At 32.3% G+C, this 57,671-nt stretch carries 59 protein-coding genes (2 of these 59 cut by a window edge); 22 read left to right on the top strand and 37 right to left on the bottom strand.

What is annotated here, in order from left to right; genetic code table 11:
- Both RVY88_RS04235 and RVY88_RS04230 read right to left on the bottom strand, forming a co-directional pair.
- Positions 1-429, bottom strand: the 5' portion of a protein-coding gene (locus tag RVY88_RS04235) for a M23 family metallopeptidase (protein WP_038453357.1). 381 nt of this gene lie to the left of the window's left edge; 429 of the gene's 810 nt are visible here — the first part of the coding sequence; it begins with the start codon at positions 427-429; its stop codon lies beyond the left edge, outside the window.
- Between the two features lie 67 nt (positions 430-496).
- Positions 497-706: a hypothetical protein gene (locus RVY88_RS04230; RefSeq protein ID WP_002849310.1), complete on the bottom strand. Its 210-nt coding sequence runs from the start codon at positions 704-706 to the stop codon at positions 497-499.
- Between the two features lie 181 nt (positions 707-887).
- On the opposite strand from RVY88_RS04230, the gene RVY88_RS04225 reads away from it, so the two are divergent.
- The 9 genes from RVY88_RS04225 (at position 888) to RVY88_RS04185 (ending at position 6,953) form a co-directional block, all read left to right on the top strand.
- Positions 888-1,211, top strand: coding sequence for an HMA2 domain-containing protein (locus RVY88_RS04225; RefSeq protein ID WP_065844447.1), 324 nt, complete (start codon positions 888-890; stop codon positions 1,209-1,211).
- On the top strand, positions 1,201-1,836 hold the full coding sequence (locus RVY88_RS04220; RefSeq protein ID WP_011731973.1) for a hypothetical protein: 636 nt from the start codon (positions 1,201-1,203) through the stop codon (positions 1,834-1,836). Before RVY88_RS04225 ends, RVY88_RS04220 begins: the two co-directional genes overlap by 11 nt.
- Positions 1,829-2,122, top strand: a complete 294-nt coding sequence (locus RVY88_RS04215; protein WP_002849307.1) for a hypothetical protein — start codon at positions 1,829-1,831, stop codon at positions 2,120-2,122. Before RVY88_RS04220 ends, RVY88_RS04215 begins: the two co-directional genes overlap by 8 nt.
- A 32-nt stretch (positions 2,123-2,154) precedes the next feature.
- Positions 2,155-2,457, top strand: a complete 303-nt coding sequence (locus RVY88_RS04210) for a hypothetical protein (protein ID WP_002849306.1) — start codon at positions 2,155-2,157, stop codon at positions 2,455-2,457.
- Positions 2,454-2,750: a YtxH domain-containing protein gene (locus tag RVY88_RS04205; RefSeq protein WP_162167155.1), complete on the top strand. Its 297-nt coding sequence runs from the start codon at positions 2,454-2,456 to the stop codon at positions 2,748-2,750. Before RVY88_RS04210 ends, RVY88_RS04205 begins: the two co-directional genes overlap by 4 nt.
- Entirely contained in the window at positions 2,719-4,812 is a 2,094-nt protein-coding gene (locus tag RVY88_RS04200; protein WP_410470424.1) for a heavy metal translocating P-type ATPase, read from the top strand. The genes RVY88_RS04205 and RVY88_RS04200 overlap by 32 nt, the downstream gene beginning before the upstream one ends.
- 68 nt (positions 4,813-4,880) lie before the next feature.
- Positions 4,881-6,308 (top strand): alanine/glycine:cation symporter family protein, encoded by a 1,428-nt coding sequence (locus RVY88_RS04195; protein WP_065844449.1) that lies wholly within the window; start codon positions 4,881-4,883, stop codon positions 6,306-6,308.
- Positions 6,289-6,555 (top strand): hypothetical protein, encoded by a 267-nt coding sequence (locus tag RVY88_RS04190; protein ID WP_034959644.1) that lies wholly within the window; start codon positions 6,289-6,291, stop codon positions 6,553-6,555. Before RVY88_RS04195 ends, RVY88_RS04190 begins: the two co-directional genes overlap by 20 nt.
- Positions 6,552-6,953, top strand: coding sequence for a hypothetical protein (locus tag RVY88_RS04185; RefSeq protein ID WP_002849301.1), 402 nt, complete (start codon positions 6,552-6,554; stop codon positions 6,951-6,953). Before RVY88_RS04190 ends, RVY88_RS04185 begins: the two co-directional genes overlap by 4 nt.
- A gap of 37 nt (positions 6,954-6,990) precedes the next feature.
- Here the strand turns inward: RVY88_RS04185 and RVY88_RS04180 are convergent, their stop codons facing one another.
- The 7 genes from RVY88_RS04180 to nadC form a co-directional block, all read right to left on the bottom strand.
- The gene (locus tag RVY88_RS04180; RefSeq protein WP_065844451.1) at positions 6,991-8,079 is read right to left on the bottom strand and encodes a DNA adenine methylase; all 1,089 of its coding nucleotides are present in this window, start codon (positions 8,077-8,079) and stop codon (positions 6,991-6,993) included.
- The gene (gene glyS, locus RVY88_RS04175) at positions 8,076-10,091 is read right to left on the bottom strand and encodes a glycine--tRNA ligase subunit beta (RefSeq protein WP_162167154.1); all 2,016 of its coding nucleotides are present in this window, start codon (positions 10,089-10,091) and stop codon (positions 8,076-8,078) included. The genes RVY88_RS04180 and glyS overlap by 4 nt, the downstream gene beginning before the upstream one ends.
- Before the next feature lie 129 nt (positions 10,092-10,220).
- Positions 10,221-10,379, bottom strand: coding sequence for a hypothetical protein (locus tag RVY88_RS04170; protein ID WP_162167133.1), 159 nt, complete (start codon positions 10,377-10,379; stop codon positions 10,221-10,223).
- On the bottom strand, positions 10,372-11,667 hold the full coding sequence (locus RVY88_RS04165; RefSeq protein ID WP_065844017.1) for an endonuclease/exonuclease/phosphatase family protein: 1,296 nt from the start codon (positions 11,665-11,667) through the stop codon (positions 10,372-10,374). Before RVY88_RS04165 ends, RVY88_RS04170 begins: the two co-directional genes overlap by 8 nt.
- Positions 11,655-12,143 carry a tRNA (cytidine(34)-2'-O)-methyltransferase gene (locus RVY88_RS04160; RefSeq protein ID WP_162167153.1) on the bottom strand — a complete coding sequence of 163 codons (489 nt, stop codon included), beginning with the start codon at positions 12,141-12,143 and terminating at the stop codon, positions 11,655-11,657. Before RVY88_RS04160 ends, RVY88_RS04165 begins: the two co-directional genes overlap by 13 nt.
- Positions 12,144-12,974, bottom strand: a complete 831-nt coding sequence (gene purU / locus RVY88_RS04155; protein WP_002849286.1) for a formyltetrahydrofolate deformylase — start codon at positions 12,972-12,974, stop codon at positions 12,144-12,146.
- 200 nt (positions 12,975-13,174) lie between these two features.
- Positions 13,175-14,005, bottom strand: a complete 831-nt coding sequence (gene nadC / locus RVY88_RS04150) for a carboxylating nicotinate-nucleotide diphosphorylase (RefSeq protein ID WP_065844453.1) — start codon at positions 14,003-14,005, stop codon at positions 13,175-13,177.
- Positions 14,006-14,114: 109 nt separating this feature from the next.
- Here nadC and RVY88_RS04145 point away from each other — a divergent pair, with 109 nt between their 5' ends.
- The gene (locus tag RVY88_RS04145) at positions 14,115-14,723 is read left to right on the top strand and encodes a DedA family protein (protein WP_162167152.1); all 609 of its coding nucleotides are present in this window, start codon (positions 14,115-14,117) and stop codon (positions 14,721-14,723) included.
- Here RVY88_RS04145 and RVY88_RS04140 read toward each other — a convergent pair.
- From RVY88_RS04140 to flgH, 6 genes are all read right to left on the bottom strand, one after another.
- Positions 14,720-14,932 (bottom strand): hypothetical protein, encoded by a 213-nt coding sequence (locus RVY88_RS04140; protein WP_065844455.1) that lies wholly within the window; start codon positions 14,930-14,932, stop codon positions 14,720-14,722. The genes RVY88_RS04145 and RVY88_RS04140 overlap by 4 nt on opposite strands.
- Positions 14,929-15,876: a UDP-3-O-(3-hydroxymyristoyl)glucosamine N-acyltransferase gene (gene lpxD / locus RVY88_RS04135; RefSeq protein ID WP_065844456.1), complete on the bottom strand. Its 948-nt coding sequence runs from the start codon at positions 15,874-15,876 to the stop codon at positions 14,929-14,931. Before lpxD ends, RVY88_RS04140 begins: the two co-directional genes overlap by 4 nt.
- On the bottom strand, positions 15,876-16,337 hold the full coding sequence (ilvN, locus tag RVY88_RS04130; protein ID WP_002849273.1) for an acetolactate synthase small subunit: 462 nt from the start codon (positions 16,335-16,337) through the stop codon (positions 15,876-15,878). Before ilvN ends, lpxD begins: the two co-directional genes overlap by 1 nt.
- Before the next feature lie 3 nt (positions 16,338-16,340).
- Positions 16,341-18,017 (bottom strand): acetolactate synthase large subunit, encoded by a 1,677-nt coding sequence (locus tag RVY88_RS04125; protein ID WP_002849272.1) that lies wholly within the window; start codon positions 18,015-18,017, stop codon positions 16,341-16,343.
- Between the two features lie 184 nt (positions 18,018-18,201).
- The gene (locus tag RVY88_RS04120) at positions 18,202-18,825 is read right to left on the bottom strand and encodes a DUF305 domain-containing protein (protein ID WP_162167151.1); all 624 of its coding nucleotides are present in this window, start codon (positions 18,823-18,825) and stop codon (positions 18,202-18,204) included.
- Positions 18,826-19,008: 183 nt separating this feature from the next.
- Positions 19,009-19,713: a flagellar basal body L-ring protein FlgH gene (gene flgH, locus RVY88_RS04115; RefSeq protein ID WP_002849268.1), complete on the bottom strand. Its 705-nt coding sequence runs from the start codon at positions 19,711-19,713 to the stop codon at positions 19,009-19,011.
- A gap of 75 nt (positions 19,714-19,788) precedes the next feature.
- On the opposite strand from flgH, the gene pta reads away from it, so the two are divergent.
- On the top strand, positions 19,789-21,183 hold the full coding sequence (gene pta, locus RVY88_RS04110) for a phosphate acetyltransferase (protein ID WP_144686346.1): 1,395 nt from the start codon (positions 19,789-19,791) through the stop codon (positions 21,181-21,183).
- Entirely contained in the window at positions 21,184-22,383 is a 1,200-nt protein-coding gene (locus RVY88_RS04105) for an acetate kinase (protein ID WP_002849266.1), read from the top strand. It abuts the gene before it with no gap.
- Positions 22,384-22,447: 64 nt separating this feature from the next.
- On the opposite strand, the gene RVY88_RS04100 is transcribed toward RVY88_RS04105, so the two are convergent.
- The 6 genes from RVY88_RS04100 to RVY88_RS04075 all read right to left on the bottom strand — a co-directional run bounded on the left by RVY88_RS04100 (position 22,448) and on the right by RVY88_RS04075 (position 28,449).
- Positions 22,448-23,884 (bottom strand): Mur ligase family protein, encoded by a 1,437-nt coding sequence (locus tag RVY88_RS04100; protein WP_162167150.1) that lies wholly within the window; start codon positions 23,882-23,884, stop codon positions 22,448-22,450.
- Positions 23,877-24,671 (bottom strand): alpha/beta fold hydrolase, encoded by a 795-nt coding sequence (locus tag RVY88_RS04095; protein WP_011731964.1) that lies wholly within the window; start codon positions 24,669-24,671, stop codon positions 23,877-23,879. Before RVY88_RS04095 ends, RVY88_RS04100 begins: the two co-directional genes overlap by 8 nt.
- Positions 24,661-24,897 carry a prevent-host-death protein gene (locus RVY88_RS04090; RefSeq protein WP_002849263.1) on the bottom strand — a complete coding sequence of 79 codons (237 nt, stop codon included), beginning with the start codon at positions 24,895-24,897 and terminating at the stop codon, positions 24,661-24,663. Before RVY88_RS04090 ends, RVY88_RS04095 begins: the two co-directional genes overlap by 11 nt.
- 68 nt (positions 24,898-24,965) lie before the next feature.
- Positions 24,966-26,003: a D-alanine--D-alanine ligase gene (locus tag RVY88_RS04085; RefSeq protein ID WP_038453327.1), complete on the bottom strand. Its 1,038-nt coding sequence runs from the start codon at positions 26,001-26,003 to the stop codon at positions 24,966-24,968.
- A gap of 8 nt (positions 26,004-26,011) precedes the next feature.
- Positions 26,012-26,566, bottom strand: coding sequence for a Holliday junction branch migration protein RuvA (gene ruvA / locus RVY88_RS04080; protein WP_002849261.1), 555 nt, complete (start codon positions 26,564-26,566; stop codon positions 26,012-26,014).
- A gap of 2 nt (positions 26,567-26,568) precedes the next feature.
- Positions 26,569-28,449 carry a flagellar assembly protein A gene (locus RVY88_RS04075; RefSeq protein WP_162167149.1) on the bottom strand — a complete coding sequence of 627 codons (1,881 nt, stop codon included), beginning with the start codon at positions 28,447-28,449 and terminating at the stop codon, positions 26,569-26,571.
- A gap of 210 nt (positions 28,450-28,659) precedes the next feature.
- Here RVY88_RS04075 and RVY88_RS04070 point away from each other — a divergent pair, with 210 nt between their 5' ends.
- Complete coding sequence (locus tag RVY88_RS04070; protein ID WP_002849259.1) at positions 28,660-29,226, top strand: CheB methylesterase domain-containing protein; 567 nt, start codon at positions 28,660-28,662, stop codon at positions 29,224-29,226.
- On the top strand, positions 29,219-30,013 hold the full coding sequence (locus tag RVY88_RS04065; protein WP_002849258.1) for a CheR family methyltransferase: 795 nt from the start codon (positions 29,219-29,221) through the stop codon (positions 30,011-30,013). The genes RVY88_RS04070 and RVY88_RS04065 overlap by 8 nt, the downstream gene beginning before the upstream one ends.
- Here RVY88_RS04065 and RVY88_RS04060 read toward each other — a convergent pair.
- Both RVY88_RS04060 and RVY88_RS04055 read right to left on the bottom strand, forming a co-directional pair.
- Positions 30,008-31,198, bottom strand: a complete 1,191-nt coding sequence (locus RVY88_RS04060) for an MFS transporter (RefSeq protein WP_238389006.1) — start codon at positions 31,196-31,198, stop codon at positions 30,008-30,010. The genes RVY88_RS04065 and RVY88_RS04060 overlap by 6 nt on opposite strands.
- The gene (locus tag RVY88_RS04055) at positions 31,198-31,572 is read right to left on the bottom strand and encodes a copper resistance protein NlpE (RefSeq protein ID WP_038453321.1); all 375 of its coding nucleotides are present in this window, start codon (positions 31,570-31,572) and stop codon (positions 31,198-31,200) included. Before RVY88_RS04055 ends, RVY88_RS04060 begins: the two co-directional genes overlap by 1 nt.
- Before the next feature lie 171 nt (positions 31,573-31,743).
- Here RVY88_RS04055 and RVY88_RS04050 point away from each other — a divergent pair, with 171 nt between their 5' ends.
- On the top strand, positions 31,744-32,790 hold the full coding sequence (locus tag RVY88_RS04050; protein WP_011731961.1) for a dehypoxanthine futalosine cyclase: 1,047 nt from the start codon (positions 31,744-31,746) through the stop codon (positions 32,788-32,790).
- Positions 32,791-33,641: 851 nt separating this feature from the next.
- Here the strand turns inward: RVY88_RS04050 and RVY88_RS04045 are convergent.
- The 14 genes from RVY88_RS04045 to RVY88_RS03980 form a co-directional block, all read right to left on the bottom strand.
- Positions 33,642-35,027: a multiheme c-type cytochrome gene (locus RVY88_RS04045; RefSeq protein WP_002849252.1), complete on the bottom strand. Its 1,386-nt coding sequence runs from the start codon at positions 35,025-35,027 to the stop codon at positions 33,642-33,644.
- Between the two features lie 11 nt (positions 35,028-35,038).
- The gene (locus tag RVY88_RS04040; protein WP_223261866.1) at positions 35,039-35,596 is read right to left on the bottom strand and encodes a cytochrome c3 family protein; all 558 of its coding nucleotides are present in this window, start codon (positions 35,594-35,596) and stop codon (positions 35,039-35,041) included.
- 122 nt (positions 35,597-35,718) lie between these two features.
- Positions 35,719-36,360, bottom strand: a complete 642-nt coding sequence (locus tag RVY88_RS04035) for a Crp/Fnr family transcriptional regulator (protein WP_002849248.1) — start codon at positions 36,358-36,360, stop codon at positions 35,719-35,721.
- 15 nt (positions 36,361-36,375) lie between these two features.
- Complete coding sequence (locus RVY88_RS04030) at positions 36,376-37,356, bottom strand: hypothetical protein (RefSeq protein ID WP_002849246.1); 981 nt, start codon at positions 37,354-37,356, stop codon at positions 36,376-36,378.
- Positions 37,356-39,254, bottom strand: a complete 1,899-nt coding sequence (gene metG, locus RVY88_RS04025; RefSeq protein ID WP_162167147.1) for a methionine--tRNA ligase — start codon at positions 39,252-39,254, stop codon at positions 37,356-37,358. The genes RVY88_RS04030 and metG overlap by 1 nt, the downstream gene beginning before the upstream one ends.
- 20 nt (positions 39,255-39,274) lie before the next feature.
- Entirely contained in the window at positions 39,275-39,604 is a 330-nt protein-coding gene (locus RVY88_RS04020; protein WP_034959638.1) for a hypothetical protein, read from the bottom strand.
- Positions 39,597-40,439, bottom strand: coding sequence for a class 1 fructose-bisphosphatase (locus RVY88_RS04015; RefSeq protein ID WP_002849235.1), 843 nt, complete (start codon positions 40,437-40,439; stop codon positions 39,597-39,599). Before RVY88_RS04015 ends, RVY88_RS04020 begins: the two co-directional genes overlap by 8 nt.
- 1 nt (position 40,440) lies before the next feature.
- Positions 40,441-40,992, bottom strand: a complete 552-nt coding sequence (locus RVY88_RS04010) for a molybdopterin-guanine dinucleotide biosynthesis protein B (protein WP_002849232.1) — start codon at positions 40,990-40,992, stop codon at positions 40,441-40,443.
- A gap of 99 nt (positions 40,993-41,091) precedes the next feature.
- Complete coding sequence (locus tag RVY88_RS04005; RefSeq protein ID WP_235600352.1) at positions 41,092-41,526, bottom strand: redoxin domain-containing protein; 435 nt, start codon at positions 41,524-41,526, stop codon at positions 41,092-41,094.
- Between the two features lie 26 nt (positions 41,527-41,552).
- Entirely contained in the window at positions 41,553-41,978 is a 426-nt protein-coding gene (locus RVY88_RS04000) for a hypothetical protein (protein ID WP_162167146.1), read from the bottom strand.
- A gap of 61 nt (positions 41,979-42,039) precedes the next feature.
- On the bottom strand, positions 42,040-42,399 hold the full coding sequence (locus RVY88_RS03995; RefSeq protein ID WP_162167145.1) for a hypothetical protein: 360 nt from the start codon (positions 42,397-42,399) through the stop codon (positions 42,040-42,042).
- A 13-nt stretch (positions 42,400-42,412) separates the two neighbouring features.
- Entirely contained in the window at positions 42,413-44,335 is a 1,923-nt protein-coding gene (locus RVY88_RS03990; RefSeq protein WP_162167144.1) for a site-specific DNA-methyltransferase, read from the bottom strand.
- Complete coding sequence (locus RVY88_RS03985; protein WP_065844470.1) at positions 44,325-47,213, bottom strand: DEAD/DEAH box helicase family protein; 2,889 nt, start codon at positions 47,211-47,213, stop codon at positions 44,325-44,327. Before RVY88_RS03985 ends, RVY88_RS03990 begins: the two co-directional genes overlap by 11 nt.
- Positions 47,214-47,345: 132 nt before the next feature.
- Positions 47,346-49,238, bottom strand: a complete 1,893-nt coding sequence (locus tag RVY88_RS03980; RefSeq protein ID WP_162167143.1) for a DEAD/DEAH box helicase — start codon at positions 49,236-49,238, stop codon at positions 47,346-47,348.
- A 357-nt stretch (positions 49,239-49,595) separates the two neighbouring features.
- Between RVY88_RS03980 and murJ the strand changes: the two genes are divergently transcribed.
- The 7 genes in view from murJ to RVY88_RS03945 are tightly spaced (at most 51 nt apart) and all read left to right on the top strand, a layout consistent with a single transcriptional unit that may run on beyond the window.
- The gene (murJ, locus tag RVY88_RS03975; RefSeq protein WP_011731957.1) at positions 49,596-50,996 is read left to right on the top strand and encodes a murein biosynthesis integral membrane protein MurJ; all 1,401 of its coding nucleotides are present in this window, start codon (positions 49,596-49,598) and stop codon (positions 50,994-50,996) included.
- Positions 50,980-52,359, top strand: coding sequence for a cysteine--tRNA ligase (cysS, locus tag RVY88_RS03970; protein ID WP_038453305.1), 1,380 nt, complete (start codon positions 50,980-50,982; stop codon positions 52,357-52,359). The genes murJ and cysS overlap by 17 nt, the downstream gene beginning before the upstream one ends.
- Positions 52,356-54,074 carry an ABC transporter ATP-binding protein gene (locus RVY88_RS03965; protein WP_162167142.1) on the top strand — a complete coding sequence of 573 codons (1,719 nt, stop codon included), beginning with the start codon at positions 52,356-52,358 and terminating at the stop codon, positions 54,072-54,074. Before cysS ends, RVY88_RS03965 begins: the two co-directional genes overlap by 4 nt.
- A 51-nt stretch (positions 54,075-54,125) precedes the next feature.
- Positions 54,126-55,184 (top strand): quinone-dependent dihydroorotate dehydrogenase, encoded by a 1,059-nt coding sequence (locus tag RVY88_RS03960; protein ID WP_162167141.1) that lies wholly within the window; start codon positions 54,126-54,128, stop codon positions 55,182-55,184.
- Positions 55,185-56,432, top strand: a complete 1,248-nt coding sequence (locus tag RVY88_RS03955) for a M16 family metallopeptidase (protein WP_162167140.1) — start codon at positions 55,185-55,187, stop codon at positions 56,430-56,432.
- Positions 56,429-57,322 (top strand): 4-hydroxy-tetrahydrodipicolinate synthase, encoded by an 894-nt coding sequence (gene dapA / locus RVY88_RS03950; RefSeq protein ID WP_162167139.1) that lies wholly within the window; start codon positions 56,429-56,431, stop codon positions 57,320-57,322. The genes RVY88_RS03955 and dapA overlap by 4 nt, the downstream gene beginning before the upstream one ends.
- Positions 57,322-57,671 carry the 5' portion of an enoyl-ACP reductase gene (locus RVY88_RS03945; RefSeq protein ID WP_002849226.1) on the top strand. 439 nt of this gene lie beyond the right edge of the window, so 350 of the gene's 789 nt are visible here — the first part of the coding sequence; it begins with the start codon at positions 57,322-57,324; the stop codon falls past the right edge of the window. Before dapA ends, RVY88_RS03945 begins: the two co-directional genes overlap by 1 nt.

Genomic DNA, 57,671 nt, shown 5'->3' with positions numbered 1-57,671 from the left:
CATAGGAGATATAAATTTATCATTAAAAAATAGACCTTTACTAACTGTTTTATAAATTTGTTGAGCTTCACGCCTCTCTTTGTCTATACGTTTCATAACAGATTGAGGCGGTTTTACTTTTGATTCTGAAACGGTAATTTTTTCTTGTTTATAATCTTTCTTAACAAGTTCAAACTCAGTAATTCCCATCTCTCCGTCTAAACTATTTTTAACATTGATATTTTTTGTTTCGTAATAACTAGCCGGCACAAAAGCTATTTTAAATCCCGGTTTTAATGGATGATCTATCCAGGATATTTTTTTGTCGTTTGCGGTTAATTTTCCAGCATATTGTGATTCGATACTGATGATTTGCGTCTCGCCGTTTCCTATAGTAGCGCTAAAGGCTGCTGTTATAAATAGCAGTAAAATAAGTAGAAATCTTTGCATAAGAGTATGATATCCTTCTATAATTTGTTGTCAAAATAATATCATAATTTACATTAAATTTAAAATATTAAACCGAATACAACGACATAAACCTTTTTCTGCTTATCGGAGAATATCCGTTTAGATGCTCATAAGCCTCTTCCGTGTCGCCATCTGTAAGCTCTTTTATCTTTTCTATTAATTCAAAAAGCTCTTCGTCATCTAAATTCTCAAAGTCGCCACAATCTTCTAAAACCTCTTGGATCATAGCTTCTAATTCTAATTCATCATAGCTCATAGCAGCTCCTTAAAAAATTTTCGCCATAATACCTAAAAAATCTTAATAATACCTTTATTATCTTGATAAAAGAAATCATCATAAATTTAAAAATTAAAAAATTAGTTTTAAAAGCGATAAATTAAGTTTTATTTAAGTAGATTAATATAATAATTACAAAACTTTCAAATAAAGAGATTATATGAGTTCAAATTTAAAAATATTAAATGAAATTTTACCGTATTTTTCGCTTATTCATAGCGTTCCTGGTCGCCTTAGAGTTAGAGTTTCTCCTCGTATAAAGGAGCTTCAATCGAACATAGGCTTAGACGAAATAGATAAAATCATAGCAAAAATAGACGGTATAAATAGCGTTAAATTCAATAAATTAGTAGGCTCGGTTACCGTTTTATACGATCAAAATAAATTTCCAGAACATCTCTGGAATGATATGCTAAATGGTCAAAATTTAGAACACATATCTAAAAAAATTGAAGAAATCAAAAGGAGTTGCAATGCAAATTAAATTTGATAACTACTCTAAAGAAGAGATTTACAATCTTGCTTTTAACTATGAAAATAGAGGAATTCTTATCTATTCTAATTTTGTCGATACAGAAATTTTTAACCAAATTTTATCTATTAAAAAAAGCGGTTTAGAGCTGCTAAAAAACCTAGCAGACGAGAAAAATTACAGTATAAATTTAAACGAATGCGAAGTTTTAAATCCAAAAGATAATTTTGAAAAATTAATAGTCGCTATAAATTACGAACTAGAGATAAATGAATTTTATAAAAACGCATCGGAATTTATGGATGATGACGTAAAAGATCTATTTTTTAGACTTTGGGCTACTTCAAATAACGAATATATCCCGGCTCTAAAAGCATCTTTGTTAAGTATATCTTGTCAAAACTTAGCTCCAAATATACAAAACTCAAATCAAAATAATACTGATCCAAAGTCAAATAACAGTATAAAAGATTTTCTTGAAGAGGCAAACAAAATAGCTTCAGGAGAAGCAAATATGGAAAACATAAATACTCTTTTAAATCATCCGAGTTTTCCGTTTTTTAGCGGAGTTGCAGCCGGAGGATTAATAGGATTATTGATAAATGAAATCATAAAAAAGGAAAAAATCGATGAATAATATCTCAAATAAAGGATTTAAAATGGCACTTCCATTCTTAGCCGGAGCTTTAGTAGGCGGGCTTGCTATATATGCTTTTAATAATAGAAAAGCGATACAAAATAGCCTTTTAACAGGACTTGATAAAGGTAAAGAGATAGCTAAAAAAGCAAAAGATAGCTCTTTAAAAGTAGTCAAACTTGAAAATTTAAGCAGCGAAAAACCGGTAAAAACTAGAAAACCGAGAAAACCGCAAGCAAAAAAAGCACCGCAAACAGATCAAAACAAACAAGATTTTGAAATTTAAATAATAGTATAGATTTAGAAGGAATTTAAAATATGAATAACAGTTTATTTTCTACTTCGAGACTACCTGCGGATAATTTTCTTAGCGGTTCCTTGATAGGTTTTATAGCATCTAGCGCCATCTCTTTAAATCAAGTAAAAGATGGTCAAATAGATACAAAAACCGCCATGAAAAAAGTTTTAAAAATTAGTATTGAAAGCGGTATCGCCGCCGGATTTGGGATATGGGCGTCAAATGACGTAGTACAAGGAAAATATATAAATGCGGCTATAAAAGTAGCTGCTGGATTATCTATGATAAAAGCAACAAATAGTATTTTAAAGGAAAACAAATGACAAATCCATACATTAACAACCAAAACACAGACAAATCAGCTATATCAGCTATAAATGAAACTATAAATAACTTAACAAAAGATATTCCATTTATACCAGATAACTTTAATACGGCAGGATTTTTAAAAGGAGTATTGCTAGGTGCTGGAATCACATATCTTTTAACAAACCAAAATGCGCAGCAAACACTATTTAAAGCGATAGTAAAAGCCACAAATTTATTACAAAGCGGTACCGAAGAGTTAAAAGAGAGATTTGAAGATGCCAAAGCTGAAGTCAATGCCCAAAAATAGTCTAAAAATAGCCAGTCACGTAAATAACAGAGTTAGATTTATCTGCAACGAACTAAACGAATTTATCGATGAGAGAAATCTTGAAGCTGAAATTTTAAAGTTAGAAGATGTTCTAAACGCAAGAGTAAATAAAGCCGCAAAAAGCATTATAATAACTTATAGTCGAAATTTAAAAAATATAATACAAGATATCAGTAACATACAAATTTCAACTTTAAAAAGTATAAAAAATGCTCCAAGCAAAGCTGAAATTTATAAATCAGCAGCGATATTAGCCTTAACTAGTATAAATAAAAATAAATTTATAAACATAGCAGCTACTCTTGCAGGCTCTAAAGAACTTTTTAAAGAAGGCGCTTATGAGTTACTTCACGAAGGGCTTACAAGTAAGACTCTTGAAGCGTTGGCTGTTGGAGTCAGCCTCGCAAGAGGAGATTACTCAGCTGCAAACGGTACGAATCTCCTTTTAAATTTAGGTGAATACATAGAAGAAAGTACGGTACATAAAAGTGATGATCTAATAAAAGAATTAGCACGTCCAAATGTAAAAGAGGCGTGGATAGAAGTGATAGGTAATGGCAAAAAAGAGCTCAAGCTCATAAATGCAAAAGATATAAAAATAGGAGATATAGTAGTAGTATCTACTGGTGAGAGCATAGCTATAGACGGATATATCGTAGAAGGAAGTGCTAGCATAAATCAAGTGAGCATGACAGGAGAAGCAGAACCGGTCAAAAAAGAGCGTGGCGATAGAGTTATGAGCGGAACTATAGTTGAAGAAGGACGTATAAAAATATGGGCAGAACTTATAGGCGATGAAACTGCCACTAGTCGCATAAAAAAATACATTCAAGCAAGCTTAAACGAGAAATCATCAATAGGGTTAAAAGCTACGAAACTTGCAGATAAATTAGTACCAGTAACTCTTGGACTAGCCGGTCTTAGTTATATAATAAATAAAAATACGATGGCTATGGCTTCGGTGCTGCAAGCAGACTATTCATGCGCTCTGAAATTAGCAACGCCAGTAGCCTTTAAAACAAGTATAAGCAAAGCTGGACGTGATGGTATCTTGATAAAAGGAGCAAAAGCAATAGAAGCTCTAGCAAATGCAGATACATTTGTTTTTGATAAAACAGGAACTCTCACATACGGAAATTTAAGCGTAGCCGAAATTTATAGTTTTGATGAAGGAATTAATTCGGATGAACTGTTAAATTTAACAGCAAGTGCAGAAGAGCACTACTTTCACCCAGTAGCCGAAGCTATAGTCAAAGCAGCAAGGCAAAGAGGTTTTCATCACATACACCATGAAGAAGTAGAGTTCATAGTAGCTCACGGTGTAAAAACGGTGGTAAAAGGAAAAGAAGTAGTTATAGGAAGCAGGCACTTTCTTGAAGATGATGAAATGATAGATTTTTCTGCTCATAAATCAAAGCTTGAAGAGAGTATCAAAAGCGGATTTGCTATGCTATATATAGGATACGATAAAAAATTAATAGGTACAATAGCTCTAAAAGACGAGATAAGAGACAATGCAAAAGAGTGCATAGAGAAATTAAAAGAGTACGGAGTAAAAGAGATAATAATGCTAACAGGAGATGTACAAAACAAAGCCGATGAAGTAGCAAAAAGTATCGGTGTAGACAAGGTATTTGCAAATTGCTTACCTACGGATAAAGCACAAATTATTGAAAATTTAAGAAAAAGCGGAAAGAATATAGCATTCATAGGAGACGGTATAAACGACGCTCCAAGTCTAGTGAAGTCAAATGTCGGAATAAGCATGAGCAAAGGTGCTGATATAGCAAAAGCAAGCGCTGATATAAGTCTTTTAAAAGACGATATATGCTCAGTAGCAAAGGCAAAACTAATAGCAAATAAAACTATGGAAAAGATAAATTTAAATTTCAAAGCAACAGTAGGTATAAACTCAGGAATACTGCTTGGTGCAACTCTTGGCAAACTAAGTCCTATACAAACCGCTGTTTTACATAACGGAACTACCATAGCATTGCTTTTAAACTCACTAAATAGTGCAGATATAAATCAAAATTATTAGTTTTATAATTTTATAGCATATTAATATTTTGTAAGATATAATAAAATATTAATATATAGGAGACTTTAATGAATTTTATAATCTCTTTACTAGATAACCTTAATGACTGGTTATATACATATTATCTTGTTGTCCTGCTTGTTTTTGTAGGTATTTTCCTAAGTTTTAAATTTGGATTTGTACAGATTGGGATGTTCATAGAAAGCCTTAAAGCAGTAACAGAAAAAGCAGATAGCGATGTCTTGCATCCTGAACATATAAGCCCTTTTCAAGCACTTATGATATCAACCGCCAGTAGAGTCGGCATAGGAAATATAGCTGGAATCGCTTTTGCCATCACAGTCGGTGGAGCCGGAGCTATATTTTGGATGTGGGCAATGGCATTTTTTGGTGGAGCAAGCGCATTTGCAGAAAGTACGTTAGCTCAAATTTATAAAAGCAAAGATGGAAATGGATTCAAAGGCGGACCCGCATACTATATAACAAAAGCTTTAGGTATGAAACGCATAGGCACTTTATTTGCAATTATACTAATACTTACTTACGCCTACGGTTTTAACGGATTACAAAGTTATACCATGACTTCAGCTTTTCAAATTTACACTCCGGCAACCACCTGGGAAGAGTTTAAAAATAGCGGAATAACTATCTATATAGGAATTATTTTAACAATTATAACTACTATTTTATTTTTTAGCAAAAGTTACACCATAGGTAAAGTTAGCTCTATTATTGTGCCTTATATGGCTATCGCATATACTCTTTTAGCAGTAATCGCCATAATTTTAAACTATGAAAAAATACCTGAAGTTTTGACGCTTATATTTAAAGAAGCGTTTGATTTTAAAGCTATTTTTGGAGGTTTTGCCGGATCTGCAATTGCAATAGGCATAAAAAGAGGACTTTTTTCAAATGAAGCAGGTATGGGCTCGGCGCCAAATGCAGCTGCTGCTGCCCATACTAGCCACCCTGCAAAACAAGGACTAGTACAAAGTTTTGCGGTATTTATAGATGTATTTATATGTACTAGTACAGCGTTTTTAGTGCTATTTTCTACTAAATTTATAGAAAAAGGACAAGAACTAACAGCGCTTCCTCTCGTACAACAAGCTATGCAAGAGTATTTCGGAGATATAGGATTACACTTCGTATCGGCAGCTATTGCATTATTTGCCATAACATCTCTTATAGGAAATTACTATTACGCTCAAGCAAATATAAAATATTTAACAAATAATAGGATAATTATGTTTTTATTTAAAGTTTCTGCTGTAGCGATGGTATTTATAGGAGCTCAAATGAACTTAACCATAGCTTGGAGTTTAGCAGATATACTTATGGCAGGTATGGCGACTTTAAATATATTGGCAATACTATTTTTATCTAATATAGTTAAAGTAACGCTTCGAGACTATATAATACAGAAAAAAGCAGGAAAAGAACCTGTTTTTAAAGCTAAGGAATTAGGTATAAAAAATGCAGAATGTTGGGAATAAAATATCAAACAAACTCTTAGACTTAGAGTTTCAAAGAAAATCAGCCAAAATAGCTTTAAGCGCTAGTCTTGGCATACTTACTATAACGGCTTTTAATATGAAAAATAAAAAAGCGGCAAAACTCCATACTATAGCAGGTGCCGCAATGGTGGGATTTAGTCTATGGCACGCCGGTCTTTATGGGACAAAATATGCTAAATTTTTAAACAAGCATAGTAAAAAACGTCTAAAGGCAAGCGAAGTATGAAAATCTACATATATATCTTGCTTCTTATATTTACTGGCTGTTCTGCTAAAAACAATGCTCAGCACAATATAGCAGTCGCCGCACAAAATGATAATATAAAAGAAGTTGTACAAGAGCCTCAATCGCAAAATATCGAAGTTGATTATATGAACTTCGATGAGCAAAATAGACAAGATATAATGTTAGCTTATGGAACGCTTCTAGATGATGCAAATGTAAATGCATGGGCTAAAGGCACAGAAGCAAATTTAGTCGGTAAAATCCTTATAAGTCAAGCTACGTTTAATAAAATAGCAAATGAAATTTCACAGTACATAAGGGATTTTCGCAAAATTGATGGTAAAATCAGCATATATTATCAAGTTAAAGAAAAAGTTGTATATCAAGGAAAGTATTGAGCTGTTTTTTTTTGAGATAAAAAGATAAGATAAGCTATTATTTTTTTACCCAATAAAGCTGCTCAAATACATGTAAATCTCTGCCGTTTAAATTTCTACTACCGCGAAAAGCGTTGTATTTCTGCTCTTTTAACTCAACTCTGCCTATCTTTGATAAATTCGTTATAAACTCATCTTTATCTATGAAACCTTCATTGTTAAACGATATCAACAGATACTTTGATTTTAAATTATTTATAAGCTCAAAAAATGCCGAACAAGCATCTCTTTTTTTATTATAAACGCTTCTATTCCATTGTTTTGGAATGCCACTCACTAAGCTTATATCTTTTGGTTTTTCATATTTTGCTATTAAATTTAACATAAAATAGTTTGAGCCATAAGGATGTTGATTGTATGGAGGATCAAGGTAAGCAATATCTACTTCTTGCATATCTTTAGCAAACTCTAAGGCGTCTTTTTGGGCAACATATGAGTCGCATTTAAAATTCGAAAACACAGGTTTTTTCAAAGTTATATCGCTCATTATCCTTTTAAGAGCGTTTTTTCCGTTTCCTCCAAACTCGCCTATTCCAAGTTTATTTTTATAAAATCCCTTAAAAACACCACTAGTATTACTATGAACGCTTACTTCAGAAAGAAGCGGAGCTAAGAAAAATACCCTTAATTCATCTGGAACTATCTCATCTATAGCAGTTCTTAAAGTATCTATAATCATCGCATTTTTAAGAGTAAAAAATACCCTGTCGTCTTTTTTGATATCATTTTCATCTTTTGGAGCATATAAAGATGTTATAAACCCTCTTTTTAAATCTTTTATATCGCTTAATTTATGATAATAAAAATCAAGTTTTTCATTTAGTTCATCGCTATAATTTGTTTGATAGCACTCATTTATAACTTTTGAATACAACTCAAGATCATTTGTATATATCGTATGCGAATGGGCTCTAGCCATTCGTGCTACGATGCCAGAGCCGCTAAAAATATCTGCAAAACTAACTTTATCTTTTTTTATATCTTGCTTTACACCTTTTATACCAGCTTCTATAAAACCTAGCAAGGAACGTTTATTTCCAAGATAAGTTATTAGTTGCTCTTTTAAATAGCGTGGATTTTCACTCAAGCGCTAATTTCCTTTATATCAGCCACTTTTAAAAATGCTTTATAAATTTGACCTATAATGGAGATTCTATTAGCTTTTATTTTTGGATTATCGTGATTTATCATCACAGAGTCGAAGAAAAGATCAATACTGTTTTTTAATCCAAACAAACTCTCAAGATATGTTTTTGTATCGTCTATATTTAAATTTAAAGCTTTAAATTTATTGTTTAATTCATTTTCCACGTCTTCTTCAAATAAACTCTCATTTATTTCTGCAATCTCGCTATCTTTTATAATATTAGACAGTCGTTTAAATGTAGAGAAATTATCTTTAAAATCCTTCATTTTGCATATTTCATCAAGTGCAATTATGGCTGCATTTAATCTTTTCAAGTCACTCTGTGAGCTATTTAAACACGCTTTTATAACAGAAGGGTTAACATCGTAAATGCTATAAAGTCTTTCATATACAAAACTTTCAAGATAGTTTAAATCAAAATTTTTATAATTTGGTTTTATTAAATTTAAAATATTTCTCAAATCAAAATTTATACCTAAATTTAGTACTATTTTTATAATTCCGCTAGCCGCTCTTCTTAATGCGTATGGATCTTTATTTCCGCTTGGTATCTTACCTATACTAAAAAGCCCCATTAAAGTATCAAGTTTGTTTGATATCGCCACTAAACTTGAAAATAGAGTTTTTGGATATAAATTTGCGTTTGGCAAATACTGCTCTTTGATAGCGCCTATTATAAACGGATTTTCGTCTCTATATGCAGCGTAATACCCACCCATTACTCCTTGGAGATTTGTAAATTCATAAACCATATTAGTAGTAAGATCGGCTTTGCTAAGCATGACAGCCCTATCAAGTTCATCAGCGTAATCTCCACCAAACTCATATCTTAAATCCTTATCGTAGATACTAGCTAAAATTCTAGCGATTTGTCTCTCTCTGAGTTCTTTATCGTACATACTGCCTAACTCATTTAGATAAGTGATATTTTTTAGCTTTTCACTACTAAACTCGCTAGCTAAATCACTATGCCAAAAAAACTTAGCATCGCTTAATCTTGCTCTTAAGACTTTTTCATTTCCTCTTATTATTAAATTATGGTCATCTGTAATAGCGTTGCTTACTACTACAAAATGATTGCTAAGTTTTCCATCTGCATTATGCAAAGGAAAATAGCGTTGATTTTCCTTCATTGAAGTGATAATAACTTCGCTAGGAACCTCTAAAAACTCTTTTTCAAAACTACCTAAGAGTGCCGTTGGATACTCTGTTATAGCTACAACTTCATCTAAAAGATCAAAATCAAGCTCTATTTTCAGGTTATTTTTAGTCTCAATAGTCTTAAATTCGTTTAAAATTTTCTCTTTTCTCTGAGTAGCGCTTAGTATAATTCCATTTTTTCGCACAAGCTCAAAATACTCATCTATACTAGAAAAATCTATCATATCATAACCGAAATTTCTATGTGGATAAAACGCTTTTTTACTCTTAACTCCAAAAATTTCAAAATCCAAGCTTTTTTCACCTAAAATAGATATTAATGAGCGTATAGGGCGTATAAACTCATATTCGCCGTTTCCCCATCTCATACTTTTCCCGAAATTTAAAGATAATATAAATTTCTCTATCATAGCAGGCAGTAAATCAGAAACAAGCTTACCTTTTATAACGCTTTTATGATATAAAACCTCTTTACCTTTAATCTCTTTAAAACCAAGCTCATCTTGACTTATGCCACACTTCTTAGCAAATCCCAAAGCAGCCGCGTTCCATTTACCGTCTTGCAGAGCAACGCTTTTTGGAGCTCCTATATTTTCAACTTCTAAATCAGGCGTAAGTTCTGGTATATCGCCGTTTATCACGATTCTTCTTGGAGTATATTCAAGGTTGAATTTGCTATCAAGTCCGTATTCGTCTAAAACTTGCTTCCATTTTGGTTTTATATTATTTAATTCCCTTAAAAAAGGGATTGCCGGCAACTCTTCAACGCCGATTTCAATCAATAGCTTCATCTTTTTTTCTCCTTATAATATCAGCCTATTTTAGTAACAAGCTTTTAAACTCAAACAAACAAAAGTTGATATTTTCATAAAATAACTCTGTTTTAACTATATTTAACTAATTTGATGAGTTATTATCATCTATTTTATCTTCATTTTACCTTTTGCTTCTTTCCTTTTTGCTATTTGTTCATCTCTGAGACGATTTTTTTCCATCATTTGACGATTAAATCCTACAACTAAAACAAATATCAAAAATACAAGCAAAACCCAAACTAAAAAATTAAAAAAATCACTCAACAACAAGCTCCTTCTCGCCTTTATAACTCCAAACTAACGCATTTTTATAAACTAAATTTTGCCCGTTTTTTATCTTTTTAGAGCGACTAAATACTCTTAATTTCTCACCGTTGATAGATGTAAAACCATCTTTTACATCTATCTTCAAATTTGAAACAACATCGCCGCTCCTAGCGCTTTTTATCTCATCTTGACTTATCATAAATTTGCTTATATCAGTATCAAAAGCAGTATCTACGTTTTTATACGATATGCTAGAAATCTGCATATTTCCTTTATAAAGATCTGTTTTATTTACTATAGCTTCAACCTTCGTGCCAAGTGGAAGTTTTGGATTTTTTTCATATACGTATATACCTCTTCTACTTTTATCAGCCAAAATATAACCGAATTTATCAACGTAAATAACTACTCCAACGACCTCTGCCCTCTCATCGCTCACTGCATAAATTTCATCTATACTTTTTTTTAAAACGGGTGAATCTCTAAATTCTGAAGTTAATACCGCATAAATAGCGTAATGATCGGAAAACTTCCCGCTAGATAAAAAACTTGGCTTGAATACGCCAAAACTAGAGTTTTTGTATCTAATATTTCCGTTAAAAAAGCTATTTTGAAGCATTATGTGATCTATAGCGCCACCTTTTTTATATGAACTTCTATCTCTGTTTCCTACAAATTCCCAGAGATTTTTAAATTCTCCGTTTAAATCATTTAGCAAAAATCCATATCCATAATTACTATTTAAGTCGCCTAAAATTATACTGTTTTTTTCATTTTCGACTGCTTTTATCATAGTATTTGCAGCTGTTTTTCTATCTTTTAAACTATTTTTTGCTGCCGGGAAATGAGTTGAGAAAAACTTTATTGTCTCACCTCCAAAACTTATCTCGCTTACTAAAATAGGTCTGGTTTTTAAATTTGGAATTACGATTTTTCGGCTACTTAAAATAGGATATTTCGACATTACTCCAAGTCCTACGGGAGCATTTTTATTTGTAGCAAACTCATAAAATTTATACCCGCTTTTCATAGCCAACTGCTTTAAAACAGAGCTATTTTCTATCTCTAATACAGAAATAAAATCCGCATCTAGCGCTTTTATCACTCGCGAAATATTATTTAATTTTTGAATATATTTAGCCGTATTCCATGTTCCATCTTTGAAATCTTTATATTCGCTCCCGTCTATATTATCATCAAAAAGATTTTCTACGTTATAAGTCGCTATCTTAAGTTCAGCTGAAATAGAAAAAATAGCTATAAAAAGTAGGATTAAAACTCGCAAATTTCATCCCTAAAATTAAACTCGTTTATATTTTGGCGTATCGCTTCATAAGTTATAATTCCTACGCTAGTAGCTAAATTTAAACTTCTTCCATCACCGCTCATCGGTATCGTGATACAGTTTTCTTTTTTTATTTTCATTAAATCAAGCGGCAATCCAGATCCCTCGGCACCAAAAAATAGAAAATCTCCTTTTTGGAATTTAGTGTTAAAATAGAGCCTATTTGTTTTAGTAGTAGCAAAGAAAAATCTATCTTTAAATTTGATATTTTGAGTTAAAAAATCATCCGAACTCTCCCAAATAACAAGATCCAATTTATCCCAATAATCAAGCCCGGCACGCTTTAAATGCTTATCATCAAGCATAAATCCAAGCGGCTTTATAAGATGAAGTCTGCAACCTGAATTCACGCACATTCTTCCTATGCTTCCGGTATTCGTATGAATTTCTGGTCGAACCAAAACTATATCAAACATCTAAAAAATCACCGTTTTATTTTTATAAACAAAAACCCTCTCATCAAAAACAAGATCAAGCGCATTTGAAAGTACGACTTTTTCTACATTTTTACCTGCTCTTTGCATATCACGCCAGCTCATTTCATGATTTACTCTTATAACATCTTGAGTAATGATAGGTCCTTCATCAAGATCATTAGTAACAAAATGAGCCGTTGCTCCGATGATCTTTACTCCTCTTTCATGAGCCTGTTTATAAGGATTTGCTCCTATAAAAGCCGGTAAAAATGAGTGATGAATATTTATAATTTTTTTAGGATAATTTTTTACGAAATTCGAGCTTAGAATTCGCATATATTTTGCTAAAATCATATAATTAAATTTGTATTTTTTCAATTCGTTTAAAACTAAATTTTCATGTTCTTCTCTGCTAATCCCATCTGAACTAACAAAATGAAAAGGAATATCAAATTTTTCAGTAAGAGGTCTCAAAGTGTCGTGATTTGCTATGACTGCAAGAATGTTTGCGTTTAACTCACCGCTACTATGTTTTATCAGTAAATCTCCTAAGCAGTGGCTCTCTTTTGTAGCTAGTACAACAACATCTTTTTTAGTTATCTCTTCACAAAATATAATCGCATCTTTAGGTAAAAAAGCACTTAATGTATTCTTAAACTCACAAACATTTATATCGCCCACCATCACAGCACGCATATAAAATCGTTCATTTTCATGATCAACAAACTCACTTGTACTAACATAATTTAGACCATTTTTAAAAACTATCTCGCTAACTCTTAGTATTAGACCCTTTTCATCATAACAATCAATTTTTAAAATATAATTCACACCCGCTCCAAAAATTTAAAAAAATTGCGTAGATTATACAATTTTTTTACTAAAAAATAGATTATCCATAAACAAGACTATCTAAAATACAATTGTAAATAAAATATCATAATTACGCGATGCTAGTAATATTTTTGAAGCCTTTAAGTATTGATTTTGAGTGTATTATTGACTTTTATAAGACTTAAATTTGATTTATTTTATATGAGTTCTTTTTTCAAAGAAAAATCAAAAGCTTTAACGCTATGTGTTAGTTCACCAAAAGAAATAGCGTCTACACCACAATCTGCAAGCTTTTTTATCTTATCTAAACTCATATTTCCAGAAGCTTCTATAAAGGCTTTTTGAGATACAATTTTAACAGCCTCTCTCATCATTTCTAAACTCATATTATCAAACATAATCATATCTATACCTAAATTTAAAGCCTCTTTTACTTCATTTAAACTTCTTGTTTCTACTTCTATTTTAAATTTATTTCCATATTTTTGGCGTATTTTAGTAACCGCGTTAGTGATGCCTCCTGCTGCGTCTATATGATTGTCTTTGATTAAAATCATATCGTATAGCCCTATTCTATGATTTTCTCCGCCGCCGCATTTTACGGCGTATTTTGCTAACATTCTATAAGCAGGAAGCGTTTTTCTAGTGTCTAGTATTTTTACATTGCCTTTGGATTCTTTTACGAAAATAGAGGTTTTTGTAGCTATGCCAGAGAGATAGCTTATGAAATTTATAGCTACTCTTTCGGCTTGTAAAATGTTTATCACGCTTCCTGATACTTTTGCTACCATATCTGCGTATTTTATCGCATCACCGTCTTTGAAATACAGTTCCACAGAGATATTTTCATCTATAAATTTAAAAACTTTTTTAAATATATCTATACCGCAAAGCACACCATCAGATTTACAAATCAAATAAAAACTATCTTTTTCATCATTAAAAATAGCTAAACTAGTAATATCTCCGCTACTACTTAAATCCTCTTTAAAGCCTAAGTTTATAAGTTCGTTAATATATGTATTCATAACTAGTATTATGATATAAAAACACTTAAATAGCAAATAAATTTAAATAATTAAACGATAAACATTTACCATATGTTGCTAAAATACACATTTTTATTAAAGGATATAAGTGCTAAGCGATATTATAAATTTTCTAGTTGATCTAGTCGCTGGTTGGGGTTATATAGGTATATTTTTACTAATGGCTCTTGAGAGTAGTTTTTTTCCATTTCCGAGCGAAGTCGTGATGATACCTGCTGGCTATCTTGTATATAAAGGCGAAATGAGTGTTACTCTAGCTTTCTTAGCCGGAGCCTTTGGCAGCTTAGCCGGAGCTTTATTTAACTACTATTTATGTTTCTTTTTCGGTAGAAGTTTTATACAAAAATATGGAAAATACGTAGGAATAACAGATGAAAAAATGGATAAATTTGAAAATTTCTTTAATAAATACGGAGAAATTTCAACATTTAACTGCAGATTGATACCAGGCATAAGGCAGTATATAAGTCTTCCTGCCGGGCTAGCTAAAATGAATATTCTTAGATTTTGTATTTTTACTACTTTAGGAGCCGGCATTTGGGTAGCGATTTTGATAGCTATCGGATATTTTTTAGGTGATCAAAAAGAGCTTATCGCTGAATACTTACATACTATAATAATAGTGCTTCTCATAGTAGTAGCGATGATTACGGCTGCATATATCTATATCCAAAAGAAGAAAAAAGCAAAGAGCTAATCTTTTGCTTTTTTAATCTCATTTAAAACATCTATAAGTTCGTCTAAATTTTCATAAGGTATATGTACTTTCCAGTCTGGCTCATTATCGCCTTTCAATATAATAGGCTTTGAGTCTTTTCCATAAGGCTCATCGATGTGAGCTACCAAAATAGATCCTTTTTTGGTGCCCTCTAATGCAATAACTTTTTCTAATTTAGCATTTGTCATCTTTTTACTCCAAACTCTTTTAAAAATTTAGCCTGAAGTTTAAACCACTCTTTCAACTCCATTATAGGATATCCTGCATAGTTTTTTCCCGGTTCTAAATCTTTGCTAACAGCGCCGCGACCTGCTATTTGAGCAAAATCTCCTATTTTTAAGTGACCGGCAGTACCGCTTTGTCCTCCCATAACAACATTTCGTCCGAGTTTCGTGCTTCCAGCAAGACCCGTTTGACTTACGATAATGCAACCAAAACCGATCTCGCAATTATGACCGATTTGAACTAGATTATCTATTTTGCTATATTTTTTAACAATAGTCGGCTCAAAAACGCCTCTATCTATAGTTGTGCAAGCTCCTATTTCTACATTATCTTCTAATTCTACCCAGCCATTATGATAAATTTTTATATGCTCACCGGTTTTTGTATGAGCATATCCAAAACCATCACTTCCTATAACCGCATTAGCATTTATATGGCACTCATTTCCTATCTTGCAATCATTATATATTACAACATTTGGATGAATTATGCAGTCTTGTCCTATGGTTACGTTATCTCCTATATAAGCTCCTGCCATGATGATACTTCTAGATTCTATTTTTACATTGTTACCTATATATACATTTGGCATTATAGTAACACTTTCATCTATCACAGCTGGGGATTTTGGATAAAATAGAGGCTTAGAAAACGTTTTTGATAAAATAGCAAAAGCAAGGTGTGGATTTTCTACTATTACGGCTCTACTTTTTACTAAATTTGCTAAATTTGAAGTTACTAAAATAGCTCCCGCTCTGCTTTCATCTATAAATTTACTATTTTTTTCGCTATCGCAATAACTAAGCTCATCTACATTAGCTCTTCCAAGAGAATTTAGAGCCGAAATTTCCATATCGGTGCCTACAAACTCTAAATTTAAAATCTTATAAATTTCACTTAATCTCATCATACTTCCATCATTACCGATCCGCTTCTTACTATTTGAATCGGGTTATATTTTTTCATTACTTTTATAAAACAGTCAATTCGCTGAGCATTATCACAAGCCATGACTATGATGCAATTTTCATTTGCATTTGCAACCATACCGTTATATGATTTTAATATAGGATCTAATCCACTAAAGTTTTCATTTAAAGATATTTTTACTAAAACCATCTCTTTTTCTACGAACTCACCGCTATCTATAACTTTATAAGTCGGTATAAGTTTATGAAGTTGTTTTACTATCTGTTCAAAAACCCTCTCATCACCACTAGTCACTATAGTAACTCTTGAAAACTCACTATCTGGTACTGGAGCTACGGTGAGCGAGTCAATATTATATCCACGCCCTGAAAAAAGCCCTGCAATACGACTTAAAACGCCATGTTCATTTAAAACAATAGCCGATATAACTCTTCTCATCTCCTACTCCAATATCATATTATAAATTGCAGCTCCGGCTGGAACCATAGGTAAAACATTCTCAAATCTATCTATCTTAACTTCTATAACGCTTACAGTATCGATTTTAAGAGCCTCTTTAAGTGCATTTTTAAACTCGTCTTTAGTTTTTACAACAAAACCTTTTCCGCCAAAACCCTCACAAATTTTAACAAAATCTGGTTGAATGCTAAGATCCGTATTTGAATATCTTTCACCATAAAAAAACGTCTGCCACTGACGAACCATTCCTAAAAAATTATTATTTAAAATTATATTTATAACGCGTTTTTTATTTGCCGATAAAGTCATTAATTCTTGTATATTCATAAGAAATCCACCATCTCCGCTAACTGCTACGACAGGAACATCAACCGCCCATGCAGCGCCCATAGCAGCAGGAAGTCCATAACCCATAGTTCCTAATCCGCCGCTAGTAAGAAGTTGCCTTGGACGAGTAAATGGATAAAACTGCGCTACCCACATCTGATGTTGTCCGACATCCGTTGCTATAACAGCGTCATCTCCGGCTATTTTGGCTAAATTTTGAATAACCCATTGCGGTTTTAAAATCTCATCGCTGTCTTTATAGGTAAGCGGATGAAGTTTTTTATATATAGATATCTGCTCTATCCATGGATCAAAACTGCCTTCTGAGATATTTATCTTATCATTTAATTCTATTAAAACATTCTTTAGATCGCCTACTATAGGATACTCTGCATTCACTATCTTTCCGATGCTGCTTGGATCTATATCTACGTGTATAACTTTTGCATTTTTTGCAAATTCACTAAGCTTACCAGTTACCCTATCATCAAACCTAGCTCCAAAACAGATAATCAAATCCGCTTCGCTTAAAGCCATATTTGCAGCGTAACTTCCATGCATTCCGACCATTCCTAAGTTTAACTCGTCGTCGCTTCTTAAAGTTCCAAGAGCCATAAGGGTTTCAACAGTCGGGATGTTTGCAGTATGAATAAATTTTCTAGCCTCATCCGCAGCATTACTATTTATAGCACCTCCGCCTAGATAAACTATAGGTTTTTTGGATTTTGATATTATCTCACACGCTTTTTTAATCTGATTTGGATGACCTTTTACATTTGGTTTATAGGTTTGCATTTTTATCTCGCTTGGATAATTGAAATCGCCCATAGCCGCAGTTACGTCTTTTGGTATATCCACATGAACAGGGCCCGGACGTCCGCTTCTAGCTATATAAAAAGCTTCTTTTAAAATACGTGGAAGTTCATCTATAGTTTTAACTAAAAAATTATGTTTTACACAAGGGCGAGAAATTCCCACCGCATCAATCTCCTGAAAAGCATCAGTACCTATGAGCGGTAGCGGGACTTGACCGCTTATAAGCACCAGTGGAATCGAATCGGCATAAGCAGTAGCGAGACCTGTCACGGCATTTGTAAAACCCGGACCACTTGTAACAAAAGCAACACCGACCTTGCCAGAAGCTCTAGCATATCCATCAGCAGCATGAACTGCTGCTTGCTCATGTCTAGTCAAAACATGAGTAAAATAGTCTTGCTTATATGTTTCATCATAAATGTTTAAAGCCGCTCCTCCAGGATAGCCAAAAACAACACTAACTCCTTCGTGCTTTAATGCTTCACTTATCATCTGTGAACCATTTAATTTTTTCATCGTTCCACCTTTGTATAAAATACAAAATTATAGCGTTAATTATGTTAAGTAAATTTAAAACAGAATAAAAGCAAGGTTAAAAATATATGAAAAATATCGATAAGTGTGTAGAAATCACACACTTATCAAATTTATATATAATTATAGTAGGATAAATCGCATATTTAGTTTAGTATATTTAGATTTAAATACCGCTTTTTAAAAGCTCGTTAAACTCTTTTATCTCTTTTTCTTGGGCTTTGATGATATTTTTTGCTATTTGTATTATAGTTTTATCTTTTGTGTATTTTAAAATTTGATTTGAAGCGTCTATGGCACCTTTATGATGAAATATCATAGACTCTAGAAAATCTCTATCTACGTTATTAGTGTCTTGTACCTTTCCCATATCTGCCATCATATTTTTCATGTCTAATCTTTCGGCGGCAACAAACTCATCATATTTAGCACTATCTAGCTTTGTAGTAGAATAAGTTTTGTTTTTTAAAATATCGTTAAACTCTTTTATCTCTTTTTCTTGATCTGATATTATGGTGCTTGCTATCTTTCTTACTGTATCGTTTTTACTAAATTCAAGTAGAAGCTTAGAAGAATCAACCGCTCCTTGATGATGCGGTATCATATTGCTTAAAAAATCGACTTCCACGCTGCCTGAACTTACAAAAGGAGTATTTACCATAGGTTCATGCATACTCATCATTATTTTATATGACGCAGAATTACCGATGGAATCGTGCATATGATCATTTTGAGCAGCACTTAAATTAAAAGCCAAAGCGATGCTTATCGCTATAACTGTTTTTTTCATAGTTGTCCTTTACACTTAAATTTATAAATGAGAATTTAAACTAAAAATACTAAATATTTTGATAATTGTTTTAATATAAATTATATATTATAAGTAAGCAAAGTAGAGTTTAGCATATTATAAATAATAAATTTAAGCTAAACTCTTTTTCATTTGGAATATTCAAAAGTCGATGTTATAAATTTAAAAAGGCCAAATAGTCTCTAAAACCTTTGTTCCCCAAGGCTTGCTAGTAGCTCTTTGTAAATCTCCTTCTGTCTTATATAGTATCTTAGCATCAGAGATATAGCGAGACTCTATTTGATTATTTTGGCTAATATCATATGGTCTTATAACGCCACTTATCTGCATTATCTGCTTTTCGTTATTTATAAGGATCTCTTTACTACCTTCTATAAAATAATTACCGTTATTTAGGATTTTTATAATCCTTGCAGAAACTGTCGTATTAAAAGTCTCGTTTCTAGTACTAGTGCCGCTTCCGCTATAATTATTTGCTCCGCCGGCTGAAAATCCTATACCTGAAATTTTATTAATATCATTTGCGATTCCAGATAGCGCTGAGTTAGCAGGAGTCGTAAAAGTACCTCCGCTCAAAGACGTAGTGCTATCTTTTTTTGTTGTTTTATCGGCTTTTGATGTTTGATTTGCCGTCTCTTGTATAACAACAGTTACGATATCATTTACATTCATAGCTTTTCTATCTGAAAATAACGGATTGTCTCCTCTACCAAAAAGACTGCCTGGACTGCTTACGCCTATGCCGTTTTCTTTTGATGGAAGCTGTTCCACATATGCCGGTGGCTCCATGGAAATGTCCGGGTTGGCACCTGTTGCGCAACCTGCAAAAAACGGTAAAATAAAAACTAAAATATATTTCTTTTTCATAAACTGCCTTAAAATATAAATATGCTACAATTAAAGCAAATTGAGTTCCAAATACATTAAACATAGGAGAAAACAGTGTTAAAAGCTATCTATATTCTTGAATCGGACTACCAAAACGATAAATTTAGGCAAAATTTACTGAAAGAACTTAGTGAAATTAGTAACAAAAATACTATATTTTTTCCCATTAGCGATATAAATGAGAAAAATTGTAACACTTTTCTAACAAAAAGTGAAGCTAAAGAAATTTTAAAAAATGGTAAAAAAAATCAATTAATAAAATCAATTATCTCTAAATTTGATAGTATAGATGCGAATTTTATAGTTATAGTAGGAAGTTCGATAGAAAGTCTTGACGCCGATATAGCTAAAAATCTTAACGCTCCTTTTTATCTCAGCCCAGAAAGTGAGTTTAAAAAAGATATTTTAGGATTTACTTACATTAATGATATAAACGAGATAAAAACCGCAAACAGTAGCTGTATAACGCCGCTTAAATTTGAAAAAATGCTTTTTGATAGAGCTAAATCAAATTTGAAAACAGTAGTTTTACCAGAAAGCAATGATGATAGAGTATTAAAAGCTGCTCAAATTTTGCTTGAAAATGAAGCTGTGAATATAATACTTTTAGGAGAAAAAATAAATATAGAAGAAAGAGCGAAATTTCTAAATCTAAATTTAGAAAAAGCAGTTATTATAAACACAAAAGATAACGCCTACAAAGATGATTTTACAAATACCTTATATGAACTTAGAAAATCAAAAGGGATGGAGCTAGAAAAAGCAAAATCATTGATGGAGGATAGAACGTATTTTGGAACGATGCTAGTTTATAAAGGCGTAGCAGATGCTATGGTAAGCGGAGCTAGCACGACTACTGCACAGACCATTCGCCCTGCTCTTCAATTTATCAAAATGAAACCGGGAATTAGCAATGTAAGTGGAAGTTTTATCGTCTGTTTAGATACTAAAACTCAAATTTACGCAGATTGCGCTATCACGCCAAATCCCACAACAGACCAACTAGCAAATATAGCTATAAGCACTGCAAAAACAGCTAAAAATTTTGGACTTGATCCTAAAGTAGCAATGCTAAGTTACTCCACTGGCGACAGTGGATGTGGTGAAGATGTAGATTTTATAATAGAAGCAACAAAAAAAGCAAAAGAACTTGATCCTAACTTAAAAATAGAAGGTCCAATTCAGTTTGACGCTGCGGTAGATAAAGCAGTCGCCGCTAAAAAATTACCAAACTCAGCAGTAGCTGGAAACGCAAATACATTTATATTTCCAAATTTAAACTGCGGAAATATCTGCTATAAAGCAGTACAAAGAACCGCAAATGCTATAGCTATAGGTCCAATTTTGCAAGGACTAAATAAACCAGTAAATGATCTAAGTCGTGGATGTTTGGTTGAAGATATAGTAAATACGGTCTTAATAAGCGCAATACAATCTCAAGGAGAATAAATGAAAATTTTGGTTATAAACTCAGGTAGCAGCTCGATTAAATTTAAACTTTACGATATGAGCGATGAAAGCGTTATATGCAAAGGTTTGATAGAACAAATAGGCGCAAAAAACTCATATGCAAAAATAGTCACGAAAACCGGTGAAATAGCTGAAAAAAGAGAAGAAATTCCTGATCACGGTACAGGAATAGACGTGATGAATGAGCTTTTATTTAACAGTCACGCATTAACAAGCCTAGATGAGATAGACGGCGTAGGTCACAGGGTAGTTCAAGGCGCAGATCTTTTCAACGACGCTGTACTTGTAGATGATGATGTTTTGCAAAAAATAGAAGAACTTATACCGCTTGCTCCGCTTCATAATCCAGCTCACTTAGCAGGCATGAAAGAGACTTTGAAAGTTAGACCAGATATTCCAAATGTAGCTGTTTTTGATACCGTTTTTCATCAAACAATGCCAAAAAGCTCATATATGTACCCTCTTCCAATTGAATTTTATGAAAAATATAAAATAAGAAGATACGGTGCTCACGGTACATCGCATCAGTTTGTAGCAAAAGCCGGCGCAAAAATTCTAGGTGTTGATTTTGACCATTTTAGCTGTATCACGCTACACCTTGGAAACGGTGCTAGTATAGCAGCTATAAAAAATGGAAAATGTATCGATACAAGTATGGGTTTAACTCCTCTTGAAGGTCTTATGATGGGAACAAGATGCGGAAGCATAGATCCTGCCATTGTACCTTTTTTGATGAAAAATGCAAACTTAAGCGGCGAGGAAATTGATACCATAATGAATAAGAAAAGCGGTCTTTTAGCAATAGGCGGCTCAAACGATATGCGTGAAATAGAAGCTAGAATGGATGCCGGAGATGAAAATGCAAAACTTGCTTTTGAGATGTTTGTGCTGCGCATAAAAAAATATATCGGTGCTTATATATCAATACTGGGTGAAATAAATGCTATCATATTTACCGCTGGTATAGGTGAAAATGATGCTAGAATCAGGGAAGCCGTTTGTAGCGGACTTGAAATATTTGGTATAAGAATGGATAAAGATAAAAATGCCGCTAAAAAAGATGAGCCACGCCGCGTAGGTCTTCCTGAAACAAAAGTTCGCATCATCATAGTTCCTACGGATGAAGAACTAGCTATAGCAGAAGATACTCTGCGTATAATAAATCAATCAAAAAAATAACAATTGTTAAAGAGCTATTTTTTAATAAATTTAGCTCTTTTTTAAATTTATATACTGCCTTACTTTATATGAAATTCGGTGCGTCATTACTAAATAAAATGAGATCTCCGGCAACAGTGTGATTTGCCAAAAAATCTTGCATTTGCGATCTATCTTTTAACAGCACGACTTCTGGTTTTACAAGAAATTTAGTAAGAGACTTCTCGTTTAAACTATTTGTTATCACGACTATATCAAACACTTCATTTATCTTTTTTGACAGCTCTTCATTTAAGCTACTTTTTCCTTCAACTATACCAGGAGTTAGCAATACCTTCTTTCCGCTATATCTATTTACAAGTTCATAGCTCTCTTTCATCCCTTTTAAATTTCCATTAAAACTATCATCGATGATGATTTTTCCACCAGCTTCAATCCTCTCCAAACGATGTTCCACGCTTTTTATCTTTAAAATAGCATTTTGAAGAGTTTGCTCATTTACTCCAAGTTCCATCGCAAGAAGTATACAAGCACAAAGATTATAAGCGTTAAATCCTCCAAGTAACTTTGAACTAAAATGAAGTTCTTTAGCATTATATAAAATACTAAATTTAACTCCATCTAAATTTGAAACTATATTTTTAACCAAAATATCATAAATTACTATATTTTTATCATAGTTTTTCAAAGTAGAGCTATGTAAAAAAGCTTTTTTAATTCTAGATGAATTAAGGGCTTCAAGCTTTGTAGCGCGAACATTTTCTATGCTTTTAAAATACTCTATATGAGCGTCTCCTATCTCTCCGACTATCACAAAATGAGGCTCTAAAAACTCAGTTATATATTTGATATCTCCTTTTAGTCTAGCACCTGCTTCAGCTATATAAATTTGGGTATTAAAACTTAGGTTTTCATTTATATCTCTTATTATTCCTGATAAAGTATTTACGCTTCTTGGGGTTTTATAAACATTGAAATCATCTTTTAGCATATCATAAAGAAAATTTTTCATACTAGTTTTACCGAAACTAGCAGTTATCAATACGATTTTTAAATTTGAAATGTTATTTATCTTATTTTTAGCCTCTTTTTTAAATTTCAAAGCCAAAATATACTCATAAATAAAGCTAAAACAAAGAGCAAAACCAACACTAAATATAAGCTGTAATACGGCTATCTGTTCAAATTTAAAAAATAAACTAACAACAAAAAATATCAATAAAAAAAGAAAAAATCTCTTAACTCGATTTGTTAAAACCAGTCTTTTATCAAGCCTTTTTTGCCATAAAATAATGGCCACGCCATATAAAATAGATCCGATAAATAAAATTACATAATTTTGAAACATACTTATATACGTCAATGGAATAATAGCGTAATAAAGATGCCACAAAGGTTTAGTATAATGAAATAACACACGCTCAAATTTATAATTATACCATTGCAAAGCAGTGATGATATACAAACCAAAACATAACGTTATAATAAAATTTGAAACTAATTTTAAAGATATTTCAAGCATCGTCATCTCCTGATTCTAAAATACAACCTTGTGTATATGCGTCATCTAAATTTTTACTTTGAGTCTCATGCGCTAAGGATATTTTTATCTTATCGCTTATAAATTTAGAGTGCAATAAAAAGAAAAAGTGGTCACCATTTAGCGGATAAAACTCACTATTTACGATAAGCTTCGATATAGTTTCTCCGCTTTTAAGAGGTGTTGATTTATCATCTTTTCCCCAGAAAATCAATGTCTTAGCCTTGCAATTTGCAAAAATATGTCTAAAATCCTCATCAACAACATTTTTTAGAGTTTCATACATCTCTTTACTCATTCCAGCCACATCTTTTGTCGCAAACAGTTTATAAAATTTACCAAAACCAAATAATTTAATTAGTTTAAAAATCTTTATCTTAAAACGAACTAAAAATGATTTTTTAGTTATTATGCCGGCGCTGCTTAAAAGAACTAGTCTAGGACTATTTAACAAGCTAGCAACCTTGCCGCCAAAACTATGCCCCATGATAAAATCAGGTTTTACGCCTATTAAATTTAAAAATTCAGATACTATAATAGCGTATTTTTTTGTATCTAAAGGATGTTTTAGCGTACTTTTACCAAAACCGGGAAGATCTATGTATATCTGTTTGAAATCATCTAAATGGTTCAAAAAAGCTTTTTTCATAATCTCTTTATTTGCACCCCATCCATGCAAAATCAAGATAGAAATATCTGCATTAGGATTTACAATATCATAATTTATGCTATAAACTCCGCCATTTACCTTTACGTCTTTAATCGCCATTTTCAGCTCTCTCTTTTTTCTGAGTAGTATATATCGCTTCTAGCAAAACTACTGCATCATTTAGTCTTTCGTACTCGTCCATATTTAAAAGTACCGCTTCAAAGCGGTTGTTTTTAACTATAAACGCTCTTTTCATCTCTGCTTTTGCGATTTTAGTAAGTATGGAACTAAAATTTCTCACGACTTCTGTTGCGGTGTATACTTCATTTTTACTAAATGTAGCCATGACAGATCCTTAATGTAGAATTTTATGTAAAATTCTACATAAATTTGGCTTAGAAAGATTTTAAAGTTTTATGCTAGCTTACCTTTATTGCTTGTTATAGAATTAATAAATTTATAGTCTATATCTATATTTTTTGATGGTTTTATAGAATTCGCCAATTTTTCTACAGATGACGTAAAGTCGGTAAATAAATAGTTTGCCATGCTACCGGGATTTGGATTTATCTCATTTAGATAAACTTCATTATCTAAAACAAAAAAATCACATCTTATCAAAGCTCCGTCAAAATTTCCGCCATTATAAATTTTAGCAAAAGCGTCTTTTATCGCTATTTTTAGACTATCGTCTATATCGGCTTCTTTTGCACAGCTACTAGAAAAACTCATATATTTTTGTTCAAAATCTAAAAAATCATTCTTTTTTGGCTCTTCTATAAAAGAGTATATAAAATCATTTTCGGCTTTAAATCCTGCTAAATTAAACTCTCTTATACCTTCTTTAAAAGGCTCTACTAAGATATCTTTATCAAACTCAAATGCCACGTCTAACGCATAATCTAAATTTGAAATATCCCTAACAACGCTCACGCCTATACTACTTCCAAGTCTTGCTGGTTTTAGTATAAAAGGAAGTTCGGTTTTAACTATATCGCCTCTTTTTATCATCTCATAAGGAAGAGATTTTACAGCGCATTTATGAGCTAATAGTTTTGTGAGTTCTTTGTTGAAACTCATCACGCTAGCTTCTAATCTAGGGCCAATAAAAGTTACGTTATAAAACTCAAACATACCGGCTATTTTGCCGTCTTCGCCATCTCTGCCGTGTATTAAATTTATATAGCAATCCACGTTTAGATCATTCATACCAAATATCCCGTGAGCCGCAAAACCACCTTTTTTTAGATGAAGTTTTTTTGAGTTTTTATACTTATGACTGCTAAAAAAATTTGCTCTCATATCGTCACTATTTATAAGATAAAAATCTCCGAATTTATCTACGAAAATAAAACTAAGTTCGCACTTTAAAGCCTTTTTTACCGCTATGGCCGAGACTATGCTTATCTCATGTTCAAAACTCACTCCGCCAAATACTATACCAAATTTCATAACTATCCTTACGCAAGTTTTTTAAGCGCTTCTTTGATAAGAGAAGCAGTATCATTACTAGAACATTCATTTAATACTTTTGAAATTCTATCTCTTTTAAAACCTAAACTTTCTAAAGCCATAAACGCTTCATTTTGATAACTAGGCATAGAATTAATCTCTCCAAACTTAGCATCGCTTAGTTGAGCTATAAGAGTTCTTGCAGTTTTTGGACCTATACCAGGGACTCTTCTTAAAACAGCGTCATCGCCGTTCATAACTGCTATACTAAATTCATCTGGACCCAAGCTGGAACAAACCGCCATAGCCGTTGAAGCACCTATACCGTTTACTTTTAAAAGCATTTCAAATATACGCTGCTCACTCTCTTTTATAAAACCGTAAAGCAAATTCGCATCTTCTCTTATCACTTGAGTTATAAAAAGTTCGACTTTTTCACCTTTTTGCAAGCTTGCACTAGTAAAAAGTGATATGGAAATTCCGTAACTCACTCCGCTAAGAGTTTTTATCCAGACGTTAGTCGGCTCTTTTTTTGTTATTATTCCTTCTATTGCTTTTATCATTGTTATATCTCGTTTGATTTTTTTATTTCGTAGATCTCTTCATCGCCCAAAGTAACGCACTTTAATGTTATAAGCTTCGCCAACTCATTTTCTCTCGTACTATAAGTAATATCTTTTTTTGGTTCAATCAATCTAAATTTAATCTCATTTAGCTCTTTCCACCTATCTTTATTTATAATTTTAGCTTTAAATACCATACTTTGCATACTTTTTAACTCTTCTTTCAAATCGTTTAAAGCAGCTTTTTTACCGTTTAGATCTTTTAGCATACTATTATATTCATAAACTAAAGCTTGAAAATCTTTTAATTTATTTAAAAATGACATGGGAGGCGCTTTGCCTGTGCTTCTTAACTCTTCTATTCTACGTTTTATCGAATTTACCGATTCTCGGTTTGAGTCTATAATATTTTTTTTGCTTTCTAACTCTCTTGGTATAACTAATATATCGGTCTTTAGCTTAGACATAGTTTTAGAGTACTCTTCTAGCTTTCCTTCATAATTTAGTATCTCTCCAGAATCTATGCAAATTCTATTGTTTGTTCCTTTTAGTTCGTCTATTTCTACCAAAGTCGATGCAGTTATACTAGAGTTTGCAAAAAGACGCTTAATATGAACTTCATTTGCTATTATTTCTCCGCCTATAACTGAGTTTATAAATACCTTTTTTGCCCTAACATAACCGCTTTCCAACCTATCTATCTTTGCTTCATCACATATTAATCGCCCTAAATGCACGGATATCTCTGCTGTTTGAGCCTTTATAACTGATTTTGCATGAGTTTGACCACCTATAATAACATCTTTGGATACGATATGCGCGCCTTTAGCTACGTTTCCTTCTACGTTTATAGAAGTTGTTTCTATACTCATGCCAGCACCGACGGCGTCTTTTAAAATATCTTTTTCTTTAATATTGATTTTTACGTCAGATTCTAAGCTAGTTTCTATAGATCCGGTTGTTTTAAAGCTTACTTCATTTATATCAAGCTCATCTTTTATATCATACGTGCCTTTTTCTTCGTTTACGTAACCGTTTTTCTTAGCTATGTATTTTATGCTATCGTCATCTTCTTTTACATCTATATTTTGACTTACGTTAATCTTCTCTTTTATTAGAATTTTTGGCTCATTAACAGAGATAACATCTCCTTTAACATTTCTACCAGCAATTCCGGTTTTAGGCTTTATATATTCTATAATGACTTCGCCTTCCGTAACTCCTTGAACAAATCCTCTATTCGAGTAATTTACCTTGTCGTCTTTATTCTTTTCACTATTTTTTAATTTGCTTTTATAGTAAAATATCATATTATCGTCTACAGCCACTACAGGATCTACTCCAGTGACCACTACAAACGTAAATGCCTTATCGATAATCTCTTTTATACGCAAAATAGACGTTACTTTATTTATCTCTCTAAGCATTATATAGTCTCTTATACCTATCAGTATATTTGCTTTTAATAACTTTTTTTGTATGAAATTTATAAGATCTCGTTCAAATGAAGGATAGTATTTCACGTTTGAATCCTCTTTTATAGAGGCTACTACTTTTGTCATATTTTTATTTGTACCCAATGATACTTTTGGTAACATAGGCTGCTTTTTAACTCGTCTATCAAAAAATTCTACTTTATAATTTTGAGATATAGATAAATTTGGATTCGACATAAACTCGTCATCATCAAACATACGAAGCTCGCTGTCGATAGCGCTTATAAAATCATCTTCGGGTTTTAATTTATACCGCGTATCGACGGAAATTATATTAAAATCAACATTATCAACGCTAACTCCGGCGTTAGAAGCTATAAATTCCATATCTTGATATGGATTTTTCGTATCTACTATTATCGACGGCATTATAACTTCATCAGCCATAAAAATCCTTGGTCTATGATTAATTAATATTTAATTATACATTAAAGCCACTAAATTCTATATAAAAAATAGTCGCAAAACAAAGACTGATTTATAAATACAAATTGACTTAATAATGAAATTATATTATACTACACATTTTAAAATAACATAATTATACTTTTTTAAATTATTAGTATAAAATTAAATTTTAGCTAGGAGTTTTCAAATTTGAAACCAAAACTTATCCTTATAGGAGCATCCACAGGCGGTCCAGGTCATCTTAAAAAGCTACTTTTTGACCTAAACCTTCCTAAAAATACATCAGTAGTGATAGCTCAGCATATGAGTTCTATGTTCATCCATAGTTTTGTTACACAGTTTAATCAAGATATAAATCCGGATGTAGAACTGCTAGATAAAAAAATGCACCTTGAAAACAAAGTGTATATTTGTGAGAAAAATAGCGTAATACTAAACTCACAAACATTAAGTGCAAACATTGATGAAAGCAAAATTGTAACTACTTTTAATCCAAATGTCAATATGCTGTTTAACTCAGCAGTTCCTGTCTGTAAATACGTAAGCGTGATGGCAATATTATTAACCGGTATAGGAGATGATGGCGCTGCAGGGCTTGATAAATTATACAAAGCCGGAGCAAAATGCATAGCCGAAAACGAAGAATCGGCCATAGTATACGGTATGCCAAAACGCGCAAAAGAGTTAAATACAAAATTAGAAACTGCAAACTTACACGATATAAAAATTAAATTAGAGAGATTTATTAATGAGTGAATTTGTATATGATGAAAATGGACTACAAGCGTTAATTAGTCTTATTAAAAAACTATGCGGCAACGATCTAACCAACAAAAAAGATATCATCAAAACCAAAATATCCAACTTTGCCACAAATAAAAATATACCAGATATGGATGCTTTATTAAAAAAAGTTTCTTTTGAATCAAAACTCAGACAAGAGCTTTTAAATTTAATAACCATAAACGAAACATATTTTTACAGAGAGTTAAATCAACTAAACTCTGTTATATACTATGCAAATACTATGGCTTTGAGCGACAACGTAAAGATTTTATGTGCTCCTTGCAGTAGCGGCGAAGAGGTATATTCTTTAGGAATGATCGCAAAAACTATCGGTATAGATAGACAAAGACTAAAAATAGTAGGTATAGATATAAACTCAGAAGTTATCCAAAGGTGCAAAGACGGTATATACAACCAAAGATCTATACAAAACGTAAGCTCAAATCAAAAAAATATGTATTTCAACAAAGTTGATGATATGTACCAAATCAAAAAAGAGCTAATGCCTCAAATGGAGTTTAAAGTAGCAAATATATTTGATGAAAGCTTATTTAAATTAGGAATGTTTGATATAATCTTATCAAGAAATATGATGATATATTTCGATGAAGAGTATAGGCTGATGACTATCGAAAGATTTCATAAGATCCTAAAACCTTTTGGAAGATTATACGTAGGTCACGCCGATCTAGTTCCATACACAGATCTTTATACGAAAATAGTAGATATCGGCTCAAGCTACTATGAGAAGTTATAAAAAATACTTCTCATAGACAAATTTATAATAAAACGCGCCTATAAAAAACATAAATCCCATTATAAATGTTATCATAGCAAGCCCCATGCCGAGTTCATAGGCTACTCCTATGAGTAACGATACGCTAGCAGATACTATAAAATACACCATATCTTTATAAGCTATAACGCGCCCGTAATACTTTTTGTCGCAGTTGTTTTGAAGCATTGTAAATGTAAATGACCAAAGAGTAGATGTACAAAATCCTGCCGCCACCAATCCTATAAGCCCTAAGTAATAATCAAACTGCAAAATTGCCCATAAAGATATACCCAAAAACTCACCGACAAAAAGCCAAATAAGCGTCTTTGTGTTTGTAAATTTACTAAGTGCGATAGGTCCTACCACAAGCGATATAGCTCTAGTCATATTCATAAAACCGATTATCAAAGATACGCTCATTATCTCTTTGTATTTGTAATTTGCCATAAGAGCTATCAGATTATCATACGCAGTTATGCCTACAAAAGAGTGAAGTAGTATAAGATGCATTATAATAGGACTATTTTTTATATATTTTAGACCGTCTTTCATCATCTCAAATGCTTTTTGCGTTCTTGTTTTTACGATATCTGGAATTCTAAGCTTTGTGAGTAAAAACATCCCCAAAATATACAAGCCAAAATCAAATAAAAATGCCTCTTTAATGCCGAAATAATGTATAAAAACTCCGGCTATGCCCATACCTGCAGTATATGATGCGGCCCAGATGATAGAGTGTATCTCATTTACTAGTTTGAGATTTTTTTTGGTCATCAAGCTAGGAAGCAAGCTCATCTCTGTTTGAAAATAAGTCACTCCGGTTCCCATTCTAACAAATATAAGAATAAACAAAAGCGGAAGCAAACTAAGATCATCTATAAAAACTAGCATCAAAACAGTCACTGTTTCTACAAACATAAGAAATATCATCATAGGTTTTGCACTAAATTTATCTATTATTATGCCGTTTATCGGAGCTAAAAAAACATTTGGTATAAACGCCATCGCCGCAGCAAGAGTTACGGCCCACACAGGAGCGTTAAGCTCTATTAAAAGAGTAAAAATTCCGGTATGTGAAAACCACATTCCAAAGTAACAAATAAATTGTATAGAAGTTAAAATCCTAAGATTTGAATTGTATCTTAGGAGTGCGAGATATTTTATCATTTTTGGAGTTTATAGGTATAATAATCTTTAAACTCACCTTCTATTAAATTTTTATCAGCATCTAGTCTATTTAAATTTAAACCGTCTTTTTTAAAGTAAAATGTCTCGTTATCATCGCTAGTAATTATTATAATCTCACCGTCAGTCTTATATAAACCGCTTTGAGTAAAAGTTTGGTTTATATCTTTTACATAGGTATCAGACAAGATAAAACTTCCGTTGCTATCTAGCTGCAAAATGGACTTTATCTCACTACAATCAGCGCAAGGGAGCGTAGTTTCAAATGTTTTTCGGTCGTTAGTAGGCTGATTTGCCGATCCGCAACCAACAAAAATAGTAAATGCCACTATGGACAAAATCATATTTTTCATTTTAACTCCTTATTTTTTGAAACGCAATTATATCCAATATTTTATAAATTTGCTCACGTATATATATAAAATTTAATTATATTTTATAATGTTAGATATTAAAATAATCGATATTTTTAAGCCATCTTTTTGCAAATTATGATAAAATTTAGCCCAAAAAAAGGATAAATTTTGAACAGAATAAACAAAAAAGAAGCTCTAAATTTGATAAAAAACGCAGATCTAAACGAACTTGGAAAACTAGCATTTGACAAAAAACTAAAACTGCATCCAGACAAAATCACAACTTTTATAGTCGATAGAAATATAAATTATACAAATACGTGCTGGGTAGATTGTAAATTTTGTGCGTTTTATCGCCACGTAAATGAAGATGAAGCATATATACTTAGCTTTGATGAGATAGATCAAAAGATAGAAGAACTAATCGCCATAGGCGGCACTCAGATACTATTTCAAGGAGGCGTTCATCCAAAACTAAAGATCGAATGGTACGAAAACTTAGTAGAGCACATAGCAAAAAAATATCCGGATATAGATATACACGGATTTTCTGCAGTTGAGATAGACTATATAGCAAAAATTTCCAAAATTTCCACTTTAGAAGTGTTAAAAAGACTACAAGCAAAAGGACTCTATAGCATACCAGGAGCCGGAGCGGAGATACTAAGTGATAGAGTAAGAGATATAATAGCCCCTAAAAAGTGCAGTACTCAAACATGGCTAGATATCCATAAGCAAGCTCACGACATAGGTATGAAAACTACCGCCACTATGATGTTTGGTACGGTTGAAACAGATGAGGAAATAGTAGAACATTGGGATAAAATACGAAGTCTACAAGATCAAACAGGCGGATTTAGAGCCTTTATATTATGGAGTTTTCAGTCTGAAAATACGAAACTAAAATCGGAATATCCTACTATAAAAAAACAATCTCCGAATCGTTACTTAAGACTTCTAGCAGTTTCAAGACTATTTTTAGATAATTTCAAAAACATACAAAGCAGTTGGGTAACGCAAGGCAGCTATATAGGACAATTAGCACTTAAATTCGGAGCAAACGATCTAGGAAGTACTATGATGGAAGAAAACGTAGTAAAAGCCGCCGGAGCAAGCTTTAGAATGAGTCAAAATGAGATGATAGAACTTATCAAAGATATAGGCGAATTTCCTGCTAAAAGAAACACTAACTATGATATTTTAGAGCGCTTTTAAGCTCTAAATATTATTTCTCATAAATATTATATTTTTGAATTTAAAATATCTTAACTAAAAAACAAAATTTCATATGAACTATACGACATACTAATTTATACTCGGTGGATGGTTGAAAGGTGATGTATTAACTAGTGAAAATATTGACCTATTAAAAAGCAATGATACTTAAAAATGTATTTAAGAATAATGAGAAATTAATTCTAGATGGATTTAATATACCGCCATTAAAGATAAATTAGAAATCTAGTACAAAAACGATTCACTTAAAAACAATCAGAATCTAAAACTACTAAATAACAACGAAGCTTACTATAAAATATTAGAACGGTTGAAAATACTTTTTTTAGATAAATATACGAATATTAGAACAAATAAATGTTAATTAGATATAAAAGAGAGATTTATAAAAATAAAGAAAAGTTAAACGAGGCTAAGAGTAACTGCAGATTATAATATAGACGGCTATACGTATGGTGGAAGTATCTTTTAAAACTCCAAAATGCTATCTTTAGGAGATATCGAAAAAGAGAAACCAAACGAGTTATTACAACAAGTATCTACTGATAATGAAAGAGCTAGTATTTTATAGATTTTTATAATATTAATGCTAAATGAAGTAAAAAGATTGAAGTAGATATATTACCATCAAGATATCAGGAATATTAAATTTAAAAGCAGAAAATGGGGGTATAGTTTTAGACACGAACTCAGCCACCGTATAAAAACAATAACTTAAATTTTATAGTTATAAAAAATATAGATAAAATATAAAATAATAAAAAAAGTGTGTTTTTGATAGAGTAAATTTAAAAAGCCCCACATAATGCAGGGCTTTTTAGAACAAAGAACTATTCTATTTTTCCGCTTTTGATACGAGCGTCATAGATAGTACGAAGTTTCTTAATGTCTTGTTGTACTTCAAATACTCCATGCCAGTGAGCATAGTCAGGAGCGCCCATCACAGCACCCATTCTCATACGACGACCTTGATGATGCCATAAATAGTAGTAAGTTATTTGGAACTCATCAGACCATTCGTCTTTCTTGAGAAGACCTTTGGCTTTCAAGTCATCAAGCATTTTTTTAGCTTCTGTGTGATAAGTATTGTAAAGTTCAACATGGTTATCAGCACTTACAAAGAATGAATCAGTTGCTTTTGAAGAGTGGCAAGATTTACATACTTGTTTCATCTCGGTTCTAGCAGCTTCTGGTCCATTTATATTTCCAGCTAGTGGTGTTCCTATGCTTATTTTACCTTCTTTAGCATAAGTTTCAGCAGCTGTGTCATATCCGCCTGTTCTTAGGTTGCTATGTGGAGCCCATAGATTCCATTTTAGACGTACGCTAACATTGTGAGTAGTGTTTAGATCACCTATTCCACTCATATGACAAGTAGCACAAGTCGGAGCTCTATAGTCCGGAACATCCCAAGTATCTGGGGCACTATCCCATTTCCATGTATTACCCTCAGCATTGAAGATCTTTCCGTGCATTGAGTTGTTGTAAATCTCAATGTTTGGATGATCAGGTCCAAGGTGGCAAGATGCACAAGCAGATGGTTTTCTAGCTTCAGTCATATCAAATTTATGGCTAGAGTGGCAAGATTTACAACTACCTACGCTACCATCAGGATAAGCATTACCGATACCATAGTTTGGCCAGCCTTTTCCAGGAAGCGGATAACCCTCTTTATCAAGTTTAATTTCCATACCGTGGCATTGTATACAACCAGTAGAAGCAGGAGCATCTTTTAGATTCTCATTTCCTGCGTAAAATGGTGCATCATTTTCATATGGTTTACCATTAGCTTCATAGTGATACATAAGTTCAACCATACCTTTTTTAGCAAACATTTGAACTCCGCCTCTTGCGTGACCGCTTTGTTGGAATTGTTCAACTTCTTTAGCGTGACATTTAGCACAAGTTTTTGGGCTGACCAAAATACTTACGTGATTACCACTATCTTTTGGGTGCTCTTTTTTGATAGCCATAGGACTATCGGCAGGAACCGCGTGACAATCCACGCAACTTACAGCAGCGTGAGCATGGCGAGAACTTTTCCAGTCATTTACGATACCTGGAGTTTTGTCTTTATGACACTCGATACATTTAACAGCCAATGGGCTTAAATTTCTATCAACCTTCATTGTCTTTGTAAGATTGATATTTCCAACGCTATCAGCAAAACCGATAGCGGCGATACAGGTTAATGCTAAAATAAATTTTTTAAGCATTTCTCATCTCCTTACTTTGTAATATTGAAATCACCAAATTTAGCTTTAAGGTGAAAACCAAGATTTTTATGTCCGACATGCTCGTGACATTCGACACAGGTTTTATTTATATTTTTGGCAAAATAATCACGGTGCGGTAAAAATGACTTCATATTTTGTGAAGAAACATTTTTTATATCACCATGACAGTGCATACAGCCACTGTCATACACATATCTTTTAGACTCTTTTCTTCTTGTTTCCCAATCAAATTTTTCAGGACTTCCAAAGAGTGTAATGGCACCTTCAACCATACCATTAACAGCCTTTTGATACGTATATTTGACTATATTGTCATGCGGTAAGTGACAAGTAACACACTCTGCTTTAAATCCAACTTTGTTATTTCCTCCATGAATATCGTTCTTATACGAACTAACCATAGGTTCCATAACATGACAGGACGTGCAAAACTTATCTCCACCAGTCACATACATAAACTGTGCTATACCAAGAGCAAATACAAGACCAACTAAGCCACCTATAATAAAGATAGCTATAGTAAAAAGCTTTGTCTTTCTCAACTCCACTCCCTCCCTAGAAAATTGCTTTTCTACGATTTAGAATGTTATTCTAACATATTTTTAATATATATACAACGACTTTCGTCAAGTTTTTTGGGGTTTTTATAAATTTATGTAAATTAGTAACACTAAATATTAAATAAGCTTATAAGCTTTTCATTATCTTTAAAGGTTAAATTTAGATTATCATCTAATTTTATAATGCCTTGTTGCTTAAACTGGCTTATAGTTCTAGATAAAGTTTCTGGAGCTATATTTAGTATAGACGCTATCTGAGTATGTTTGATAGTGGAAAATAGATCAGGATTTTCTACTATAAATTTCGCTACCTTAGCATCGCTTTTCAAAGTTAGTTCATTTTGCAATACACCATTCATAATCCTAAGTTTTTGCGAAAGAGATTTTAAAAGTTCAAAGCAAATAGACGGATTCGATAAGAAATCTGTTTTAAATTTATTATAATTTATACGTAGAACCTCGGCGTTGTTTAAAAATACTCCGCTTGCCGGATATGGGATATTTTCAAAATTTACAAGCTCGGCAACTAAGGATATAGGACGAAGCGTATGTAAAAATATCTCTTTTCCTTTTGGAGTGCTTTTATAAATTTTAATAGTACCTTTTACAAGCACATTAAACCATTGTGGTTCATCTCCTTCCATAAACAAAAATTCATCTTTTTTATAGCTTTTTATCACAGATATATTTTCAAGTCTTTTTAAATCCTCATCATTCAAACCGCTAAAAAATGGAATTTCTTTTATCAACATATCATTTATCCTTCATCAAAAATCAAAAAGAGTACGCTCGGTTTTGGTCTCATTTAGACTACTTTCAAGCTCATGAAAATCAGAAAATACAAGTGCGTATTTAAAATCGCTCATCATTTTTAAATCATTTAAACTCTCAAAACAAAAATCTGCCATATCTCTAAGACGATGATTGATAGGGGTACATATAAACGTATTTTCAAATTTAGACTTTAAAAACTTAGCTTCTGTTATAAAAAGCTCTTCATTATTTTCGCATATAAACGCTCTATAACTAGCTCCAAATGGCTTGATATTTAAAAATCTATCTACAAAAATGGCTCTAAAATGGTTAAACTCACGAAAATCTTTTATATTGAAATTTAGATTATAATCATAAAAAAACTGCATAACTTTAGCCAAATCACTAGCAAAAATAGACGGAAAATTCAAATTTTCATAGTATGTATCAAGAAACATTATGCTAGTATAAAAAATAGAGTGAGAATGTATCAAAGAGAAATTTTGACTATCTTTTATAGCTGTTTTTTCAAAAATTCTATTTAGTAAAATCTCGTCTTTGCTTAAAAATATGTCATTATGTGCGGCATTTATTATTTTTGTTAAAATCTCATTTAGGTTAGAACTTATCAAGCTTATTTTTTTAGGCAAGCTCAAGCAGCTAAATATAGCGTTTTGAGCAACATTTAAATGAAAAAATTTAAGCTCTTTTTGTGTAGCTATAAAACGAGCTAAACGAAGCACGCTAGAAGCTAAATTATCAACCTTTATTATAGCTATCTCATCATCATATATTTCTAAGTTTAAATCGGTTATAAGAGCGTAAGCTCCGTTTTGTATAGCCAAAATAGCATCATCTCTAGTGGCATTCAAAGCTATAAAAGCAAAACCATTTTTTACATCATCGGCTTCTAAGCAAAATCCACTCACCATACTTATTTTTGGGTTATTTTGCAGCTCTCCATCAACAAGACGAGTTAGATTTTCTATACGCATTATCCGACTAAACTTCCGTTTTTTACAGGCGCCAAAGTGCTAAGAAGTACTAATTTACCATCTTCTGCGCTAAGTATCATGCCTTCGCTTAAATGTTTAAATATCTTAGCTGGTTTTAAATTTGCCAAAACGCAAACTTGTTTTCCTATCAGATCTTTTGGATCGTAAAATTTAGCGATACCGCTTATGATCTGACGCGGATTAGCTTCGCCAAGATCGATTTTAAATTTTAAAAGTTTATCGCTACCATCAATATTATTACACTCTAAGATAGTTCCTACTTTTATCACACATTTTTTAAAGTCGTCTATTTTTATCTCACTGTCTTTTGAAACATTCTCTTCTTTGATTGCACTGCTCATATCAGGAACAGCCATAAGCTCGGATTCTACTTTAGTAAAAAGAGGTTCCGTGCTGCTTGATTTTAAATTTAAAAGCTCATTTTTCAAAATAATATCGTTATAAGTCTTAGTATTTATCTCAAAGCCCAAAGTTTTAGCTATTTTATCACTACTTTTTGGCATAGCCGGACTTAATAAAACAGCTACTTTTGCAAGTAAATTTGCTACTAAAGCGACTAAAGCGTTTGCTTCGTCTGTTTTACCCTCTTTTATCAAATTCCAAGGTTCATACTTTGCTACACTTGCGTTTGCTAGACTTAAAACTTTCCAAAGCTCCTCCAAATAACGATTTGTAGCTACTTCGTTTATAGCTTCTATAGCTTGATCAAGATGAGTTTTAGCAGATTCTAACTCATTTAAATAAAGCTTAGTTACGTTTTGGCTATTTATCTCATAATTTGAGTATTTAGAGCTCATTCCTACTATACGGCTCAGTAAATTTCCTAAATCATTACTAAGTTCGCTATTTATACGATCAATAAGAGCTTTTTGCGAAAAATCACCGTCTTGACCAAACGGTACTTCGCGAAGCAAAAAATACCTAAAAGCCTCAAGTCCGTAAGCATTTGCCACGGCTCTTGGATCTACTACATTTCCTATACTTTTACTCATTTTCTTACCATCTCTTGTCCACCAACCGTGAGCTGCCACGCTAGTAGGAAGAGGAAGTTCTAAACTCATCAAAAACGCAGGCCAATAAACGGCATGAAATCTTAAGATATCTTTTCCAACTAAATGCATCGTATCGTTCCAATAATCCATTCTTTTGTTATCGGTAGTATAGCCAAGCGCCGAAAGATAGTTTATAAGCGCGTCTAGCCACACGTACATAACATGACGCGGCTCATTTAAACTACTAGGAAGCTTCACTCCCCATTCAAAACTGGTTCTAGTGATAGATAGATCTTTTAAACCGCCTTTTACAAAGCTTATAACCTCATTTTTCTTGCCTTTTGGAAGTATACAATTGCCCTTCTCATACCATTTTAATAACTTATCTTGATAGTCCGAGAGTTTGAAAAAATAACTCTCTTCTTTGACGATTCTTGTTTTTTTACCACAATCCTGACAAAACTCATCATCTATCAGCTGATTTTGCGGAAAAAACGTCTCACAACTAACGCAGTAATTTCCTTCATATTCGCCTTTATATATATCACCTTTTTCATACATTTTTAAAAATACATTTTGCACGGTAAATTTATGGTAGTCATCGGTAGTTCTTATAAAATGATCATAACTAATCTCAAACTCATCCCAAAGAGATCTAAACTTAGCGCTTACTTCATCGGCGTACTCTTTAGGTGTTTTACAGTGTGCTTTAGCAGCCTCTTCTATCTTTTGACCATGCTCATCGGTTCCTGTTAAAAAAAACGTATCATATCCTACTAGACGGTAATACCTAGCCATGGTATCGGCTATAATAGTTGTGTACGCGTGACCTATATGAGGCACGTCATTTACATAATAAATCGGTGTTGTTATAAATTTTTTCATCTATTTCCTTTTTTTTAAATTTAAAAGTCAAACTCGCCACCTCTGCCCTCGTTCATCTTTTCATAGGTGGCGTTGACATAATTTTTTCTATTTTCACATTTAAAAAATAGCTCGCAGCTCATACAACTGTTTAAAGAATTACTCTGCTGGCACTGTTTGAGTTTTGATGTTGTTATCTCGAACTGAAGCGCTACAAACTCTTTTATCTTATCGCAGCGAAATACGTTAGAGCAATTTGAGCAACTTTTATCGACATCTCTAACGCTTTTATTTCGGCAATCTTCGACGTCTAATTTTTTATTTTCATAGATACTTTCGTCTATATCTTTAAACTCTTTTAACTCAGTCATTGTAAAACTCTAAAAGTCTGTTTATTTCATATTTTGAGCCGAAAAAGCAAGGCGTTGTTTGGTGAATTTTTTCTAAGTTTATCTCAAAAAGAGACTTGTTTTCTCCATTTGTAGTAGCGCCGCCGGCTCTTTCATATATGAAAGCAAAAGGCAAAACTTCAAAAGTAACTCTAAGCTTTCCGTTTGGCGCGTCAGTTGTAGCCGGATAACTAAAAAGTCCGCCGCCTTTAAGTAGAATTTGATGTAAATCACTAACCATGGCACCACTATATCTAAGGCGATAACCCTCATCAAATAGAGTTTTTATAAAGTCTCTATGAGCCCCGCTCCAGCCTTTTTGAGTACCGCCAGTCGCGTTTAGTTTACCTTTTTCTTTTAGACTTAGATCTTTTATAAATTTAAAGCTTCCATCTCTATCTAAACGGTAAAGTTTTGGAGTATCTTCGCACACTACCATTTCAAGTCTAGGTCCATAAATGCAGTAGATCGCCGCTACTAAATTTGAGGGTTTTAACTCGTTTTTATATACACCGAAAATACTTCCGACGGCGAAATTTACATCGACCAAACTACTTCCGTCAAGTGGATCATAAGCGATGATAAACTCGCCGTCTTTATGGATATCGAGCGCGTCTTCTTTTTCCTCGCTTACAAGTGATCTTACGCTTGAAACTCCTATAAACTCTTGTGTGATGATGTTGTCACTTTTGACATCAAGTTTTAACTGAGTGTCGCCTGTGGAGTTTGCATGATCCGTGTAGCCAAGGTCGGCGTATTTTAACTCTTCGCTTATTTTAACTGCGATTTTTTCTATAGTTTTTATAATTTCTTGCATTTTATACCCTTTTTGCATTATTATCTATCCATTTTATGATATTTTCTATATCGTCAAGTCCAAATTTAGGCTTATTCCCATTAGCAAAACCGTCTAAATTTGTAGCGTAAGCATCACTAAATGACTTATATCTATCATCAACCTCATCCCTAAATACGCTTATGCGAGGCAATGGGATAAACTTAAGCCCCTCGACTATAAGATAATCAAACTCGCCAAAATAGCTTATAAGCTTCTTTAGGTCATTCTCACACTCTGTTTTGCTAGGCGAGAATTCCTCTGTTTTGTTGTCGTGAGCCTCTGAGCCTACGCGCTCATCTCCCCCAAAAAGTCCGCTTTGCAAAAGCACGGTAGTGCGTTTTGGACTTACTACTGCAACGTCTGCGCCAAGCGAACTAAAAAGATAACTATCTTTGCCCTCTTTGTCAAATTTAGACTTATCGCCTGGATCATGCTTTGTGATAGCTACTTTGTAGCCCTGTTCTATGAGCTTGCTTGCTATCTTTGCGATGAGCGTAGTTTTACCGCTTCCGCTTCTGCCAGAAACTGCCACAGCTAAACGTTTTATAAGATATCCTTGTTAAATTTTGGGATATATTTTAGCTAAACATTTCTTAAAATATAAATTTTGGCTATTTTTAGAGTATCAAATTTAATCTATGCTGTTTAAAACTTCTATTACGTTTTTTACATCATTTTGCGGATTTTCTACAAAATCAAAACGTTTTATAAGACTACAGTTGTTAAATATCAAAGTTTGACGATGGTAAAATTTTTTACCGTTAAGAGTTTGAAATGTTTTTAAATTTAGCTCACCTTCAAGTTTAAAATTTGGATCACTAATAAGCTTAAAATCAAGTCCTAAAGAATTCTTAAATTCGCTTATTTCACTCTGGCTTTGTGAGCTAATGGCGACAAGTTCGAAGCCGATATTTTTTATCAAATTTAAATTTTGCTGATAAGCTTTACACTGATTTGTACATCCAGTAAGCCCAGCTAAATTTTTTAGCTCATCAGGTAAGAACTCTCCATTTTTTCCCATTTTTGGATATGTAAAAACTACGCAATTTTTTGGTAAATTTATCAATTTAGCCTCCTTTACTATAAATTCAATCAATCCAAGATTTCCCCGGCAAAATATATCTTAACAGAAATAAAACTATCAATTTGCGGTGGATTTTCTTCTTTCCAAATATCTTTTGTTATAAGAATTTCCATATCCATAAATTCACTCGAATTCACAGTGATACAATCAACGCTACATATAAAAGCTTCAGTACCACAAAAATCTAAAGTTATTTTTCTTATAGCATTAACTCTACCTGTGATAGTATACTCATCTATATCGCTTACATTTTCATCTCCACAAATACAACTTCTCATCTCATTAGTGTGCAAGGTAAAACTTTCACCTATTTTTTTCTCAAATACCCTAGCTTGTTCATCAGTTTTGATATCGAAAGTTATCTCTTCATCTTTTAGTCTACAAGCCAAAAAAGCAACACCATAAATTTTAGCTCGAAACTCTTTATTTGGCATATATTTTTCTCTTTGAGATAAAAAATTTGTATCTAAAAATTCTATGCTATGATCAGCTATTTCAAAACATATTTGTGCATTTACGCCATCTGTCCAAATATATATTATAAATTTCTGCTCTATAGATAAGTCCTATATTATTAAAAAATGGATACATAGAAGATATAATATTTTTTTCTTCTACTTCTGCTATTTTTATTATCAATCCACTATTTTCCATCATATCTTTATAAATAAGACAAGCACCGTTTTTATATAGATTAGTTATATAATGATCTTTTTTACTCATTTTATTAAGTACCATAGAGCTATTAATAAATTCATCCAAATTCTCTGGATTTTTTTCTAAATCTACTCCAAGTATCTCATTTCTAGAACCCATATAATGTTCTCTCGTTGTTAATTCAAAAAAATTTTCCAAAACATCTCCTTTTTTAATACACTACATTTAATCTATCTTTTAAAATGCTTTGCAAATTTAAAAAACTTTCTAAGCTTATATCACTATATCCACTCATAAAAACCAACTCATCCGTGGTCTCTTCTAAGCTTTTTATCACCTCATCATCAAAGCCTATTATATAGTAAACGTTACTTGATTTATAAAGCTTGTTTTTGCAAATTTCTTTAAACTTTAGATCAAGCGTTTTTCCACTTTGAAGAGCTAAATTTAAAGCTCTATCTTGCGGGCTAAGCTCTAGGTTTTGATACAAGGTTAGCTCATCACCTACTTGCACGATATCTTCTTTGCTAGTCATATCATACACGCAAAATCCTAAATCCAAATTTTTCGTTTTTGCTTCTATTTTCTCACCTGCTCTTTTTACTCTTTCAATCGTAATATCGCTGATATTTGGACTAATGCTTTTTAGCTCATTTTTACAAAAGTCAAAAGCGGTTTTGCTCTTTTTTTCATCAATTTTCTCATCAAGCTGAACTAAGATAAATTTGCGATTTCCGCCATCAATGGCGTTTTGTTCCATCACAGCGTGAGCGGTTGTGCCACTACCAGCAAAAAAATCAAGGATAATGTCGCCATTTGTAGGACAACACGCTTGTGTAATTAAAAATTTTACCATTTCAACACTTTTTGAGTAATCAAAAATATTCTTTTGCTCAAAAATGCTTTGTAAATTTTTATTTGCGTTATCATTAGAATATTTGTTATCTATAAATTCTAAACTAGAAACATTTTTTGTTCTATCAAAATATTCTATTTTATAAGGCTTTTTATCACTTATTTTACATTTATAATAAGTTTTTGTGTAAATACGATTATTTCTTATTTCTATAAAGCCATTTTCTAAGCCAAAGTCAAACTTATCCTTGCTCCATCTCCAAACCCAATCAATTCTATTGTGATTTCCTTTTGCTCTTTCTTCAAATAAAGCCTTATCGCTTCCAGCATAAAATAATTTATAATCTATTTTAATTTCATAATCCATAGTTTTGCTATATTGCAAAGAATTATAATCTAGCGTTTGATTTAATTTATAACCGCCCCTCTCATCAAAAAATTCATCTTTTTCTTTGTATTCTTTTTCATCTACTTCAACTTGACTTAATTCGCATTGTCCATAGCACAATAAATAATCGTGGTTTAAAGCAATTTTATTTGTAGATTTACCTGCTTTTTTGGTTACTCTTGGCAGACACGCTACGAAATTCTCTTCCCCAAAAATCTCATCACAAAGGATTTTTAAATTTGCTTGTTCGTTATCATCTATACTTATAAATATCACGCCATCATCACGGAGTAGATCTCTAGCAAGCTTAAGGCGTGGCAACATAAAACTAAGCCAACCGCTATGGCTTTTGGTGTTTGTTGCGCTAGTAAAAAAATTCATAGCTTCACTTGGCACCTCTGTTTCATTGCCAAATTCATCTACTTCTATCTTGATAAGTTCGGTTTCTATGCAAATTTGCTTGTAATCTCTCCTAAAATCATCTGGATAGATAAAATTTTCATTTTTGGTGTTATATGGTGGATCTATGTAGATCATTTTTACTTTTTCATAATAGGCTGATTTGAGTAGCTTAAGAGCGTCAAGATTATCGCCTCTGATGATGACATTTTGCGTTGTGTCTATATCTTTGCTTTTGGTTGGCTCAAATTTGAGCTCTTTATCGCAAGGTGTATTATAAAGTGCATTTGCAAGACCTTTGCCTATCCAGTTTAACTCATAGCCTTTAATGTTTTCTTTTACTCCGATACCTAAAAGCATCTTTATAGCGTCAAAATTTACTGCTCCATCGCTATTTATGGTTTGAGGAAATTTGCTTTTTAAAGTGTCGTAAAGCCCGTCTTTTATAGGCTCTATAATATTTGCTTCTTTGATATTTTTTTTATCTATCATTTTTTAATACCTCTTGTAAAATTTCTACTAAGCTTTGCTTGTTTATGCGTGTTTTAAAACTAACTTTTATATCTTTTAAACTACCTTCTAAACTTTCAAAGAATTTTTTAGCGTAATCTATCTTTTTTTGTTCGTTTGGTGGAATATCTTCTTTTTTGTCGTAGCCTTTTGTTTCACAAATAAAAAATATCTTTTTGCCATTTTTATCTTTTAACAAATAAGCAAAATCAGGCTCATAGTCTTTAAAAGGCGTTGGAATGCTAAATTTAGGAAGTTTTGCAAAAATGCTGATTTCAGAGTTTTCCACACTTTGGATATCTTCTAAGATGACTTCTTCTTCTAGCCTTGAGTCCCAAACTGCCGTTTCGTATAAGTAAGCACTACTTGGGTTTTTATCTTTTGTGATGTATCTGCCTAATTTGTGTTGTTCTATGCTACTTTTAGGCTCGCCTGAGCTTTCATATAAGGCGTCTTCTAGAGCCAAATTTGAAAACTGGTTTTGGCTAAATTCATAAGAGACTGAAGATATAAGACTAGTGTGCAAACTATCTTTTATAATATCTTTTAATAGTTCAAATGCTTTTTTAGGATTATTTTTAATACTGCTCTTATTTAATTTATCATAAATTTTAATACAAAAATTTATCGGCAATTTATAAGTAATACAAAAATCTTTTAAAAGCTCTATTATTCTTATATCTCTATAGGTTATTTTATCTATTGTTTGGGTGTTTTCTGTGATGATTTTGTTGTTTTGAGCGTCATATTTTTTAGTCTCTAAATAGATAAAATTTGGATCTAATTTTATATGGTTAAATTTATTTACTACTGATTTTATAAGCTCATCAGTTTTTATGTTTTTATATATGATTTTAGACTTTTTATTTATGGTTTGCCAAAGCTCTTTAAACTCTTTAGCAAGATGATTTTTGATTTTTATATTTTTTGAGCTTAGGTTTTTATTTATGATTTGGCTTGTTTTATTTGACGAGTCTTTAAAAACTTCTAAGATAGGATCAAATTTATCTTTTAAAAGCTCTTTTAAGCTTTGATTTTCTTTCATATACTCATAAATTGGCGAAATGATATTGTAGCGGTCATTTTCTTCATCAAATTCCAAAATTCCATCATTTTCCAAATCAGTAAAAAATCTATTTTTTTGCCTTGAATTTAACTCAAATACATTAAGAATATTTTCATACAAAATGCTACCATTGAAGCTAAAGCTGGAATTTTTGATTTCATCTTGTAAGCCTTGTATATAGCTTCGTTCAGATCCACTTATTATCATATCAATTGAGTTAATGTCATAGAACAAAGCATCATTGTAATTTATAAAGCTGTGTGTCACTCTCTTGCCGCTTGCATTCACACAAAGTCTTAGCCCACGACCAACTTGCTGGTGGCGACTGATATCGCTTGAGCTGCTTGCAAGCTTTGTGAGAGTAAATATATTTGGATTGTCCCAGCCTTCTTGCAATGCCCAAACGCTGAATATAAAACGCAAAGAAGTATTAAAACTAATAAGTTTTTCTTTTTCTTCTAAGATAAGTCTTATATCTCTTGCTTCTTGACTCTCTTTGTCTGTTCCTTTTTCGCCTTTGCTTGGCTTAGCATCACCGCTAAAATATCCTTGATGAACGCACAAATTTTGATTATCATCAAAATCACGCATAAGATAAGCCCTGTACTCATCACTTAAATTTTGCTTTAAAATTTCTTCTCTTTTTTTCTTGTATAGCTCTTCAAATTTAGTTTTGATAAATGGATTTTTACCTCTAAAATCATCTATATTTGGGATAAAAAATAGACTCAATGCCTTGATATTTTTGGCAAACAAAAGCTCTTCTTTTTCAAAATGCAAGTCTATAGACACTTTTAGCAAATTTGTTATCTCTTCTTGGCTCAATCTATAAGAGGATTTGGTTTCTACAACATTACCATCACTTAAATGGGCTTTGTTTTTAGTAACTTTTTGGAGAGTTACGCCGCTAAATTTAGAATTAATCAATCCCAAATCATCACCATAATGCAAAGTAATTTTTTTGTCTATTCCTGAAACAAAATAAGAAAATATAGCTTTTTTATCTTTGGTGTTGGATTCTAACAAAGCAAGATCATCGTCTGTGCTTGTTATTTGGCTTACTTTTATCTGCTTTACAAGATAGTTTTTAAAAGCACTGACGCTATCAAGGATGTAAGCTACGTTTGAGAGTTTAAACTCATCTTCACTTGGAAAGGTCGCACCAAATCTAAAATAAAGCGTATTTAATTTAGAAAAATTGGCACTAAATTTATCACCCTTTAAAAGATGTGGCTCATCGATAATAGAAATAGGCTTTAAGTTTATAATATTTTCAAATATCGTTCCATTGTTAAATAAGCTTTCTTGTCTGCGATTTAAGATATTATCTTTTTTATCTATCGCACTATTTGTAAGAATCAAAACAGATAATTCATCTTCATTTTTTATATAATGATTTATGATAGAAGATTTACTATTTGTATCGCTATAAATGTATGTTTTAAGATATGTCTTATAAATATTATAAAAATAATCTTGTGTAAGCTTAATATTTTGTTTTACCGATTCTAAAATAGCTTTTCTAGGCACAAAAATGATGAATTTATTCTGTTTATAATGCTTATTTAGTTCAAATATTAAATTCAAATACGTAAATGTTTTACCAGTCCCTGTTTCCATAAGGATATCTAAATTTAGTTTATCACTAGTAGTTTTATAAGGTAATGGGTAATTTTCGTAAAAATGTTTAAGACAGTCTTTAAGATTATTTTGCTCTTTAAAATTAAAATCTTGAAGAATGCTTATAATATTATTTATACACTCTTGTTGAAAATCTTGTCGCTCAAAAATCATCTTAAAACCTTAAAAAATATAATAAAAATACAACTTGTTATTCTATAATAGTTTTCTTGTATTTTAATTGAAAATAGATAAATTTAGCACTATTTTCATAATGCTAAATTTGGTTAAATCGCTATAGAATATCTATTTTGTAGTGGATTTTTTATCAGATTGTGGTTTGCGTGGTCTGCTTGAAGCTCTTGGCTTTGGAGCGTCTTTAGTAAATTTATCGCCTCTGTCTGGTTTGTCACTTCCAAATTTCTTTTTCGGGCTAAATTTATTACCAGAATATTTTTCATCAGAACTTTTGTCACTACTTCTAGGCTTTTTATCAGAGCTAAATTTCTTTTCGCCGCTAAATTTTTTGTCTTTGTCATCAAAAGATTTTTTATCTCCGAAAGATTTCTTTTTATCTCCAAAAGGCTTTTTCTCGCCAAATTTTTTATCGTCTTTTTTAAATTTGAATTCTCTTTTTGCTTCGCCATCAAAACTACTATTTGAATCTTTTGCGCGACTATTTTTAGAAAATTCCTTTTTGTCTTTTGAAAATTCACTCTTGACACCATCTCTTCTGTATTCGCGTTTTGACTCGTCTTTTTTAAATTTACGTTTAAAATCGCCATCTTTTTTCGTCTCGCGCTCATCTGTGCCAAAGTCTTTATCAAAGCCGAATTTAGATCTCTTATCATCAAATTTTCTTTTTTCGTCTTTTTTTGGTCTGTCCCTAAATTCACCCTTAAAATCATCTCTATTTCTACCGCGTTTTGACTCGTCTTTTTTATCGCTATTAAACTCTCTTGGCTTTCTCTCTTTTTTATCTATTTTATTTCCGTTTCTGTCATCTCGTTCTGAGATTTTGTTCATATTTTGTCCACGTCTGATAGGCTGAGGTTTTACTCTTAGATCGGCTTCAAATCCGCTAAAGCTTTCTCTTATTAGTTTTTTATCGATCAATTTTTCAATATCGATTAAAAACTTAAACTCATCAACGCAAACCAAAGATATCGCAACGCCATCATTTCCGGCGCGTCCTGTTCTACCTATCCTATGAACATAATCCTCAGGCACATTTGGAAGCTCTAAATTTATAACAAACGGAAGTTCTTTTATGTCTAATCCGCGCGCTGCTATATCCGTTGCTACAAGAATTTTTATTTTACCGTTTTTAAATTTCTCAAGTGTTTTTGAACGCACGCTTTGACTTTTATCTCCATGCAAAGCAGCTACGCTAAAGCCTAAAGTATGTAGATAAGACGAACATTTATCCGCACTTCTTTTGGTACGAGTAAAAACCAAAGCTTGATCTATGCTCTCCACTCCAAAAACCTCGTTTAAAAGCTCCATTTTTTTATCTCGATCTACTAAAATCACGCGTTGTATGATATTTAAAGCAGTGCTGTTTTGCTCTTCTATTTGGATACGCAAAGGATCTTTTAGCATAGAATTACAAAGCGACATAACCTCACTTGGATACGTCGCGGAAAATAGTAAATTTTGTCTTTTTTCAGGAAGCATTTTTACTATTTGTTTGATATCGTGGATAAATCCCATATCAAACATACGATCAGCCTCGTCAAATACTAGCGTATCGATATGCTCTAAGCTTAAAGCATTTTGCAAAGCAAGATCCAAAAGTCTGCCAGGAGTCGCCACTACGATATCTATACCACTTTTTAAAGCTTGAATTTGTGGGTAAGAGCTAACTCCGCCAAATACTGGCAAAGTTTTAAACGGTAACTTTTTCGCGTAAGATTTGATGTTTTGCGTGACTTGATTTGCAAGTTCTCTTGTAGGAACAAGCACTAAAACACGAGTTTGAGGACGCTTTTTGTTGCGTTCTTTTGACGATAATTTTTCTAATATAGGTAGCGCAAATGCAGCAGTTTTTCCCGCGCCTGTCCTAGCTCCTGCTAAGATATCTTTTCCTTGCATTATAGCAGGTATCGCGACTTGTTGGATCTGCGTAGGAGCGTCGTAATTTAGCTCTTTTAATGCTTCTAATATAGCAGAGCTGAGATCGAAATCTGAAAATAACATAAAAATTTATTCCTTTTGTGTTAAAGGCTAAAGCCTTAAAAATTTGTAAAAATAAGTTTGATCTTATAAAACTAAAATATAAAGAGAATATCAAAAAGCAATCATCTAGTGTGGAATTATTGAATTGTCGTCAGTCAAAAAACTCTTTTGTATATTTTGCTTTAATTATACTTAAAAACAAGACTTATTATAGCAAAATATTCGAAATATTTTTAAATTTAAGTAAAAATTTATGATTTTTTATAAATTTGACTTTAAATTAGAGTAAATTTAAATACCGAATTTAGCAAACCAAAGATATAATAAGCAAAATTTTCATTTATTATTCACAATAACAATATTTTTCTGGCGGAGTCTATGCTAAAATACTTTTTTACAAATAGCTTTGGAATTTTGGTTTCTCGTGTTCTTGGGCTTATAAGAGATCTAATGACTGCAAATGCACTTGGAGCAAGTGTCTGGAGCGATATATTTTTTGTCGCTTTTAAACTTCCGAATCTATTTAGACGACTTTTTGGAGAAGGAGCTTTTACTCAAGCATTTTTGCCTAATTTCGTAAAAGTATCTAATAAAGGTCTATTTTTAGCAGAGATTCTTTTAAAATTTAGCTCAACTATGCTTGTTCTTACGCTAGGAGTTATGATTTTTGCACCGTTTGTAACAAAAATTTTAGCTTACGGGTTTGATGAAAATAGTATAAATTTAGCTGTTCCTCTTGTAAGAATTAACTTTTGGTATCTGATTTGTATATTTATAGTTACGTTATTTGCATCTGTTTTACAGTATAAAAACCACTTTAGCACTACAGCTTTTAGTACTGCACTTCTAAATTTATCGATGATAACTGCTCTGCTTCTAGCAAATAATTTACCTCAAAGCGACATAGTATATTATCTCAGTTGGGGAGTTGTGGCGGGAGGTATTTTGCAAGTGATAACTCATATTATAGCTTTAAAAAAACTGAATTTGATAAAATTGTTAAATCTTGGAATATTTAAATTCATAAAAGGAAAAAGAGCTTCCAGCAAAGGATTTTGGGCAAATTTTTCTCAAGGAGTAGTAGGCAGCAGCGCAAACCAACTAAGCGATTTTATAAGCACGTTTATAGCTAGCTTCTTAATGGCTGGGAGCATCAGTTATCTTTACTATGCAAACCGAATTTTTCAGCTTCCTCTTGCGCTTTTTGCAATTGCATTATCAACTGCGATATTTCCAAAAATTTCAAAACAGATCAAAGCAAATAGCACTAAAAATGCTCATGACTTATTAGCAAAAAGCTTTCATATACTATTTTTCTTACTTATATTTTCTACTATTGGCGGAATAGTTTTAGCTAGAGAAATTATCTGGCTACTTTTTCAAAGAGGCGAGTTCAATGCAAACAATACGATAGAAGCCGCAAAAGTCCTACAAATGTATATGTTAGGGCTTATACCTTTTGGGCTTTATAAACTATTTTCACTCTGGTTATATGCGAACATGAAACAAAAAATAGCCGCAAAAATTTCAATTTATTCGCTTATTTTAAACGTAATATTAAGCTTAATTTTATTTAAACCGCTTGGCGCAATGGGATTAGCGCTTGCCGGGTCTGCTTCTGGATTATTCTTGCTAGTTTATGTTATTTTCATTTTTGGATTTAAAAACTTTTTAGATATAATCCTTAGTAAAAAAACTCTTATAACTATTTTTAGCGGTATAGTTTTTACTTTTTTTATCATATATTTTAAGGAATTTATTTATGATTATTTACGATAGCGTTTTAAAACAAAAGGTTGAATTTAAACCGATTAGAGAAGATGAAGCAAATATATATGTCTGCGGGCCTACGGTATATGATGACGCTCACTTAGGTCACGCAAAAAGCAGCATAAGCTTTGATCTACTTCGCCGCACCTTAAAATCTCTTGGATATAAAGTTAAATTTATAAAAAATTTCACGGATATAGATGATAAAATACTAAAAAAAATGAGCCAAACCGGTAAAAGTTTAGAGGATATAACAAATCATTATATAAGCAGATACAAAGCCGATATGTACGCTCTAAACGTCGCAGATGCGGATATAGAGCCAAAAGCTACTACAAGTTTAACTTCTATTATAAATTATATAAAAACTTTATTTGAAGATGGCTGGGCGTATAGAATAGATGACGGCATCTACTTTGATACTAGTAAAGACGATAAATACCTTAGCTTAAGCGGTAGAAAAGACGAAAATTTAATAGCAAGAGTAGCCTCAAAAGATGAAAAAAAAGATGAAAAGGATTTTGTATTATGGAAATTTGATGAAAATTGGTATGATAGTCCATTTGGACGTGGAAGACCGGGCTGGCACAGCGAATGTGTAGCGATGATAAAAGACCATTTTTGTGGAAGCTGTGAGTTTGAAATAGATATCCACGCCGGAGGTGCAGATCTACTTTTTCCGCATCATGAAAACGAGGCCGCTCAGTGCAGATGCGCTTATAATAAAAATCTCGCTAAATACTGGATGCATAACGGTTTTGTGCAAATAAATAATGAAAAAATGAGCAAAAGCCTCGGAAATTCATTTTTTATAAAAGATGCACTTGAGCTAGTTCCTGGCGAAGCTTTGCGGTTTTATCTGATGAGCAGTCATTACAGAGCAAATTTCAACTACGATATAGATGATCTAAAATCCAGCAAAAAAAGACTTGATAAAATTTACCGTCTAAAAAAAAGATTGATAGGAGTTAAAGCCAGTAAGACAGATGCTAAATTTAAAAAAGATATTTTAGATGCTATGAGCGATGATTTGAATATCTCGGTGGCTCTTGCGATACTTGATGAAATGGTAAATAACGCAAACGCAAAACTAGATAACGAGCCTAAAAACAGAGATTTTAAACAGATTTTGGTTTCTAATTTGGAATTTGTAAAAGAGCTTCTTGGAATACTATATATCGATGAGTTCAAATGGTTTCAATGGGGTGTAGATGATAGTTTAAAACAAGAAATTTCAGTTCTCATAGATCAAAGAAATATGGCAAAAAAAGATAAAAACTTTATACTTGCCGATCAGATAAGAGATAAATTAACAAATATGGATATATCTATAATGGATACTCCAAACGGCACAATGTGGGAGAAAGTATGAACGGAGTAAAAGATGTATTTAAACGGTTCATTCCGTATTTTAAAGACTATATACCGCAATTTGCGTTAGCCATAATAGGAATGATCATGGCAAGCGTGGGCACTGCGGTTTCGGCATATTTAGTAAAGCCTGTTTTAGATAAAATTTTTGTAGAAAAAAACGAAAGTCTGTTATATCTGCTTCCTTATGCTATTATTGCTATTTATTTTTTAAAGAGCCTTGGAACATATCTTCAAGCATACTTTACAGCATATATCGGCCAAGATATGGTAAAAAGATTTAGACAAAAACTCCTTGATAATCTGCTAATTCTCGACATGAGCTTTTTTAATAAATTTAGAACAGGCGAGCTAATAAGCAGAAACACAAGCGACATAGAACGCATAAGAAGCATAGTATCATCTATGATACCTGAGCTTACAAGAGAGTTTATAACGATCATCGGGCTGCTAGTAGTAGTTATTTACCAAAGCCCTACTTTGGCTGTTTTTGCTCTTGTTATATTTCCTATAGCCATCTATCCCTTATCTAGACTTGCAAAAAAAATGAAAAAAATATCACACAAATCTCAAGAAAAAACAAGCGACATAAGTTCAGTTCTAAGTGAAATTTTTTCAAATATCGAAATAGTAAAAGCAAATAATGCAGAAAATAAAGAGTTAAAAAGATTTGATGAACATAACGAGAAGTTTTTTAGGTTAAATTTAAAAAGCGTAAAAGTAAACGAGTTGGTGAGTCCAATGATGGAAACATTAGGCTCTATAGGAGTTGCTGTAGTCATAATCATCGGCGGCAAACAAGTTATAGACGGAACTATAACAGTAGGAAGTTTTTTCTCGTTTTTAACTGCGCTTTTTATGCTTTATACACCGATAAAACGTATATCAAGTCTATATAATAAAATGCAAGATGCAGTAGCGGCTAGTGAAAGAACATTTGAGCTTCTTGATAGAAGCGCTAGCATTATAGGTGGAAATTTAGAGTTTCCTAAAACGATAAATTCTATAACATTACAAGATATACACTTTAGTTATAACGATAAAAAAGTGCTAAAAGGAATAAGTTTAAAAGTAAATAAAGGTCAAATGATAGCGATTGTAGGTAGCAGCGGAGGCGGTAAAACTTCACTTATAAATTTATTAATGCGATTTTACGATGCAAACAGCGGTAGCATTCTCATAAATGAAAACGATATTTGCGAGTTTAGCTTAAAAAGTCTCAGACAAAACATAGGTTTAGTAACTCAAAGAGTTTATATATTCAATGAGAGCGTCGCTGCAAATGTAGCTTATAGCGGTGAAATTGATGAGAAAAAAGTAGTTTGCGCTCTTAAAACGGCAAATGCTTATAACTTTGTAGATAAATTAGACAACGGAATTTACACTATCTTAGATGAATTCGGAGCAAATTTAAGCGGCGGTCAAAGACAAAGAATAGCAATAGCAAGAGCTTTGTATAAAAATCCGCAAATTTTAATATTTGATGAAGCTACGAGCGCTTTAGATAATGAAAGCGAAAAAGAGATAACAAATGCCATAGAAACACTTAGCAAAGATAAAATAATATTTGTAATAGCACATAGATTAAGCACGGTAAAAAATGCCGATAAAATCGCTGTTTTAGATAACGGCAAAATAGTAGGATTTGGAGATGATAAAACTTTAGAAAATGAGTGTGAAGTATATAAGAAATTGAAGCTCGGGAGCCTTAGTTAATGGTAATTTTAAGGTTACATTGGCTAAAATTGTTGATTTTAAAGGAAGGCTATGGATTATAGAGATATTAAAAAACTGTTTTTCAAACTAGACCCAGAAACTGCCCATAAAATAGCCGAATGCGGCTTAAGAACAGCTGCAAATTTGCCGTTTGCGGCAGATTATCTAGTAGATAAATTTTGTTATACAGATACAAAATTGTCACAAAATATATTTGGGTTAAATTTCTTAAATCCAGTTGGACTCGCCGGTGGATTCGATAAAAATGCAACTATGTTAAGAGCTCTATTGGCTCTTGGATTTGGATATTTAGAGTATGGTACGCTAACTCCAAAACCGCAACCAGGAAACCCAAAACCGCGTCTTTTTAGACTCATAGAAGAAAAAAGTATACAAAATGCTATGGGATTTAATAATGATGGAGTAGATAAGATAAAAAAACGAGTAGAAAAACTCTATCCGTTTGCCGTGCCGTTATTTGCAAATATAGGAAAAAACAAGATTACTCCAAATGAAGAGGCTATAAAAGATTACGAACTTTTAGTACGCGAACTTAGCGGATTTTGCGATGCTTTTGTTTTAAATTTAAGTTCGCCGAATACTCCGAATTTAAGAGATTTGCAAGAAGATAAATTTATAACAGAACTATTTGAGATAATAAAACCGCTTACTAATAAACCTACTATATTAAAAATATCTCCGGATATAAAAGAGGATAAAGCTATACAAATATGCTTAAATGCTGCGAATTTGGGCATAGACGCGATTATTGTAAACAATACTAGTATAGATTATTCATTAAGCAGTAATGCAAAAAACTTTGGCGGCTTAAGCGGAGCTTTAATAACTCAAAAAAGCAAAGAGATGTTTAAGAACATAGCAAAAGAGCTTTTTGGCAAAACAATTCTTATAAGCTGCGGAGGTATAGACAATGCAAAAGAAGCTTATGAGCGTATAAAAATGGGAGCGAGTTTAGTTCAAATTTATACAAGTTTTATATTTGAAGGTCCATCTATCTGCAAAAATATAAATAAAGAATTAGTTAATCTTTTAACAGATGATGGATTTGAGAATATATCTCAAGCAATCGGCGCTAATTTAAGGAAATAAATGCTACCAAAATTCAGTAAAATAACACTAAATAATGGTCTTGAAGTGTATCATACGCCTTTAAATTTAGGCTCAAACGTTATTAGTATAGATCTGTTTTATAAAGTCGGAAGCCGAAATGAAACTATGGGAAAAAGTGGAATCGCCCATATGTTAGAGCATCTAAATTTTAAATCTACAAAAAATAGAAAAGCTGGAGAATTCGATGAAATAGTAAAAGGTTTTGGCGGAGTAAATAACGCAAGTACGGGATTTGACTATACTCATTACTTTATAAAATGTTCAAATCAAAACTTAGATAAATCGCTAGAGCTATACTCAGACATAATGGAAAACTTAAATTTAAAAAATGAAGAGTTTTTACCAGAAAGAGATGTGGTTTTAGAAGAAAGAAGATGGAGGACAGATAACGATCCAATCGGATTTTTATATTTTAGACTATTTAATAATGCCTTTATCTATCACCCGTATCATTGGACTCCGATAGGATTTTTTACAGATATACAAAACTGGAGCATAGATGATATAAAAGCATTTTGGCAAACATATTATCAACCAAAAAATGCATTTTTAATGATAACTGGAGATATAGATGAGCAAACGGCTTTCGATATATCAAAAAAACATTTTGAACATATAAAAAACGGTAAAGATATACCTAATTTCTATTTTAAAGAGCCGGAGCAAAACGGTAAAAAAGAGGTAGTTTTATGCAAACAAAGTGACGTGGAAATGGTAGCCATAGCATATAAAATTCCGCCATTTAACCATGAAGATCAAGTTGGGCTATCTGCTATTTCAGATTATCTAAGCAGCGGTAAAAGCTCACTTTTACAAAAAAAACTCATAGATGAGCTAAATTTAGTAAATCAAATTTATGCTTATCCTATGGACTGCGTAGATGATGGATTGTTTATATTTATAGCAATTTGCAATCCTGATGTTAAAGCCAAACAGGTACAAAAAGAGTTATTAAATTTAATAAAACAGATAAAACAAGATCTCGTAGAAGATGAAGAATTGATAAAAATAAAAAACTCGTTGAAATCAGATTTCATCTACTCTTTAGATAGTGCTAGCAAACTTGCAAATTTATACGGAAGTTATATAGCAAGAGGAGATATAACTCCTCTTTATGATTTGCAAAATAAAACCGAATCTCTAACTAGTTCAGACGTACAAAAAATAGCAAAAAAATATTTTGTAAGTAAAAATTCAACAACGATAATCTTGAAAGGAACAAAATGAAAAAAGCCATTTTTGGGGCTATGACGGCTCTTATAACTCCATTCAAAAATGGAAAACTAGATGAAGCAGGCTATGAAAAGCTCATCAAAAGACAGATCAAAAATGGTATTGACGCTATTGTGCCAGTAGGAACTACTGGGGAAAGTGCCACTTTAACTCACGATGAACATAGAATTTGTATAGAAATAGCCGTAGAAACTTGTAAAAATACAAAAGTAAAAGTTCTAGCCGGAGCAGGAAGCAACGCTACTCATGAAGCAGTGGATTTGGCTGAGTTTGCAGAAGCTCATGGAGCCGGCGGTATACTTTCTGTAGCTCCGTATTATAACAAACCAACTCAAGAAGGGCTTTATCTTCATTATAAAAATATAGCAAACTCGGTAAAAATACCTGTGCTGCTATATAATGTTCCTGGTCGTACCGGATGCGATATACTTCCTGAAACCGTTATTAGGCTATTTAACGACTGTGAAAATATTTACGGAGTTAAAGAAGCAAGCGGAAGCATAGATAGATGTGTTGATCTACTAGCTCACGAGCCAAAACTTTATGTTTTAAGCGGTGAAGATGCGATAAACTATCCTATTTTAAGCAATGGCGGTAAAGGCGTTATATCTGTTACTTCAAATTTACTTCCAGATCAAACCGCAGCACTTACTCACTACGCACTTGATAATGAGTTTTTAAAAGCAAAAGAGATAAATGATAGACTTTATAATATAAATAAAATAATGTTTTGCGAAAGTAATCCTATACCAATAAAAGCAGCTATGTTCATAGCAGGCCTTATAGGCACTTTAGAATATAGACTTCCGCTTTACAACCCAAGTGTAGATAATCTTAAAAAGATTGAAGAAACTATGAAAAGTTATGATATAAAAGGATTTTAATGAGTTGTTATAATGATGAGTTTAAAGGCAAAACATTAGTAATAAGCGGTGGAACTAGAGGAATCGGTAGAGCTATTGTTTTAGAGTTTGCAAAAGCCGGAGCAAATATAGCATTTACGTATAATTCAAATAAAGAAATGGCTGAAAAACAAGCATGTGAGCTAGAAAAAGAGTTTAATATAAAAAGCAGAGCATATGCGTTAAATATATTAGAGCCTGAAACATATAAAGAGCTATTTTTACAAATAGACGAGGATTTCGATAGAGTTGATTTTTTCATATCAAACGCTATAATCTCAGGTAGAGCAGTAGCTGGTGGATATACTAAATTTATGAAATTAAAACCTCG

The organism is Campylobacter sp. TJR-1 (assembly GCF_032840035.1).
In the GTDB taxonomy this organism is placed as follows: Bacteria; Campylobacterota; Campylobacteria; order Campylobacterales; family Campylobacteraceae; genus Campylobacter; species Campylobacter fetus.
This window is presented reverse-complemented; position numbering and strand designations above follow the sequence as displayed.

Bases quoted from the DNA above. Each gene is read 5' to 3' on its own strand.
- RVY88_RS04230 (WP_002849310.1), bottom strand. From the start codon at position 706: ATGAGCTATGATGAATTAGAATTAGAAGCTATGATCCAAGAGGTTTTA.
- RVY88_RS04225 (WP_065844447.1), top strand. From the start codon at position 888: ATGAGTTCAAATTTAAAAATATTAAATGAAATTTTACCGTATTTTTCG.
- RVY88_RS04220 (WP_011731973.1), top strand. From the start codon at position 1,201: ATGCAAATTAAATTTGATAACTACTCTAAAGAAGAGATTTACAATCTT.
- RVY88_RS04215 (WP_002849307.1), top strand. From the start codon at position 1,829: ATGAATAATATCTCAAATAAAGGATTTAAAATGGCACTTCCATTCTTA.
- RVY88_RS04210 (WP_002849306.1), top strand. From the start codon at position 2,155: ATGAATAACAGTTTATTTTCTACTTCGAGACTACCTGCGGATAATTTT.
- RVY88_RS04205 (WP_162167155.1), top strand. From the start codon at position 2,454: ATGACAAATCCATACATTAACAACCAAAACACAGACAAATCAGCTATA.
- RVY88_RS04200 (WP_410470424.1), top strand. From the start codon at position 2,719: ATGCCAAAGCTGAAGTCAATGCCCAAAAATAGTCTAAAAATAGCCAGT.
- RVY88_RS04195 (WP_065844449.1), top strand. From the start codon at position 4,881: ATGAATTTTATAATCTCTTTACTAGATAACCTTAATGACTGGTTATAT.
- RVY88_RS04190 (WP_034959644.1), top strand. From the start codon at position 6,289: ATGCAGAATGTTGGGAATAAAATATCAAACAAACTCTTAGACTTAGAG.
- RVY88_RS04185 (WP_002849301.1), top strand. From the start codon at position 6,552: ATGAAAATCTACATATATATCTTGCTTCTTATATTTACTGGCTGTTCT.
- glyS (WP_162167154.1), bottom strand. From the start codon at position 10,091: ATGAAGCTATTGATTGAAATCGGCGTTGAAGAGTTGCCGGCAATCCCT.
- RVY88_RS04160 (WP_162167153.1), bottom strand. From the start codon at position 12,143: ATGTTTGATATAGTTTTGGTTCGACCAGAAATTCATACGAATACCGGA.
- nadC (WP_065844453.1), bottom strand. From the start codon at position 14,005: ATGAATACATATATTAACGAACTTATAAACTTAGGCTTTAAAGAGGAT.
- RVY88_RS04140 (WP_065844455.1), bottom strand. From the start codon at position 14,932: ATGACAAATGCTAAATTAGAAAAAGTTATTGCATTAGAGGGCACCAAA.
- lpxD (WP_065844456.1), bottom strand. From the start codon at position 15,876: ATGAGATTAAGTGAAATTTATAAGATTTTAAATTTAGAGTTTGTAGGC.
- ilvN (WP_002849273.1), bottom strand. From the start codon at position 16,337: ATGAGAAGAGTTATATCGGCTATTGTTTTAAATGAACATGGCGTTTTA.
- RVY88_RS04125 (WP_002849272.1), bottom strand. From the start codon at position 18,017: ATGAAAAAATTAAATGGTTCACAGATGATAAGTGAAGCATTAAAGCAC.
- RVY88_RS04120 (WP_162167151.1), bottom strand. From the start codon at position 18,825: ATGAAAAAAACAGTTATAGCGATAAGCATCGCTTTGGCTTTTAATTTA.
- flgH (WP_002849268.1), bottom strand. From the start codon at position 19,713: ATGAAAAAGAAATATATTTTAGTTTTTATTTTACCGTTTTTTGCAGGT.
- RVY88_RS04105 (WP_002849266.1), top strand. From the start codon at position 21,184: ATGAAAATTTTGGTTATAAACTCAGGTAGCAGCTCGATTAAATTTAAA.
- RVY88_RS04100 (WP_162167150.1), bottom strand. From the start codon at position 23,884: ATGCTTGAAATATCTTTAAAATTAGTTTCAAATTTTATTATAACGTTA.
- RVY88_RS04095 (WP_011731964.1), bottom strand. From the start codon at position 24,671: ATGGCGATTAAAGACGTAAAGGTAAATGGCGGAGTTTATAGCATAAAT.
- RVY88_RS04090 (WP_002849263.1), bottom strand. From the start codon at position 24,897: ATGGCTACATTTAGTAAAAATGAAGTATACACCGCAACAGAAGTCGTG.
- RVY88_RS04085 (WP_038453327.1), bottom strand. From the start codon at position 26,003: ATGAAATTTGGTATAGTATTTGGCGGAGTGAGTTTTGAACATGAGATA.
- ruvA (WP_002849261.1), bottom strand. From the start codon at position 26,566: ATGATAAAAGCAATAGAAGGAATAATAACAAAAAAAGAGCCGACTAAC.
- RVY88_RS04075 (WP_162167149.1), bottom strand. From the start codon at position 28,449: ATGGCTGATGAAGTTATAATGCCGTCGATAATAGTAGATACGAAAAAT.
- RVY88_RS04065 (WP_002849258.1), top strand. From the start codon at position 29,219: ATGAGTGAATTTGTATATGATGAAAATGGACTACAAGCGTTAATTAGT.
- RVY88_RS04055 (WP_038453321.1), bottom strand. From the start codon at position 31,572: ATGAAAAATATGATTTTGTCCATAGTGGCATTTACTATTTTTGTTGGT.
- RVY88_RS04045 (WP_002849252.1), bottom strand. From the start codon at position 35,027: ATGCTTAAAAAATTTATTTTAGCATTAACCTGTATCGCCGCTATCGGT.
- RVY88_RS04035 (WP_002849248.1), bottom strand. From the start codon at position 36,360: ATGTTGATAAAAGAAATTCCATTTTTTAGCGGTTTGAATGATGAGGAT.
- RVY88_RS04030 (WP_002849246.1), bottom strand. From the start codon at position 37,356: ATGCGTATAGAAAATCTAACTCGTCTTGTTGATGGAGAGCTGCAAAAT.
- metG (WP_162167147.1), bottom strand. From the start codon at position 39,254: ATGAAAAAATTTATAACAACACCGATTTATTATGTAAATGACGTGCCT.
- RVY88_RS04020 (WP_034959638.1), bottom strand. From the start codon at position 39,604: ATGACTGAGTTAAAAGAGTTTAAAGATATAGACGAAAGTATCTATGAA.
- RVY88_RS04015 (WP_002849235.1), bottom strand. From the start codon at position 40,439: ATGCAAGAAATTATAAAAACTATAGAAAAAATCGCAGTTAAAATAAGC.
- RVY88_RS04000 (WP_162167146.1), bottom strand. From the start codon at position 41,978: ATGCCAAATAAAGAGTTTCGAGCTAAAATTTATGGTGTTGCTTTTTTG.
- RVY88_RS03990 (WP_162167144.1), bottom strand. From the start codon at position 44,335: ATGATAGATAAAAAAAATATCAAAGAAGCAAATATTATAGAGCCTATA.
- RVY88_RS03985 (WP_065844470.1), bottom strand. From the start codon at position 47,213: ATGATTTTTGAGCGACAAGATTTTCAACAAGAGTGTATAAATAATATT.
- RVY88_RS03980 (WP_162167143.1), bottom strand. From the start codon at position 49,238: ATGTTATTTTCAGATTTCGATCTCAGCTCTGCTATATTAGAAGCATTA.
- murJ (WP_011731957.1), top strand. From the start codon at position 49,596: ATGCTAAAATACTTTTTTACAAATAGCTTTGGAATTTTGGTTTCTCGT.
- cysS (WP_038453305.1), top strand. From the start codon at position 50,980: ATGATTATTTACGATAGCGTTTTAAAACAAAAGGTTGAATTTAAACCG.
- RVY88_RS03965 (WP_162167142.1), top strand. From the start codon at position 52,356: ATGAACGGAGTAAAAGATGTATTTAAACGGTTCATTCCGTATTTTAAA.
- RVY88_RS03960 (WP_162167141.1), top strand. From the start codon at position 54,126: ATGGATTATAGAGATATTAAAAAACTGTTTTTCAAACTAGACCCAGAA.
- RVY88_RS03955 (WP_162167140.1), top strand. From the start codon at position 55,185: ATGCTACCAAAATTCAGTAAAATAACACTAAATAATGGTCTTGAAGTG.
- dapA (WP_162167139.1), top strand. From the start codon at position 56,429: ATGAAAAAAGCCATTTTTGGGGCTATGACGGCTCTTATAACTCCATTC.